Source organism: Bacteroides sp. LFL-34 (assembly GCF_027257075.1).
Lineage (GTDB): Bacteria > Bacteroidota > Bacteroidia > Bacteroidales > Bacteroidaceae > Bacteroides > Bacteroides ovatus.
In genome coordinates this window covers 57,672-109,291 of sequence record NZ_JAPQKZ010000022.1, presented here as the reverse complement: position 1 = coordinate 109,291, position 51,620 = coordinate 57,672, and the positions used below count along the sequence as shown (strand labels likewise).

The window sequence follows — 51,620 nt, the reverse complement described above, 5'->3', positions numbered from 1 at the left end:
CAGTGAATAAAATTAAAGCGGTAAAAAGACAGATGTACAATAGGGCAGGAATTAAACTACTGAGAGCGAAGATTATTTATTCACAATAGAAGAAGTACCACCAAATTTGACGAAGAACCGTATTTATGATTTTCATTTCTCATATTCTCATTCATTAATCATAAATAGCAGAAAACTAATAGAATAGACTATGAGAAATGATTTCTAAGACGGCATTTCTCATAGTTTTTTCCGTCAAATACCCCGTATTTTACCTTGTTTCTCATACTTGTTAGATTCATTTCTCATAGTGTTTTTCCAATCAACCTATACAAGAATAAAGAAGCAACTAGTCAACGATTATCAGGGAAGTACATATTCTTCTTGTCCCATATATTGTGGGAAGGTATTCCCTATTAACAGGGAAAAGATTCTCTTATTTTGTGGGAATAAATTCTCATAATATTAGGGAACATTTTCCCATAATATATGGGACAATCGGAACTACAGTTTATCTTCAACCAGAAAAAAGGAGAAGTATAGTATTTAACTATGAGAAATACTCTGAAATACTATGAGAATAAGGTGAATTTTAAGCTAAAATAGAAGGTGTATTATGAGAAATGCCGTCTTAGAAAGTATTTCTCATAAGCTATTTATTTGATTATTTGTTGTTTATCAGTCACCTATGAGAACATGAGAAATGAAAATGAAAAATCTTCTCTAGAGGCTGCTGAATTTTTTATTGATACATTTAAAAACGCACCGTAATAAACTAAATTATCATTTAATTTAAGTCTGTGCAGAAACAAAATTAATTTTAGGAAAATTGTCTTGTGAATGGACTTGAAGTTAATCGCCTTGATTATTATTTTTATATGCTTCTTTTTAAATTTCTCTTTAGTGGTTTCTCAAATATCAAGCGTTCATAGTATAAAGTTCAATAGATATAGGTAAAAAGTTAGGATTGGTGTTTGAAATTCCACAATATTCCTCCGGTCTGTTTATTCTTCTTTTATGAGTGACCGGAGGAGTTGCTGGAAATCCTGTTTGACCAAAATGAAAATATGATATCATGAGGACTGTTTTCAAAGCTTTTGATTATGCAATTGCCAGACTAAAATCCGTTGGCGGAACTAATAACTAAAATAATATTTAAATGAGAAAAAGAATATCGTTATTGCAAATGGCTGTTTTCTTCTTTACGGCTCAGGTAGCTTGGGCAGGTAATATAAAAACAGAAAAAGTAACACTGGTAGGAAATGGAATTGTAGAATTTATCCCCGTAGGGTATGATGTTTCCCGTACGCCTTCATTAATTCTCTCCCATGAACCGGAAAAGAAAGGTGAAGTACCGGAAAACTGGAAATTAGTTCCTCAATTTACGATGACTGATGGCAAGGCAAATGCCTCATTGGATGTTCCAGCCGGAACAAGTCTGTATGGAGGTGGTGAAGTGACCGGTCCGTTGCTACGTAATGGGCAAAAGATTAAAATGTGGAATACGGATAATGGTATGTATCGGGTTGATGGTGGCTCACGTCTGTATCAAACGCATCCGTGGGTATTGGGTGTTCGTCCGGACGGGACAGCATTTGGCGTATTGTTTGATAGTTTTTGGAAGGCTGAATTGATTACTAATTCAGATAAAATTGAATTTAATACTGAAGGAGCACCTTTTCGTACTTATATCATAGATCGTGAATCTCCGCAAGCTGTATTAAAAGGACTTGCCGAATTGACCGGTACTATAAGTATGCCTCCCAGATGGGCAATTGGTTATCATCAGTCTCGTTTTTCTTACGTGCCGGAAGCTAGAGTGAAAGAAGTTGCCAATACTTTTCGTGAAAAGAAGATACCGTGCGATGTAATATGGTTTGATATCAACTATATGGATGAATTCCGTGTATTCACGATTAATAACAGGGATTTTCCCGATCCGAAGCGCATGAATAAGTATCTGCATGATAATGGATTCCATTCTGTGTATATGATAGATCCGGGCGTAAAAGTGGATGATAACTATTTTGTGTATAAAACCGGAAAAGAGCAAAATGCTTTTGTTTGTGATATCTATCGTAATGAGTTTCACGGGAAAGTATGGCCGGGTGCTTGCGCATTTCCTGACTTTACCCGTCCGGAGACGCGCACTTGGTGGTCCGGACTTTATAAAGACTTTATGGCTAATGGAATAGATGGCATTTGGAATGATATGAATGAACCGTCTGTATTTGATGGTCCTGGGGGAACGATGCCGGAGAACAATATTCATTTAGGAGGAGGCAATTTACCTATTGGTAGCCATTTAATGTATCATAACGCTTATGGTCGTCTGATGGTCGAAGCTTCTTATAATGGCATGATGGCTGCTAATCCAGGCAAACGTCCATTTCTTCTTTCCCGCTCCAATATTATTGGCGGACAGCGTTATGCAGCCATGTGGACGGGCGATAACGAAGCTACTTATGAACATATGAAACTTTCTATACCGATGTCTATTACATTGGGGTTGTCCGGTCAACCTTTCAATGGTCCGGATATAGGTGGATTTGCTGGGAATACGACTCCCGATTTGTGGGGAAACTGGTTAGGCTTCGGTGCATTTTTCCCTTTTTCCAGAGGACATGCTTCCTGTGATACAAATAACAAGGAACCGTGGGCATTTACTAAAGATATAGAAAAGGAATCACGCATGGCATTAGAACGTCGTTACCGTTTGCTGCCTTATCTCTACACTGCTTTTCATGTGGCTCATAAAGATGGACAGCCTGTGATGGCTCCGGTTTTCTTTGCCGATCCGAAAGATGAAAGTTTGCGTGCTGAAGAGCAAGCTTTCATGTTGGGGACAGACCTGTTGATAATTCCTGCATTTGCAAAGAATCCTTCTCTACCCAAAGGAATTTGGGAAAATTTATCTTTGGTTAAAGGAGATACAAAAGGTAAATATCAGGCTAAATTAAAAGTGAGAGGTGGTTCTATTATTCCAGTAGGCAAAATAATTCAGAATGTGAATGAAAATTCATTCGACCCATTGACTTTAGTTGTTTGCCCGGATGAGGATGGCAAAGCGGAAGGCTCTCTGTATTGGGACAAAGGAGATGGATGGGGATTTCAGAAAGGAGATTATAAACAGCTAACTTTTAAAGCAGAGTTAGTAGACGGGCATCATCTTATTGTAAAAGTGACAGACGATAAAGGGGAAGACCAAATTGATTTTGGAATGATAAAGGTAGAAGTATTGCATGCTGGTCATACTTATAAATCTTCTGGTGATATAGCTAAAGGCATTACAGTGAAATTGTAAAGGAGAATACAATAAATGAGGAGTTCGTTTATTTAACCATCTTCTTTTTGTACTGTTTAGAACTAAACTTCATCCTTATAATCCAAATGTGATTACTAAAAATAGCTTCCAGTCAAAAACATCAGTAAAAAAGGTTGTTGACTGAAAGCGAACCGAAAGCAAAAAAGAGAGATGAGTTCAGTCTCTTTTTTAGAGCCTCTATATTCGTTCAATAGAGCCTCTGTTTAAGTGAAATGCAGGCTTCGTTTCACTTAAACAGAGGCTCTGTTTTACTCACCTGACGTGTTAATGATTCTCATCCTGCATATCAATGATTCTAAGCCTGTATTTCAGCGTTGCCAGGCTTCCGCTCTGTATTCTTTAGACTACGTGTCAGGTATATATATCCAGTATGGTGATTATATATCTACACCACACTGGATATATAGATCCACCGGCAAACGCAAAGAGACTGAAAGTATTGAAAGTACTCCTCCTCCTTATCTTAAATCTCTCTCTGTAGGGGATATTGTAATTCGCTTTTGGTTGCTATCTTCTTCTATCAAGGAGTTTGTGAACAATACTAAAACGACTGAAACTAGATTATGACGTAAGTTTATCAGGAACGATCTAGCCAGATTGCATTGGAAGGTTTACCCGTTTGAATAGGATATTATATGTCGCTTTTCTGGCTATATATCATACTCTTATCAGAAAGTAAAAAGGGGATGCATCACATGGACGCATCCCCTTTCTACATCAATACTATTATGAGTATTTATCGGTTTATTAAAATGTAAGTTGTACTCCTAAGTTAAACACGCGCTGGTTCATGTATGCATCACCGGCGGAGTTGGACTTGATTTCCGGGTCTTGTTGATACTTATCAAAACTTGTCCATGTAAACATATTGTAAGCATTGAGGTAGACACGGAGGTTTGTAAGCCATGAAGGCAACACTTTTGTGGGCACTTGATAGGAGACGTCGATGGTTTTCAAGCGGATGTACCAAGCATCAATTAACCAAAAGTCGGACATATACGCTGCTGCGCTGTTTACAGTTGACGGATTGCTTGTTAAGCGCGGAAATTCGATGGCTTCACCGTTCAGGTAGCGTTCTAATGTCCAGCGTTTCTGGTGTAGAGGTTGGAATTGACTCTTGAAAGGTTCGATACCTGTGCCGTTTACCGAGAAACTGTAGTTGAACGAACCTTGGAAGAGTACGCTCACTGACAATCCTTTCCACGAACCACCGATTGTCCATCCCAACGTGGTGTTGGGTAAGTTTGGCTTACCAATAGCTCCCTTGTCGAAGTCGTTGATAACACCGTCTCCGTTCAAATCTTTGTATTTCAAGTCACCGGCTTGGATAGGAACGTCGGTATTGGGCACAGCCGGTGCATTTGCGGCTCCTGCATGAATCAAGTCCACTTCTTCAGGTGTATAATAACCTATCCAAGTGTAACCGAATGGTTGACCGATAGGACGACCTGTTGCCGACAACCAATCGTATCTTTGTTGTGCTTCGGCATTAAATTCTACCTTATTCTTAGCATACGAGAATACGAAGTTGGTATTGAAGTTGAACTCACCGAAACGGTCTTGATAACCAATCTGTCCGTCGAAACCCATATTGCTGGTGCGTGCCACGTTGATAGGTGAAGTACCCACACCTAAGATCTGCGGTATGTCATTGCGTTTCACAAGCTGATTGTATCGTTTGTCATAGAACCAGTCGAAGTAAATGAGAAGCGGTCGAATGCATTGAAGTCGAGACCTATATCAAACTTCTTGGCTTCTTCCCATGTCACACTGCTATTGCCAAGGTCACCTTCCGTAATAGCAGTGGAAGTGACATCGCTTTGTCCGAAATTATAAGCATTATCAGTTGCTGTATATATCTGGTTGTAAAGGTAGCGGTTACCCATAGCTACGTCCGAACCTACAATACCATACGAAGCTCTGATTTTCAATAGTTGGATGAAAGATATGTTATCCTTGAAGAACGATTCTTCGGAGATACGCCAACCCACACCAATAGCAGGGAATATTCCGTAGCGGTGTCCTTCGGCAAAACGGTCGGTACCGTTGTATGCAACATTGAAGTCGACCAGATATTTATCTTTATATTTGTAACCTACGGTAGCGGTAAGACCCTGAAAGTTTTCGGGAATCTTTTCTCCTGTATCGTCTGGATTTTTTTCTACGGTACGGCTTTGGCGGCTATACAGCAACGTGGCACTAACGTCATGTATTCCATTGAATATGCGTGCATAGTTGATGGAGGCCTGAACATCCAGATTTTTCACAGCCTGGTTGGTTCCGGCCGTCAGAGCATACTGTGAATAAGCATATTTACGGTTGGGGTTGATGTTATACTGATCCGTAGTAGGATCGTAGTGGTAGGTAGGGTATGCATCTTTTCCACGGTTTACTTTGCGGAAGACTTCGTCAATGGTAGAGTAAGCAATACGAGCATTGGCTGACAATCCTTTGGTGAGCCAATCCATCTTCCAGTTCACACCATAGAGAATGTTGTTATCGTTACGGCGTGTACGCGTGTAACCTTCGTTAGCCAAACGTGCATTCAGTGTAGGTCCGTAACCGTCCACATCTGAAAGATAAGCATACGATCCGTCCGGATTGAGTACCGGTGCCGAATAGGGGTGCATAGCGGTGAAATTGTAAATCTCGCCTGTAGCATTCAGACTACTCGGTTCGTTGATGTTCATGAAGCGCGAACTGAAGTCCAGACGCATAGTCAGATTATCAGTAACAGTAAAGTCCAAGTTGGTACGGTAGTCAAAACGGCGGTAAAAATAGCCGGTATTCACATCGTCATCCGCTTTAGCAAAGTTACGAACCAAACCACCTTGTGAGAAATAACCCCCGGATACGAAGTATTTCAAACGTTTGGTACCACCCGATACGTCGACATTGATGTTCGACTGCATAGCCGATTTTTTGAACACTTCGTCGTACCAGTTTACATTAGGATGTCCGTATGGGTCGGAACCGTCTTTAAACAGTTCCAAATCATGTTGTGTAAACATTTTAGTCAAACCATCGTTAGTACGTGCCTCGTTGACTAACAGGGCGGTGTTGTATGAGTCTAAGAAGTTGGGTTTACGGACAGGTATCTGACCGCCGGCTTCTGCACGTACATGGATCACTGGTTTTCCTTCTTCACCGCGACGTGTCTTGACTACCAACACACCGTTAGCTCCCTTGATACCATAAATAGCAGTAGTGGATGCATCTTTCAAAATAGATATGCTTTCAATCTCATTGACATTGATTTGTGACAGCTGTTCGTAACTGTATTCCACATCATCAACCATAATAAGCGGCTTGTTGCCGTCCTCATTCAAGGAACTGACACCACGGATGAAGAAGTCGGAAGCATCTTTTCCCGGCTGACCGGAACGTTGCTGACTGAAGAAGCCGGGCAGTTTACCCGATAATGTATTCTGTAAGCTACTTGTAGGAACTCTACGCAATTCGTTGGCTTGAATACCGCTCACGGCACCGGTCAGAGTGATACGTTTCGCGCTACCGCGACCTGTGATAACAACTTCGTTCAGGTTGTTGGCTTCGGAAACCCTTAATGCGATATTCAGTGTGCGCTGATTTGTTATTGCGACTTCCTGATTTTGATAGCCCACAAACGAAAATACCAATGTTTCGCCACGTTTCACTTCCAGCGAATATTTTCCATCTATATTGGTGATGGTACCCCTTCCGGCTCCCTTTACCAGAATACCAGCTCCGATAAGCGGTTCGTTGCTTTCCCCATCAATAATGGTACCGCTTATCGTAAACGATTGGGAGTATGCCTGTACAATGCAGAGGAGGCACAAGAATGTTATAATTACTCTTTTCATAAGATATTACCAATTAGGGTTTTGAACCATATTCTTATTTTTTATTACTTCCGAATAAGGAATCGGATAGAAATAACGTTTATTGTCCCATTGTACATTGAGTACAGATTGCGGAACATAGGTCGTGGAAGTCTGTGATTTAGTGATGTACATTCCTTGAATAGGCTGTGCATAGACCTGTTCGGCAAGTCGCCAACGACGAATGTCCCAATAGCGATGCTCTTCAAAAGCCAATTCAATGCGGCGTTCATTCTGAATCACTTTGCGCATTTCGGCTTGCGTCAAATTGTGTGTCTGCTCATTGGTTGTTAGTCCATACAAATTCTTTTCACCAGGTTCGATACCTGCACGTCGGCGCAGGGCGATGATAGCATCATATACAGCTTGTGAAGGAGTAGACAAATATTCGTTTTCGGCTTCGGCAAAGTTCAGAAGTATTTCGGCGTAACGGAACATCACCCAGTTGTGTTGTGTGTCTTGATATTCGTTGGCTGCTTCGAAATCACCCATAAACTTGCGCATGTAATAACTCGTGAGCGAGTACGACGAACCAAGAGGATTATTGGCTCCACCCTGCCATGTTTCCATCGTAGAGTTCACCCATGACGAACCATTGTGTATAATGGTATATTCCAAACGTGGATCACGTTGTGCGTAAGGAAGCTGTTCATTGTATTCATATTTACCTTTATCATTGATAAAGTGACCGTCTTTCATTAAAAAGGCATCGACTAAATTCTGTGTGGGATTGGTGCGGCCGTTTCCTTGTTTGGCACCGCTAAGTCCCAATGGACCGTTAGCTGTTTCCACCGTCTTATCCATTGCGTTTTCACGGAAGAAGATAACTTCTTTATGTTCGTTTGAATACCAATTGGTAAATACATTCTTGAAATTATCGTCAAGTCCCATGATAGCTCCGTCACCTGTTCCGTACGTGTTAATAAAGTTGCGGGCGGCATCGGCTGCTATTTTCCAACGTTCGCGATCGTAAGAGGCATAACCTATCAACTCGTTACCAGATTCAATGGGCTTTTCGTTGAATAACGGACTTGCTGCATAGAGCAATACACGAATCTTCAGTGCCTGGGCAGCCTGTGTGTTTACTACGTGTGCGCTAGCCGCGGCGTCAGGTAGTGGCAGCGAACGAAGGTCATCTTTGATATCGTCAAGCTCACTTACAATATACTTGATACATTGCTCGAACGTGCTACGTGGCAATTCTATGTTTTCGTTCAATTCGTACACTTTATCACCGATAATGGGCACTCCACCGTAGCGCTTCACCAATTCAAAATAGAAGTAAGCACGCAGGAACCGGGCTTCGGCTTTCATAGAATCATTGAGCCTGCGTGTATTACCGAGTGCATCAGTGTAAGTAGTGTTGAAAGGTACTACGTCAATGCCACTCAACAGAATGTTCACGCGGCGAATCACCAAATAAGGGTCGCTCCAAATCATATCCGAGTTAATAAGATTGGAGGCACTGTAACGTCCGATGGCCAGTTTGTATACATCGGACTCGGACGAAATAACAGAGAGCGCATCGTCGGAAGCGGCATCCAGGTAGTCACCATTTACGCCGTTGTGTCCATTACGCATGTAATAGTAGATGCAGTTGAGGTATTTACGTACTACAGTTCCGTTGGAGTCGGTCTTCGAGAAGAGATAATCTTCTGTAAACATATCTACAGGCGTACTCTCATAACTGTCTGTACATGCGGCAGCACTCAATAACAGCATAAATGCTCCTACTGCCCATGTGCCATATTTATTTTGTTTCATATCCATCATTTTTATTAGAAGTTAAGATTGATTCCAGTCGTAATGGTGCGCTGTAACGGATAGCTGGTGAAGGTAACTTCAGGGTCTTGCAAACGGGTACGTGACCATGTGAGTAAATTTTGTCCCTGTACAAATATCTTCACGCGCAGTCCGCCTAAGTAATTACGGCAGAAGTTTTCGGGTAGTTTGTACGATACGGTGGCGTTCTTGAGACGAATGTAGTTTCCGTTCTGTACAAAGAGTGAAGAGTTCCAGTTGTTTCCGTAGTTGTACATATTGCCTCCGGCAGTCAGTCTCGGATACGTAGCTGTTTCAGCAGTTTCGGGTGTCCAACGATTCAGCAAATTGGTGTAAGCTTGTCCGTAGCTTTGTCCGATCACTTGGAATCCTTCGAGCAACGTGCGGTCGCTATTATATAAGTCGCGGTTGTAAGCACCTTGGATAAGTGCTGTAACTTCCAACCCTTTCCATTCAAAGCCTAAATCAATACCAAAATAGCAAGTCGGTTTGTCGCCACCAATCACAGTACGGTCGAATTCGTTGATTTCGCCGTCACCGTTCATGTCTTTGTATTTCACGTCACCCGCTTGAATATTGTTGAAGCCGTTCATTACGGGATAACCATCGGCTATATCTTTAGCTGTGAGGAATCCGGTAGCTACCAATCCGTAGATGGTACCGGTGGGTTGACCTGTCATTTTCAGATAGTCGTAAGGTACGTATTGCTCGTCCATGAACAACCGTTTGTTCTGTTCCATACTCCAGTTGGCTGATACATAATAGTTCACCTTACCGATGTGATCTTGCCAGCTAAGTTGTGTTTCCAATCCGTAGTAACGTGTTTTTCCGATATTTTCTGCCGGATAAGCAATACCCAGCAATTCGATGCTCTTACCACGTGATTGCAATATGTCATAGTAGTAGTCATTGTAATAGTCGGCCGAGAGAGTCAAACGATTCTTTAACAAGGTTAAATCTAAACCTACATTGACCTTCCTTCCTTTTTCCCATGTCAGGAGGGTATTAGCCAATGGGGATATTTCCGACACTGAACCTCCGTTGCTCATGGATGTACCGTTGCTATACCAGAATCCGCCATCTTCATTGTATCTCTTTAAATAGCTGAAGTAACCGGCATTGTCGATTCCGTTTCCTGTATGACCGTATGTGGCACGTAACTTGAGTTGGTCTATCTTCGATGCCTCCATAAACTTCTCTTTGCTGATATCCCAACCCAGACCTACTGCCCAGAATGTTCCCCAGCGACGTCCGTTGTCATAGCGGTTGTAATAACTTTCCGTTACGGCTGCTTGCGCGAAGTATTTGTTATCGTAATTGTATTCAACTTTCTGTCCGATGTTCGACGGAATCATAGGCAGGTCGTAGTTGTTAAGTATGGTACGTGTATCGCCCCAAAGTGAAGCTTTTACACCATGCATACCGAATTGGCGTTCCCAGTCTACATACATTTTGCCATACATATATTGGTACGTCGATACTGAACGGTAGCTATTGGTTTGTGAACTTACATCTCCATACTTGTCATAAGCCTCGTTGCCTTGTTGGGTTATGCTGTATTGAAATACTTGTGCCTGTTTGGTACGAACGATAGCATTGCGCACTTGCGATGAGATGTTTCCCGTTGCACCAACAGAAAGTCCTCTCACCAATTTATCGAAGTCATATTTCAAATTAATGGTTCCTACGACGTCGCGGGTATTGCTTGAGATATATCCCGAACCAGTGGTCTGTGCATAGAGGTTTTGGGTATACGAAGCGTTACCACCATACGTACCGTTGGGATTTAAGACGGGATAAGCATTGTTGGGAGTTTGCCATACGTTGCTCAAAAGGTCGCTGTATCCTGTCCCCGAAATACCTCCAGGTTGGTTTCCTTCTTCTATACGTCCCATTAAAGACATGCTTACCTTAAATTCATCTGTCACGTTGATGTTTACCTTCGATGTGATGAGATACCGGTTGTACTTGAAATTGGTGTTGTAGCTATTAGCATCGCTCGTCTTGAACAATCCGTTTTCGCTGTAATATCCCAAACTTACAAAGTATTGAGCCACTCGTCCGCCACCTGTTACATTCAGGTTATAGGCTTGCGACGTAGTAGAATTGTTCATAATAGCATCTTTCCAATTTACGTCGGGATGCAGATAAGGGGAAGTTCCATTACGATAGGCTTCGAAATCATCATACGTATAGAGTGGTGATTTGCCATCATTGAGCAATGCTTCGTTGAGCAAATAAGCATATTGATAAGCCGAAAGTGGATTTGGGCCAGATTTCAATGCACTGGATATACCAAACTTTCCGGTGAGTGAGAGATGGAAACCACCTTTTGCATCAGGATTTTTGGTAGTAATAATCAATGCACCACGTGAACTGCGCATTCCTAAAAACATATTGGAAAGGGCATCCTTTTGAATGGTAACCGATTCAATGGCTTCGGGATCTATGGAATACAGGTCACGTTCTACACCATCGACAATAGCTACAGGCGATTGTCCGCGTGCTGAAATGAGAAACTCCGAATTATCTCCGTAGATACCTCCACCTACATTAGGAATAGCTCCCACTATATCGGATTTAGTATTGGCATCAGTCCGTAACAGTTGCATGCCACGGAAAGGTGATACATTAAGACCTTTCAATCGTCCTTGCAATCCGGTAAGGATGGTGGCTGACTGATATTTTATCAAGTCGTTGGTATAAACCGTTGAAGATGCTCCTAGGGTATTACTTTTAGTGTGATCCACACTGTCTATCGGTGCATCTTGTGCCTTTAGTGCGACGGCAGCTATACATAGTAGTCCCGTCGTTATCATTTTATACATATTCTGTTTCATTATCAGTAGAATATAAGGTTATCACTCGCAATAGAACGTATATATGAATGGTTCCTTCTGCGGAGGAAGAGGTATATTTAACATTACGAAGTCATCATCAGACTGTGTAACGGAGATAGATCCATCGGCATTAGTGAAGGCATATTCAATACTTACAAGCTCTGTTCCTTCAGGTACATTGAAGAACCCTTCCGGCCAGAATGTGATATTGTATGTTTTGGTATACTGATTCTCTCGTTTCATCAGGGTCTTGTCACTCTTCTCATTTACGGTATAACGGTGTCCGTCGCTAGCTACCGCCGTTCCTTCAAAATAGATCTTATCGGCCTTGACAAGTGCATTTTTGTCGTCCATGCCTCCTATGAAGCTAAAGGTTACAAAGTCGTTTTGCAATGCTGTTAATGGAGTGGTTTTGTTGAAGTGTTCGCTACAGAAGTCAGTGACAAGTCCTTCACCTTCTACTACCTCAAAACATCCGGCTTCCTCACATTTCTTTGCATCTGCACTTGTACTGAAGTTATCGTCAGTACTGTTAATAAAGAATGATGGTTTGAAACGCAGATTTTTGTTTCCTACCGGTACACGGACATAGATTGTAAAATGAATTTCATCTGCGACACCGTTATAGGGTCTTGTCCAATAGGCTGCCCATTCCATATCTTCCAGAATATTGGTACCGACACCGTATTCCTGCATGAGAGCAGCCGACCACGACAATCCTGGTTTGTTGCTAGGTTGTTCGGTCAATGGGATAAGCGTCATGTTTTGCTCACCTATATTCGGATCAAATGTATCTTCTGTGTACGAAACCCTGGCATTTTGTGCCAGATTCCAACTCTTAGGAGCCAAAAAACCGAAAACAAGTCGTTTGTCATTGCGTGGGTCTCCTTGAACCTTAATGTGTCCATGCATTTTGAAAGTAGCAGTCGTTCCGGCCTTTGCATAGTTTACGGCTTTTCCATCTATCATTTGGGTTATATCGACAGAATCGATAAAGAGGCAACTCATAACGATGAAAGTCATAAGTATAGTTGATAACGCTACGATGTGCCGTTTGCGTTGAAGCAAGCTGATTAATTTCTTTTTCATAAAGCGTTATGATTTTTAGTTTTCTGATATTTTCTTGAATACATAGGTGTAGGTATTCGAACCACACCCGGGGCTATGAGTAATCACGATGTTACGTTCGCCATTGGTAATGGGGAATAGGATATCGGTACTGGCCTGCTCCGTGGCTCCATCCTCTGTGAAATAGAGGCGAAAAGGATAATAGATATCGTCAACTTTCCACGTGCCATTGTGGCGTACCACAAAAGGCAGATAGTTTTCAATTGTGTACTTACCATCTTTCTTCAGGTCAATTTGGAACTGGCTGAAGTCCATGGTTTCGGTAATATCATTACTGTTGCGGCTCACTGTGGTGAGTTGCCACGTGCCTGATATGTCTTTGACCTGCTCCGTGTTTTTGTCAGGATCAGCAGGAGCAGAGAACGTATCACACGATGTCACAAGCAGAGTAGTCAGCAAGGCTATTGCCGCCAAATGTATGCTATGTTTCATATTTAGGGTATTTTATTAATTATAGTAGGGATTCTGTAGCAAATCTTTCGACTTCACCGTTTCATTGTAAGGAATTGGGAAGAAGTACATAGCCGGACGCCATACATGCGTGCGTACATCAAATTCTTTCCAAGTCTTTGTTCCGTCAGTGGCGCGAGTGATTTCAATGCCATGCATGGTTTTGCTTTCGGTTTGCGGAGCAATCATCCAGCGGCGTACATCAAAGAAGCGATGTCCTTCAAAAGCAAATTCAAGGCGGCGTTCTTCCTGAATGGCTTGGCGCATCTGTTTTTGTGTCATATTCTTTTCAAGTCCATACATACCATCTGCACCGGGCTCGATGCCGGCACGCTTGCGAATGAGTTTTAATATAGGATAGCAACCAAGTTGTTGTCCACCTAGTGTTTCTTCGAAATCGGGACCATGATATTCATTGGCTGCTTCAGCATACATCAGTAAAATGTCGGCGTAACGTATCAGTGGATCGTTGTGACGGCTTGGGTTCCATGTACTACCTTTACATAAGCGATCACATCCCTTGCGTACATAGAAACCGGTGGCAGTGCCTTGGTATACGGCATCGCTTGTCTGCCCTACGCCAATCCATGTGTTAACAACTGTGGTAGCACTGTAAGTATCGTCGGCAGGGACCAAAGCACCATCATAAATCACGGTGTTGTTGAAACGTGGATCACGATTTTGAGCGGGATTCAGAGGATCGAATGTGTATTGGCTGTTGTCAATGGGTTTACCGTCAATCATAGGGAAGGCATCTGCCAATTCTTTGTATATATACCCGCCGTGGCGTGTTCCGGAGTGACTGCCACTAGGTGGATAGTAAGCAGCTTCATGTCCGGACTCACGTTGATACTTACGGTCGAGGATATTGCCGGCAAAGGCTCCGTTATTGTTTTTACCATCATCATCGGTTAAATTGGCATTTCGTGTATCGCCGGCTTGGAATACGACGTAGAATCCGAAACCTGGTTCGGCTTTGCCGTTCAAATCTTTACTTCTAATAAAGAGATTATAGGTTCCTAGGTTGATTACTGCGCGGGCAGCATCCATTGCCGTTTTCCAACGTTCTTTATCATAAGAGGGATAGCCTACTAATTCTTTGGTATCAGTAGGAGCGAAATCACTTCCATTGAATAATGGACTAGCTGCATAGAGGCAGACACGGGCTTTAAGACCCAATGCCGCTGCCGATGAGGCGCGACCGTTTTCTTGACCTGTTCGTCGCACGGGAAGTACATTGAGTTGGACGATAGAGTCACATTGATGGGACACATACTCTACACATTCTGCCCATGTATTGCGCGAGGTTTTCATTGTTGAAGTGGCATCATACACGTTATTACCGATAATAGGTACACCACCGTAGTGTTTCATCAAAATGAAGTAGTACCAGGCACGCAAGAAAAGTGCTTCGGATATGTATTGAGCTTTCCGGCTTTGTACCATCGGTGATCGGTCGATGTTGGCAAGGAATACGTTACACCGGCGAATGTTAGTGTAGCATTTCGACCATGCATCATCACTCACCGTAACCGGATTAACCGTACCGGTAGCAAACATCATGTTTGTCCAGATGGTTGACGAAGGATAAAATTCAGCTTCGTCACAAGCGCTTTGCAGCCCACCACCATTAGCCAAAAGGTATGTCCATCGGTTGTAGTTGATATCAAACCCGATGTCGGTATAAATTCCGGTCAGGAAGTTGGCGGTATACGTACTATCTGCAAAAACGGTCTCACGATTTAAATCCGAAGTTTGGGTTTGATCGAGGAAACTGTCATTACAGGACGCAACTGTTCCTAAAAATAGGAGTAGCGTTAATGATTTCATGTACAATTTCATAGTAAAACTTATAAAATTAAAATTAAACAATTTAAAGCCAATAAGCCGAGACTAATTCACGACTTGAATTTGTATTAAGACGATTGACAAGATATACACCACTAAACACAATACTTTTTTTTCACGTATTATTATTCAGTGAAAAGGTCATTGTATTATTCGAGCAATGATAGTAAATCAAATACATCTAAAGAAAGAATTATCCGAGTTAGTGGTTTTTCATTCCTGAATCGTCTTTATCCTAAACTCTAATAGTATAACATTATGAGACGCATCTTTTTGTCAACCTTTATAGCTTGTATTATCGGCTTTACAGGTGCAGAAACAAATTAAATAATCTTAAATATCTTATTAAACATGAAACCAATTCATCTTATCCTAAGTATCGCACTCCTCGCCGGAGGAGCATGTGGTGACCAGCAAGAACCTTATTACGGCAATTCAGAAGTGAAGATGCCTCAAATTGATTCCGAATGGAATCTCGAACTAATGCCAAATCGATCAGGACAATATTGGAAAGTATTCGTCTACAAAGACTTGAAATACAATGCCCTTTTCACTCGGTCGTTGGGCTGGAATGGAGGAGACGGTGTGTTCACCACTGGTTTGCCTGACGGGAATATATTTTGGTCGTTCAATGATAGCTTCTATGGCGTAATCAATGAAAATCGTTCACGAGGTAATTGTAGTTTCCCTCGTAACAGTATTATGGTACAAACACCTGGTGAGAATGATGAAAATCTTGTTTGGTTAGCTGATTACGTACAAACCAACGATCCTAATGCGGATAGATACTATCAGGTACGTACTCACATTCGTCATCCGAAAGCTACACTATCGGATGAAAAAATACAAGCTGGAGAAATCGATCAGGATTATCTTTATTGGGCAGGAGATGCTACGATATATAACAATCAGATGCAAATGTTGTGGGGAGCCGTTGATAATACCGATCCGAACAACTTGATGCGCCGCTTTGGTACTTGCTTGGCTACTTATAGCTTGGAGGGAAAGCCGGGTGATGCTTCTTATATGAAACTTATCAGTCGTAATGATAATTTTAACGACCACACTTTAGGTTATGGCGACACTATGTGGGAAGACGAGGACGGACATATCTATCTTTACACAACTTCCAATTATAAGGTGGCTGTAGCACGTACCGCTACACGTGACCTTGGCAGCCAGTGGGAATATTATGTGGCCGACCCGCAAGGACATTTCTCGTGGACAACGCAGTACCCTTCAACCCAAGATGCTGAAAATTCTACAATTATCCCTTTGGAAAGTGCATGTTCTATGCCTTGGGTATTTAAAAAAGGTGATACCTACTACATGATCGGACAATCCATGTGGTTCGGGAGAGACGTGCTGATGTTCCGTAGTAAGCACCCTTATGGGCCGTTTGTCGACCAAAAGACTCTTTTTACATTACCCGAATTTCTTGATAAGATTGGCGAACAACGTTATCAACATGTTTATATGGTAAATATTCATCCGGCTTTATCACGTACCGGTGAATTGGTGATCTCTACCAATACAGACTGTTCCAACTTTTGGGATAATTTCAATGCACCGGGTAGTGCTGACTTCTATCGTCCTTATTTCTACCGTGTATTTAATTGGGAATCATTGTACGATAACGATGCTCCACTTGAGTAAAAGGGGTTACTATCTCTGGCGTTGATCATAAGTTTCACTGGGCTGATGCTGTGATTGATGGTAATTCCATCATCGTCTCATCTCCTGAAGTTGCTTTCCCAATAGCAGTGCGTTATGCTTGGGCAGATAATCCAATTTGTAATTTATACAATGGAGTTAACCTTCCGGCGTCCCCTTTCCGTACAGATGACTGGCGGGGTATTACTTATGGTAATAAATAGATATAGTTGTTTCGATTTGCCAAGTGAAATAGATGTAACACATAAAAAAAGAACCATGAACAAACTCATTTATTTAGTGATCTTCTCTTTTTTCTCAACAGGTATATATGCCCAAATGAAAGACCTTGTGCAATATGTCAATACACTGCAAGGTACCGACTCTCATTTCGGATTAAGTTATGGAAATACATACCCTACTACCGGTATGCCTTATGCCATGCATACATGGTCTGCCCAAACAGGGAAAAATGGAGAAGGCTGGAAATATCAATATGCGGTAGATAATATCAGAGGATTCTGCCAGTCTCACCAATGCAGTCCGTGGATGAGTGATTATGCAGTGTATTCCTTTATGCCGATGGTGGGGAAATTAGTTGTAAATCAGGAGATGCGGGCAACGAAGTTCAGCCATGATAATGAAATAGCCAAGCCGCATTATTATAAAGTGATGCTGGATAATGGAATTACAACCGAGATGGCTCCAACTACTCGTGGTGTACATTTACGCTTTTCTTATCCCTCTACCGAAGACGCCTATCTGGTAATTGACGGATATACGGATATGAGTGAAATTAAGATTGATCCGGCAAAGAGACAAATCTCCGGTTGGGTGAATAACCAACGTTTTGTAAATAACTCTAAGACATTCCGTAGCTACTTTGTAGTGCAGTTCGATAAAGCATTTGAGGATTACGGTATGTGGGAAAATCAGAAAGATGAGATTTATCCTAAAAAGTTGGAAGGAGAAGGCAAAGGCTATGGTGCTTATATCAAATTTAAGAAAGGATCGAAAGTACAGGCAAAGGCTGCCTCTTCCTATATCAGCGCAGAGCAGGCTGTGATTACACTGAACGACGAACTGGGTAAAGATAAGAATTTGGAAGCCACCAAAATACGTGGACATAAAACGTGGAATGAATTATTGAACAGAATCCAGGTAGAAGGTGGAACAGACGAACAAATGAAGACTTTCTATTCCTGCCTGTTCCGTGCCAATCTCTTCTCACGCAAATTCTATGAACGTAAAGCGAACGGAGAACCTTATTATTATAGTCCTTATGATGGCAAAGTATATGACGGATATATGTATACAGATAATGGCTTCTGGGACACTTTCCGTTCTCAATTTCCATTAACTAATATTCTTCATCCTACCATGCAGGGACGTTACATGAATGCCTTGCTTGCCGCACAAGAACAATGCGGATGGTTACCTTCCTGGTCAGCACCCGGAGAAACAGGAGGAATGTTGGGCAATCATTCCATTTCGTTGCTGGCAGATGCGTGGGCAAAAGGGATTCGGACTTTTGATCCGGAGAAAGCCTTAAAAGCATACGCGCACGAAGCCATGAATAAAGGTCCTTGGGGAGGTGCCAACGGACGTGGTTTCTGGAAAGAATATTTTGAACTGGGATATGTTCCTTATCCGGAATCAATGGGATCGAGTGCACAGACAATGGAATATGCATACGATGATTTCTGTGGCTACCAACTGGCTAAAATGACCGGAAACAAACACTATCAGGAAGTCTTTGCCCGTCAGATGTATAATTATAAAAACGTATTCGATCCGTCTATCGGTTTTATGCGTGGAAAAGGCGTTGATGGTAAATGGCAGGAACCGTTTGACCCATTGGAGTGGGGTGGACCTTTCTGCGAAGGTAATGCCTGGCATTATACCTGGTCCGTATTCCATGATGTAGAAGGATTAATAGACTTGTTCGGAAGCGACCAAAGATTTACGACCAAAATGGATTCGGTATTCACCCTTCCCTGCACTATTAAACCGGGAACTTACGGAGGAGTGATCCATGAAATGAAAGAAATGGAATTGGCGGGTATGGGACAATATGCACACGGCAATCAGCCGATTCAGCACATGCCTTATTTGTATAGCTATGCCGGCCAGCCATGGAAAACACAGTATTGGGTACGCCAGATCGTTGAAAGATTGTATAATTCCACAGAAAGAGGATATCCGGGAGACGAAGACCAGGGTGGTATGTCATCATGGTATATCTTGAGCTCATTAGGCATTTATGCCGTTTGTCCGGGTACGGATGAGTATGTAATTGGCAGTCCGTTATTTAAGAAAGCTACTATAACGATGGAAAACGGTAATAAATTCGTGATTGAAGCGGATAACAATAGTAAAGAGAATCTCTATATCCAGTCTGCTACCTTAAATGGACGTGTGTTGAATAAGAATTTTATCAGATACGACGATATAGCAGACGGAGGAATTATCCGTTTTGAAATGGGAAGTCAACCGAATAAAGAACGATGTACGTCGAAGTATGCTGCTCCTTTCTCATTGTCGAAAGAATAAGAAACTAAAAAGATATAAGAAGAATACAGTATGAAAAATAAAATTTTAACAGGTTTATTATTGGTTTTGATTGGAGGGTGGGGGAGTCTCTCGGCGCAGAGCGCTGGGAGTAATTATGCCCGTCAGGTAAATACCCTAATAGGAACGAAGGGCGTGGGTTTGACTTCGGGATATCTTTATCCCGGAGCCACCTATCCTTATGGAATGGTGCAGTTCACCCCCTCTTATTTTTCCAAACGTTCCGGATTCGTCATCAATCAGTTGAGTGGTGGCGGTTGCGAACACATGGGCAACTTTCCCACTTTTCCGGTAAAAGGTAAACTGAAGATGTCTCCGGACAATATTCTCAACTACCGCATCAATATTTCTGAAGAAAAAGGACACGCCGGTTATTATGAAGCAAAGGTGCAGGAAGATATTCATGCAAAACTGACAGTAACCGAAAGAACCGGTATGGCGAGTTATGAATATCCGGCAGATCAGCAATATGGTACGGTAATTATCGGTGGAGGCATTTCCGCAACTCCGATAGATCAAGCCGCCATCGTCATTACTGCACCGAATAAGTGTGAAGGATATGCAGAAGGCGGTAATTTCTGTGGACTCCGTACACCGTATAAAGTCTATTTTGTAGCAGAGTTTGATACGGATGCGTTGGAATCGGGAACATGGAAAAGAGATGAACTGAAGCCGAACACGACTTTTGCTGAAGGAGAATACTCCGGAGTCTATTTTACTTTTGATGTAAATAAGAAGAAAAATATCCAATATAAGATTGGGGTTTCTTATGTATCAGTAGAAAATGCACGCGAGAATCTGAAAGCGGAGAATACCGGATGGGATTTCCTGCAGATTCAGAATCAGGCAGAATCCAAATGGAATCATTATTTGGGTAAGATTGAAGTAGAAGGAACCAATCCGGATCGTACCACTCAATTTTATACTCATCTGTATCGTTCATTCATTCACCCGAATGTATGCAGCGATGTGAACGGAGAATACATGGGAGCTGACTTCAGAGTGCATAAATCCCGTTCCAAGCACTATACTTCTTTTAGCAACTGGGATACCTATCGTACACAGATTCAACTATTATCAATCCTTGATCCTGAAGTAGCCTCTGATATTGTTATTTCTCACCAATTGTTTGCCGAAGAAGCTGGTGGTGCTTTCCCGCGTTGGGTGATGGCTAATATAGAGACCGGCGTGATGCAAGGAGATCCGACTCCTATCCTAATATCCAATGCTTACGCTTTTGGTGCCCGCAATTATGACCCGAAACCGATTTTCAAAACCATGAGAAAAGGAGCGGAAGAACCGGGAGCAATGTCACAGGAGGTTGAGGCTCGTCCGGGACTGAAACAGTATTTGGATAAAGGATATTACAACGCTTCTATACAACTAGAATATACTTCCGCTGATTTTGCAATCGCACAATTTGCCTTACATGCCGTAGGAGATGAGTTTGCAAGTTGGCGTTATTTCCATTTTGCACGTTCATGGAAGAATCTGTATAACCCGGAAACCGGATGGTTGCAATCACGTAATCCGGATGGTTCGTGGAAACCACTGACTGAAGATTTCCGTGAATCGACCTATAAGAATTATTTCTGGATGGTGCCATACGATATTGCCGGGCTGATAGAAATCATCGGAGGCAAAGCAGCGGCAGAAAAACGCCTGGATGAATTCTTTACCCGCTTGGATGCCGGTTATAATGATGCCTGGTTCGCTTCCGGCAATGAACCGAGCTTCCACATTCCCTGGATATACAACTGGGTAGGAACTCCCTATAAAGCACAGGAGATTATTAACCGTGTATTGAATGAACAGTATTCAAGTAAAATTGATGGTCTGCCGGGCAATGATGATTTAGGGACGATGGGCGCCTGGTATGTGTTCGCTTGTATCGGTCTTTATCCCGAAATACCGGGAGTGGGAGGCTTTACGGTGAACACTCCGATATTCTCATCCGTGAAAGTTCATTTGAAGAAAGGGGATATAGTGATAAAAGGCGGTTCGGAAAAGAATATTTATATCAAGTCCATGAAGCTAAACGGTAAACCGTATGACAGTACATGGATCGATTGGGACCAACTGAATAATGGGGCTACAATAGAATACACTACCTCGTCCAAGCCTGACGTGAAGTGGGGAACTAAAGTGACGCCTCCCTCTTTTCCTTAAAGCAAATCAACGAGGTATATGAATTTATGATATAAGATAATTTTGTAAGAGCACTTATTTATAACATCAAACGTGAAAATGAAAAGAAAACTACAAAACATAGCTTATCTACTGATGGCTGCCGCATTAATCACTTCCTGTGGCGAGAAGAAGCAAACAGCAGAGTTCCCGGATTGGGCGTGGGCAGATTTCCAGCGTCCGGAAGGTATTAATCCGATTATTTCTCCTGACACTACTACCTTTTTCTATTGTCCGATGAGACAGGATTCAGTAGCATGGGAAGCGAGTGATACGTTTAATCCCGCTGCTACTGTTTATGATGGGAAAGTAGTAGTCCTCTACCGGGCTGAAGACAATTCGGCAACCGGTATCGGATCACGTACCTCCCGTCTGGGATATGCCTCTTCTGACGACGGACTACACTTCAAACGAATGTCCGTACCTGTATTTTATCCGGCAGACGATAGTCAGAAAGAACTGGAAAATCCCGGCGGTTGCGAAGACCCACGTGTTGCCGTAACAAAAGACGGACTTTACGTAATGCATTACACACAATGGAACCGCAAACAGGCGCGTTTGGCAGTGGCTACCTCGCGCGATCTTCAAACGTGGGAAAAACATGGACCGGCTTTCGCAAAAGCATACAACGGAAGATTCATAGATGAATTTTCCAAATCTGCCTCTATCGTAACCCAATTAATCGACGGCAAACAAGTGATTGCCAAGATTGACGGCAAATACTGGATGTACTGGGGAGAAAAGTTTGTGAATGTAGCCACTTCCACAGACCTTGTCAACTGGGAACCGATGTTGGATGAAAATGGAGAATTCCTGAAAGTGATGGTTCCCCGCGCAGGTAAGTTCGACAGTGACCTGACCGAATGTGGTCCTCCTGCCATCCTGACTGACAAAGGAATCTTGCTGCTTTATAACGGCAAAAATAAATCGGGCGCAGAAGGAGACACACTGTATACAGCCAACTCTTATTGCGCCGGACAAGCCTTATTTGATGCCAAAGATCCTACTAAACTAATCGATCGCTTGGATAAACCTTTCTATATTCCCGAATCAGACTTTGAAAAGAGCGGACAATATCCAGCCGGAACCGTATTTATAGAAGGGCTTGTATTCCACAATCAGAAATGGTTCTTATATTATGGCTGTGCCGATTCACGCGTGGCAGTTGCCGTATATGATCCTCTCAAAAAATAAAGAAAACGTTCATAATGAAAATAACAGTTTATAAAATAGAAATTAAGACATGAAAAAACTTTTTGTATTGATTGCAGCGGCTTGTATGACATGTACTGCTGCGTTTGCACAAACTGTGAAACCTTTTAAGGAGGGTGAGAGAGCAGTGTTCCTGGGAAATAGTATAACGGATGGTGGGCATTACCATTCATACATCTGGTTATATTATATGACTCGTTTTCCGGATATGCCTATCCGTGTTTTCAACGGTGGTATTGGTGGAGATACGGCGTATGATATGAATAAACGCCTGGATGGTGATATTTTTGCGATGAAACCTTCCGTGTTGATGGTTACTTTTGGTATGAATGATTCCGGATATTTTGAATATAACGGTGATAAGCCCAAAGAATTCGGTGAGCAGAAATATCAGGAAAGTATAAAGAATTACCAGCAGATGGAGAAACGTTTTAAAGATCTTCCTGATACCCGTATCGTGATGGTCGGAACTTCTCCGTATGATGAAACCGTACAACTGAAAGAGAATACACCGTTCAAGACAAAAAATGAAACTATCAAACGGCTTGTTGAATATCAGAAAGAATCGGCAGCTAAGAATAATTGGGAATTTACCGATTTAAATGCTCCTATGACAGCTATTAATCAGCAATATCAGCAGAAAGATCCTACCTTTACCCTTTGTGGCAGTGACCGTATTCATCCCGATAACGACGGACACATGGTGATGACCTATCTTTTCCTGAAAGCCCAGGGATTTGTAGGTAAAGAAGTAGCGGATATGGAGATTAATGCTAATAAAAAACAAGCCGTTAAGTCGGAAAATTGTACCGTTTCAAATATAAAGAAGAATGGAAAAGATTTGAGTTTTGACTATTTGGCAGAAGCTCTTCCTTATCCTTTAGATACTATTGCTCGTGGTTGGGGACAGAAAAAGAGCCAGGCAGAAGTGCTGAAAGTTGTTCCTTTTATGGAAGAGATGAACCGTGAAACGTTGAAAGTAACAGGACTGAAAGGCAATTATAAGTTGTTGATAGACGATGAAGAAATTGGAACCTGGAGTGGAGATGAACTGGCAAAGGGCATTAATCTTGCTGCTGAATCCAAAACTCCCCAATACCAACAAGCATTGACGGTGATGCACCTGAATGAATATCGTTGGGAAATTGAAAGAACATTCAGAGAATATGCGTGGTGTGAATTCGGCTTTTTCCAGCAAAAGGGATTGCTGTATGCTGACGACAGAAAAGCGATCGAGGTGATGGATGAAAACTTGGATAAAAACGTTTGGTTGAAGGGACGTCGTGATATGTATTCAAAGATGATGTTTGAAGCTGTCCGTGATGCTCGCCAACAGGAAATGGATGTTCTTATCAATAAGATTTATGAAATAAATAAGCCTGTTGTAAGAAAGATTTTACTTAGAAAGATATGATGTGATAACAACGTACAAATACGATAGAATACTCACCGTAATGAGAAAGAATTCTCACTGTAATGAGAACTTTTTCTCATTGCGATGAGTATTTTTTCTCATTACGGTGAGAATCGTTGAGAATATATGAATAGATAAGTACTCTTTGTAATAGCCTGATAATGTACTCCTTATTGTAGCTTTTGCATTAAAGAGACTACCTTTATTGAATTCTTAATTCTTTTTCCAGAAATCGGAAGTGAAAAGTAGTAATACTGTAAACAATTCCAAACGTCCCAAGAGCATTAAAAAAGAAAGCAGCCATTTGGCGGCATCAGGCAATTGACTCCATGAAAAAGCCGGGCCGCATGTACCGAGTCCCGGTCCCATATTACCCATACTTGAGATTACGGTTCCGATTGATTCCAGAAAACTGACTCCCAGCCCCATCATGATAAGTATGCTGATGATAGCGATGACTGCATATAAAAAAGTAAAGGCCAATACTGTAGACTGGATGGAAGGAGAAATAACCTGTTTGTTAACTCGCACCGGGAGCACGGCATTAGGGTGAAGAATATGTTTGAATTCGTTTTTCACAACCTGAAACAGGATAACCATACGAATACATTTTATACCTCCTGTTGTACTGCCGGCACAGGCTCCGATGATCATCACTATTACAAGGCATCCCCAAAGGATAGAAGGCCAAAGCATATAATCGGCTGTGGCAAATCCCGTAGAAGTTTGCAAGGAAATCACTTGGAAAAGTGATTTACGGAACGCCTCTTCTATCTCCATAGAAGAAGTCTGATGAAGCCAGACTGCAATAAATATAGTAAAGAAAGAAACACACCAGAAATAGAATTTTAGCTCTGCATCATGAATGAACTTCTTTATTTTTCCATTGAACATCAACAGTAATAGCGTGAAGTTGATGCCCGAAAGAAACATGAAAATAGAGATTACATAATCTATATAGGGTGAGTGGTAATATTCGATACTTGCTTGTTTGGTAGAAAATCCGCCAGTGCTGGTTGTCGTGAAAGCATGGCATATACTGTCAAACACACTCATACCTCCAAATACTAATAAGACAATCAATGTCCCTGTCATTCCGGCATAAATACCCCAAATCCATTTGGCAGTGATACCAATACGGGGATGCACTTTGTCATGAGTAGGACCGCTGGCTTCTGCTGCAAACACCTGAATCCCGCCCACACCGAAAATCGGTAGAACGGCAATGGTGAAGAATACAATACCCAAACCGCCTATCCATTGTGTCATAGCCCGCCAAAAAAGTATTCCATGAGGCATTGACTCTATATTATTCAAGATGGTGGCACCCGTACTGCTGAACCCGGACATCGTTTCAAAAAATGCATCCGTAACACTTGGGATATACCCTCCTATATAATAAGGTAACATTCCGAAAAGGGAAAAGGTGACCCATGCTACACTGACTATGACATATCCATCACGGCGATTCAGGGATTTCACTGCGTCTTTCCCGATGGCGAGCAACAGAATACCGATGCTAGTGGTAATAGCCGATGAAACCAGAAAACTCTGCAAGTCATTCTCCTTATAAAAAAGAGAAACACCCCCACAACATAATAGCATAACTGTTTCTATTAGAAGCAGAAAACCCAGAATCCGGAATATCATCTTCGAGTTAATCATATACAAGTATTTGTTGATACTTAGTGAAAGAACTTCTCAATCTTTTTAATCATCATGCTTAGGCAGAATACGACTACATGGTCGCCGGGGCGGATTTGCGTATCACCTGTCACCAGGATACCTTCTCCGTTACGGATCATTCCTCCGATGGTGGTGCCTTTGGGAAGTCCCAGGTCTTTAATCAGGTGTTTGGTTATTTTGGCCCCTTCCGGTACGGTGAATTCTGCAACGTCCGCATTGGCAAAAGTCAGGCATTTCACATTAGACACGTCGGCGTCCAACATCATTTGGTAGATATGGCTGGCAGCAATCATTTTTTTATTGATAACTGTGCCGATGTCAAGACTCTCTGCCATACCAATATAGTCGATGTTCTCCACTTCTGCCACCGTCTTTTCCACTCCCATACGTTTGGCGGCGAGACAGGCAAGGATATTCGTTTCCGAGTTGCCGGTCAGGGCTACAAATGCTTCGGTATTCTTTAGCCCTTCTTCGATAAGCAGATCCATGTCGCGACCGTCTCCATTGATAATCATTGTTTTGTCATCCAGTAGCTCTGTCAGACGGTTGCAACGGTTCAGGTCATTATCCACTATTTTCACCTGCATATAGTCCGGCACATATTGTGCGGTACGGACTGCGATACGGCTACCTCCCATAATCATTACATTGCGTACGTCGGCATAGTCTTCTTTGCCGGCTATCTTACGTATATAAGGAATGTATTTGCGGGTAGTGGTGAAATAAACAATATCATGCAATTTAATAACATCGTCTCCGCGAGGGATAATCGTTTCCGTTCCGCGTTTGATGGCTACTACATGGTAAGGAATGTTGGGACCGCCTAATTGGTGCAGCGGTATATTCAGGATTTCAGCCTTTTCGCGCATCTTCGTACCAATCAGAACCAGCGAACCTCCACAGAATTCCCACCATTGGCGTACCCAGCTCATGCGCATGGAAGATACGATTTCTTTAGCAGCCAGCATTTCCGGGTAAATCAGCGAATCTACTCCCAGCTTCTGGAAAAACTCTTTATTTTTGGGTAGAAGATATTCATAGTTGTCGATACGCGCCACTGTCTTTTTGGCTCCCAGGTTGGTAGCCAGCATACAGGCAGTCATGTTGCGGCTTTCGTCCGGTGTGACTGCGATGAACAGGTCGGCTTCTTTGACGCCCACTTCTTTCAATCCGGAGATGGAAGAAGGAGAAGCGGCAACAGTCAGCAAGTCAAAGTTGGCGCTAAGAGCACTTAGTTTCTCTTCGTCATCATCCATCAAGATAATATCTTGCTTTTCGCGCGATAACAGTTTGGCCAAATGGGTGCCTACGTTGCCGGCACCGGCAATAATAATCTTCATGTCAATTGATAAATTCTTTTATTTTAGTCAGAATCCCTTCTTCATCCATGCCGCACAGTTGGTATAGTTCGGCAACTGCCCCATGTTCTACAAATATATTAGGGATACCGATACGCTTCACGGTCGGTTTGTATTCGTTGTCTGCCATAAATTCGAGGACAGCGCTACCCATACCGCCTTTGATAATTCCGTCTTCGATAGTCAGGATACGTTGGAATTTACGTCCTGCCTCATGCAACAACTCTTCATCCAGCGGTTTCAGGAATCGTAAATCGTAATGGGCGATGGACAGACCTAAATCTGCTTCTGCCCGGGTGATGGCACGGGCGGCTACGTTTCCTATCGGTCCGATAGTAATCACTGCAAGGTCGCTACCCTCTTTTAGTTTCCGTCCTTTTCCTACCGGAATTTCTTCCAGCGGACACTTCCAGTCTACCAGTACACCGCGTCCACGGGGATAACGGATCACGAACGGTCCCTTGTCCGGCAATTGTGCAGTATACATCAGGCGACGTAATTCATGTTCGTCCATCGGGGAACTGATAGTCAGGTTGGGGATCGGGCGTAAACATGCCATATCAAAAGCTCCGTGATGAGTAGGACCGTCTTCGCCAACCAATCCGGCGCGGTCGAGACACAAAACAACTGGGAGATTCTGAATCGCTACGTCGTGGATGATATTATCATGCGCCCGTTGCATAAAAGAAGAATAGATATTGCAGAACGGTTGCAGTCCGTCTTTAGCCATCCCTCCGGAGAAGGTAACCGCATGTCCTTCGGCAATGCCGACATCGAAAGCGCGTTTCGGCATTTTCTCCATTAGTATATTCATCGAACAGCCGCTGGGCATGGCGGGAGTGACACCGACAATCTTCGGGTTGGCTTCGGCAAGTTCCACCAGTGTATTTCCGAATACGTCCTGGAAAAGCGGGGGCATTCCTTCGGTGTTGGCAATGAAACGTTCGCCGGTGACGGGATCGAATTTGCCGGGAGCATGCCATTCGGTAGCGTGTTTCTCTGCCGGACCGAATCCTTTTCCTTTGATAGTATGCAGGTGCAGGATTTTAGGTCCTTGCATATCTTTGATATCACGTAATACTCTTGCCAGGTTCTTTACGTCGTGTCCGTCTATCGGACCGAAGTAACGGATATTCATCCCTTCAAAAATATTCTGTTGCTGTGCCGCCATTGATTTCAGGCTATTTCCGAAACGGATGAGTGCTTTGCGGCGTTCTTCGTTTAAAATGCCAAGCTTGAACAGCATGCGCGAGAGCTTGAAACGTAGCTGATTATAGCGGTTGGAAGTCGTTAAGTTGAAAAGATACTGCTTCATGCCTCCTACGCTGCGGTCGATTGCCATATCATTGTCATTCAGGATAATGAGCAGGTTGTTCGACGTGGCAGATGCGTTGTTCAGTCCTTCAAAAGCCAGTCCGCCACTCATTGATCCGTCGCCGATAATGGCTACTACATGGCGTTTGGCGTCTCCTTTCCGGGCGGCTGCGACAGCCATACCAAGAGCGGCAGAAATAGAATTGGAAGCGTGTCCGCACGTGAAAGTATCATATTCGCTTTCTTCCGGAGACGGGAAAGGGCGGATTCCACCGAGTTTCCTGTTTGTGGAAAATGCTTCACGGCGTCCTGTAAGAATTTTGTGGCCGTATGCCTGATGCCCCACGTCCCATACAATACGGTCGTATGGTGTATTGTAGACGTAGTGCAGAGCTACGGTTAGTTCCACGGTCCCCAGGCTGGCGGCGAAATGTCCGGGGTTGCAGCAGAGTTCTTTAATAATGTCTTGTCTTAGTTCACCACATACTTCCGGTAGTTGCTCTACGGTTAGTTTACGTAGGTCTTCGGGGTAATTGATGGAGTTTAACAAGTTATATGTTGGTTCACTATTCATGATTCTAGGAAATTTAGTGCAAAAATACGAAAAGAAAGTATATTCGACCTCCTTTTTTTTATAAAATCTTATCCGGTATAAAGACGTATCTGTTTTTCTATGCTTCTTAAGATTATTGAATCGTGAGGAAAAAGAGGGCGGAAATAGTTTTTTGATTACTTTTGCACATGAAACGTAATGAAATGATGGAAAATCGTATGAACTTTCAAACATCTGTAGAATTACCTGCCGGGATGCCGTCGGTCAGTCATGCAGATCATATTCTTCTGATGGGGTCCTGTTTTGCGGAAAATATCGGGCGACAATTAATGGATGCCGGATTTCAACTGGACCTGAATCCTTTTGGTATTCTTTATAATCCTTTATCCGTCTCATCTGCTTTGAGGGAGATTATAAGAAATAAGGAATACAACAAACAAGATCTGTTTGCCTACAAAGATTTATGGCATAGCCCGATGCATCATGGCTCTTTTTCTGCTTTTACGCCCGAAGAGACATTGCATACCATAAATTCACGTCTTCACCATGCTTATAAAAAACTGCCGGAATTGAACTGGCTGATAGTGACAATGGGAACTGCTTACGTTTATAAACAAAAGGAGAGTGGACAAGTGGTAGCTAATTGCCATCAATTGCCGGAGAGTCACTTTTTGCGTTACCGGCTGTCTGTTGAAGAAATTGTAGAAGATTATACAGCACTCATCACCGAAATGGCCGCCCGGAATCCGGATCTAAAATGGCTGTTTACAGTCAGCCCGATCCGTCATATACGCGACGGGATGCACGCCAACCAGTTAAGCAAATCGACTCTGCTACTCGCCATCGACCGATTGCAACAACTGTTCCCGGAACGAGTGTTCTATTTCCCCTCTTATGAAATCATATTGGACGAATTACGTGATTATCGCTTCTATGCCGACGATATGTTGCATCCGTCTCCTCTGGCGATTCGTTACCTGTGGGAACGCTTCTCCGAAACCTTCTTTTCTTCTGAAACAAAGCAGGTTATCGTAGCTGTGCAAGACATCCGCCGGGACTTGGCGCACAAGCCTTTTCATCCCGAGTCAGAGGCGTATCAACGCTTTTTAGGACAAATAGTGTTAAAAATAGAACGACTTATCGGAAAATACCCGTACTTAGATTTTCAAAAAGAAACAGAACTATGTCATATGCGATTGAATCCATAGCCAAAAGTATCGGTGCCCGCCGTGTGGGCAAACATAAAGCGACTATTGATTGGCTGCTAACAGACAGCCGCTCTTTGAGTTTTCCGGAAGAAACTCTTTTTTTTGCTTTAACTACCAAACGAAATAGCGGAGCCCGTTATATCCCCGATTTATATGACCGGGGCGTACGTAATTTTGTAATTACGGAAGAAGACTTTAAAGAAGTTGAGAATGGAGAGTTGAGAGTTGAGAGTTCTATGCAGCATGATGGTGCGCAGCCCACTCTCAATTCTCAGCTCTCAACTCTCAACTTCCTCATCGTTCCCAATCCTCTGAAAGCTTTGCAGAAGCTTGCCGAAACACATCGTGATAAATTTAAGATCCCTGTGATCGGTATCACCGGCAGTAATGGAAAAACCATTGTGAAGGAGTGGTTGCACCAGTTGCTTAGCCCGGATCGTTGCATCGTTCGTTCTCCACGCAGTTATAATTCGCAGATTGGAGTCCCACTTTCTGTGTGGCAACTTTCTGAAGAAGCCGAACTGGGTATTTTCGAAGCCGGCATTTCCGAGATGGGGGAGATGGGAGCTTTGAAACGAATGATTAAGCCTACCATTGGTATTCTGACCAATATCGGTGGTGCCCATCAGGAAAACTTCTTCTCCTTGCAGGAGAAATGCATGGAAAAGCTGACGCTTTTCAAAGACTGTGATGTCGTGATTTACAACGGTGATAACGAGTTAATCAGCAATTGTGTCGCAAAATCAATGCTGACGGCACGTGAGATTGCCTGGAGCCGTACCGACATTGAACGCCCGTTGTATATCAGCCGTGTGACCAAGAAAGAAGATCATACCGTTATATCCTATCGTTATCTGGAGATGGATAATACTTTCTGTATTCCTTTCATCGATGACGCTTCCATTGAAAATGCACTGAATTGTCTGGCAGCTTGTCTTTACCTGATGACACCTGCCGACCAGATAACTGAGCGGATGGTCCGTCTCGAACCGATTGCCATGCGTCTGGAGGTGAAAGAAGGGAAGAATAACTGTGTACTGATTAATGATAGCTATAATTCAGACTTGGCATCATTGGATATTGCTCTCGATTTCCTTGTACGCCGCTCGGAAAAGAAAGGCTTGAAACGGACACTTATCTTGTCGGATATACTGGAAACCGGGCAAAGTACCGCTACGCTTTATCGGCGTGTGGCACAATTGGTACAGAGTAAAGGTATTAATAAACTGATTGGAGTAGGGCAGGAGATATCTTCTTGTTCCGCCCGTTTTGATGATGATCTCGAACGCTATTTCTTTCCTAACACAGAAGCACTCCTTGCATCCAATATACTCAAATCGCTTCATTCGGAAGTGATTTTGGTGAAAGGTTCCCGCGTGTTCAACTTTGATCTGGTATCCGAAGCCCTCGAATTGAAGGTGCATGAAACCATTCTCGAAGTAAATCTCGGAGCGATGGTAGCCAACTTGAACCATTACCGTTCTATGCTTCGCCATCCGGAAACAAAGATGATCTGTATGGTGAAAGCATCAGCTTACGGAGCCGGTTCGTATGAAATTGCCAAGAGTTTACAGGAACACCATGTCGATTATCTGGCCGTAGCCGTTGCTGACGAAGGTTCCGAACTCCGCAAGGCAGGCATTACCGCCTCTATTATCATTATGGACCCGGAACTTACCGCATTCAAAACCATGTTTGATTATAAACTGGAACCGGAAGTCTATAATTTCCATCTGCTTGACGCACTCATCAAAGCTGCGGAGAAAGAAGGAATCACCAACTTCCCCATTCATGTGAAACTTGATACAGGTATGCACCGTTTGGGCTTTGCGGTGGAGGATATTCCATTGCTTATCCGTCGACTGAAGAATCAGAGCGCGGTGATTCCCCGTTCGGTATTCTCTCATTTTGTAGGAAGTGATTCGTCACAGTTCGACGCTTTCACCCGCGGACAGATTGAATTGTTTGAGAAAGGTTCGCAAGAATTGCAGGCCGCCTTCTCTCATAAGATTCTCCGTCATATCTGTAATACGGCAGGAATCGAGCGTTTCCCCGAAGCACAGTACGATATGGTGCGCTTGGGAATCGGACTTTATGGAGTCAGCCCGATAGACAATTCGATAATACATAATGTAAGTACGCTCAAGACCACCATCCTTCAGATCCGGGATGTTCCTCAAGAAGATACGGTAGGATATAGCCGGATGGGGCATTTGGTACGTCCTTCACGCATTGCAGCTATTCCTATTGGTTATGCGGATGGACTGAACCGCCACTTGGGACGCGGCAACGCCTATTGCCTGGTGAACGGAAAGAAAGCTCCTTATGTGGGGAATATCTGTATGGACGTTTGCATGATTGATGTGACGGATATTGATTGTCGGGAAGGCGATCAGGCTATCATCTTCGGTGATGATCTGCCGATTACGATGTTGTCCGATAAGCTGGAAACGATTCCTTATGAAGTGTTGACAAGTATATCGACACGGGTGAAACGGGTATATTATCAGGATTAATTCACCACAGATTACACGGATTCACACAGATTGAAGAGAATATATAGTAGCAATAAATCGAAAGATAAGCTATAAATCTGTGTGAATCCGTGTAATCTGTGGTGAAAATGATTATATTTGCAGCAACTATTAAAAACCTCTTATATCAAATAAACTTATGACAAACTTATTATTGTTAGGCTTTTTGCCCAGTGGTTCCGAATGGATTATTATCGCTTTGGTTATCCTTCTTCTTTTTGGTGGAAAGAAAATTCCTGAACTGATGCGCGGATTAGGCAAAGGCGTAAAGAGCTTCAAAGACGGTGTAAACGAAGCGAAAGATGAAATAAACAAGGCTAAAGACGAGTTGGACAAACCTGTAGATCCTTCTAAGAACTAAAAGAGCACAACATACGGATGGCAGAAATGACCTTTTGGGATCATTTGGACGAATTGCGTAAGGTACTTTTTCGGGTAGTTGGAGTTTGGTTTGTATTGGCAATAGGCTATTTTATTGCTATGCCCTACCTCTTCGACCATGTAATACTTGCGCCTTGCCACAATGATTTCATATTCTACGATTTATTACGGCATATCGGTAAAACATTTGATTTGACCGATGACTTCTTCACGCAACAATTTTATGTGAAGCTGGTCAATATCAACTTGGCTGCTCCTTTCTTTATTCACATGTCGACAGCATTTTGGATGTCGGTGGTGACGGCTATGCCTTATATCTTTTTTGAAATATGGCGTTTCATCAATCCCGCCCTTTATCCGAATGAGAGAAAGGGCGTGCGTAAAGCATTGACTATCGGAACACTGATGTTCTTCATCGGTGTACTGTTGGGCTACTTTATGGTTTATCCGTTGACTCTCCGTTTCCTTTCTACTTATCAGTTGAGTTCGGAAGTGGAGAATATCCTGTCGCTCAATTCTTATATCGACAATTTTATGATGCTGATTCTCTGCATGGGATTGGCTTTTGAACTTCCATTGGTTACATGGTTGCTTTCTTTAATGGGAGTGGTCAACAAGTCCTTCCTGCGGAAATACCGCCGTCATGCGGTTGTCGTCATAGTGATAGCTGCTGCTATTATTACTCCGACGGGAGACCCGTTCACCTTGAGTGTTGTTGCTATTCCGCTTTATCTGTTGTACGAGATGAGTATTTTGATGATAAAGGACAAGAAGAAAACAGAAGAGGAAGTTGAAGATGAAGCTGGAGATGAAGTTGCCCTGTCCGAAGAGTGAAGCGATAGAATCTTATGAAATCCTTTTAGCAGTTTGCCGGGCGGAAGATACCCATCTTGCCGTAGGATATAAGCAAATGCGCGACTTGCTGGAGCGTATTTGTCGCGCGCAAATGCAAAACGAAAGCTTACAGATGACCGACCTTTCCGCACGAATCAGTTTCGTGGCGGCTAAGGTCGGTCTTTCTGTTGCAGAGCAGAACCGGCTGCATACTTTCCGGCTCACTTCGAATGCTATCTTGAACCGCCAGCAGGAGCCCAACCGGGAACAACTCTTGCGCGATGCGAAAACATTAGCTTTCTTTATTCGTAAACTCCTGGAAGAGGATATTCCCTTGGAATTATACCGCCTACTTCCGCGTGCGGATGCCACCTACCTGGTTGCGCCTCCTGCCCGCGAACGAGTGCAGCGGATGCGTGTCTGCTTCCAGTATGCCGACGAGCAATATTTGTATGTGACTCCCTTGGACGAAGTCTCGGAGAAACCATATTTAGTTCGTTATAATATCCCTCAAATCAATGAAGAGTTTGCAGAAACGTGCAAACTGCTTTGGCGTCATGCCCAGGTCAATTTATTGGATGTTGCAGTGGATGAGGCGGGAATCCTGACTCCTTCTTTCATTGTACTCGAACCGGATTATTTACTTGACATCAGTTCTTTGGCAGAGTGTTTCCGTGATTACGGGCATCATCCGGCCAATTATTTTCTTTCCCGTCTTCAACCGATCGAAAATGCCCGGCCTCTGTTGCTGGGAAATATAGCCAATCTTTTCCTGGACGAATGGATTCATGCGAAGAGTGAAGACATAGATTATCGTACCTGTATGCAGAAAGCCTTCCGGCGTTATCCTATTGAGCTGGCTGCCTGTTTCGATTTGCGCGACAAAGAGAAAGAACGCCAATTCTTTGAGGACTGCAAACTGCACTTCGATCATATTCGTGAAACGGTCAATGATACCTTTCATGCAGCCGGTTATGAACTGGACAAGACGGATGCCGTGCTCGAACCGTCTTATATTTGTGAAGCACTCGGACTTCAGGGACGTCTCGACTATATGCAGCGGGATATGTCTTCTTTCATAGAAATGAAATCCGGCAAGGCGGATGAATACGCTATTCGGGGCAAGGTAGAGCCGAAGGAGAATAATAAAGTACAGATGTTACTTTATCAAGCAGTCTTGCAATATTCAATGGGAATGGATCACCGGAAAGTGAAAGCCTATTTGCTTTATACCCGTTATCCGCTTCTTTATCCCTCCCGTCCTTCATGGGCGATGGTACGTCGGGTGATTGATTTGCGTAACCGGATTGTGGCCGATGAATATGGCGTCCAATTACGCAACAGTCTGGAATATACGGCACAAAAACTGGAAGAAATCAATGCCTCCACCTTGAATGAACGAGGATTGAAAGGACGTTTTTGGGAAACATACCTGCGTCCCTCTATTGATAACTTTCAATCGAAACTGAAAGCTCTTTCTCCACTGGAAAAGAATTACTTCTATGCGGTGTATAACTTTATTACAAAGGAACTTTATACCTCAAAATCCGGTGATGTGGATTATGAAGGACGTACCGGGGCAGCTTCTTTATGGCTTTCTACATTAGCGGAGAAATGCGAGGCCGGAGAAATCATCTATGATTTGAAAATAAAGGAAAATCATGCGGCCGATGAACATAAAGCCGGACTTACTTTTTCTTTCTTTAAAAAGGAAAAGGCTGGGGAAACTTTGTTGAATGAGTCTGCCGTAAATGACATTACCGGAGATAAAACTATTGGAAATGATATTACTGGAAATGAAGCCTCTGCAAGTAAGACTGTCAGAAGTGAAGCTCTTGAAACAGAGACTTCTCTCCCTAATTTCCGTCAAGGCGATGCCATTATCCTTTATGAACGTAACCGCGATACAGATAACGTTACCAATAAAATGGTTTTCAAGGGTAATATTGAATACCTGACAGAAAACGAAATAGGTATCCGCTTACGTGCTACCCAGCAGAACCCATCCGTACTTCCTGCCGAAAGCCTTTATGCGATAGAACATGATACAATGGATACAACATTCCGCTCGATGTATCAGGGGTTATATATTTATCTTTCTGCAAGGAAGGAGCGGCGTGACTTATTGTTGTCACAGCGTCCTCCTCGTTTTGATGAATTATTGGATTCCATGATTTCCCGTTCGGAAGACGATTTTACGCGAATCGCCCTGAAAGCAAAAGCCGCACAGGATTATTTCCTTCTTATCGGACCTCCGGGAACAGGTAAAACTTCATGTGCCCTGAAGAAAATGGTAGAGACTTTTCATGCAGATAAAGATGCGCAGATTCTTTTGCTTTCATACACCAACCGGGCTGTCGATGAGATATGCAAGTCGCTGGCTTCCATTGCTCCGGCTGTTGATTTTATACGTGTGGGAAGTGAATTATCATGTGATGAAGCCTACCGCGGGCATCTGATTGAAAATGAATTATCCTCTTGTAACCGTCGTTCGGAAGTGTATGAACGCATCCGGAATTGTCGGATTATTGTGGGAACGGTAGCGGCTATTTCCGGCAAACCGGAACTGTTTCGTTTGAAGCATTTCGATGTAGCCATTATTGATGAGGCTACCCAAATATTGGAACCGCAGTTGTTAGGCATTCTCTGTGCACGTGGAGAAGACGGAAAAGATGCAATAGATAAGTTTGTGTTGATCGGAGATCATAAACAACTGCCTGCTGTGGTACAGCAAAATACGGAGCAATCGGCCATTTATGATGAATCTTTACTGTCTATCGGGTTGACCAATTTGAAAGATTCCTTGTTTGAACGCCTCTACCGGAACTGTACTGCAACGGTTCAACGTTCCTACGATATGCTGTGCCGTCAAGGGCGAATGCATCCGGAAGTTGCTTTGTTTGCTAATCGTGCCTTTTATGGAGGGCGTCTGATCCCTGTCGGCCTACCTCACCAAATAGAATCATCCGATACCATCTGTCGTTTGGCTTTTTATCCCTCTGTGCCGGAGAAGGTCGGAGCGTCTGCAAAGATCAACTATTCGGAAGCACGTATTGTTGCCGACTTAGCTGTTCGCATTTATGAAGATCATCAGGCAGATTTTGACGAATCCCGTACTTTAGGAATCATTACCCCTTACCGGAGTCAGATAGCATTGATAAAAAAAGAAATAGAATCATTAGGTATTCCAGCTCTGAACCGAATTCTAGTTGACACAGTAGAACGGTTCCAGGGAAGCGAACGTGATGTAATAATCTATTCCTTCTGTGTCAACTACCCTTATCAATTAAAATTTCTATCCAATCTGACGGAAGAAGAGGGCGTTTTGATCGACCGGAAACTGAATGTTGCCTTGACCCGTGCAAGAAAACAGATGTTCATTACAGGAGTTCCCGAACTACTCGAACGCAATCCACTCTATAAAAGTTTATTAAAATTAATAGAAGGCTCCTGAAAATTGCATCATTTTTGCAGATGTTAGTTTTTATTCTCTCTTTATGCAATTCATTAACACCTCTATATTGAACAAACGCCTATATTTGCAACACGTTTTTTTCATAGAGATTTAGATTTAAGGTTAGAAGAATTGTGGAAGTCGTGAGACTTCCCTTTTTTTCATCTTAACGTTTACTATACTTCATTATAGGAATGCAAAAACACTGTTTCTAGTGTTTCGGTTAAAAATTTTGCAGGAGGATGATGCAGGATAAGTAAACCTAAAAAGCCTTCTTCGTGAGAAGAGGCTTTTTTATTTTTCTTTTCATTTTTCATTTTTTTGAATAATTGGTTAAAAACAAAAGAGTAACTCGGCGACGAGTTACTCTTTTGTTTTTAACGATTCTATTTGTACGAATAGATTTAATCCAATACGATAGGTTTGTATTTCGGAACTAATGCCTTCATGATAACCCAACCCAACAGATAAGCTACTGCACACACGCAGAAGATGATGAAATATCCGGCCGGTTTACCTTCGAAGCCCATAAATGTCATGGCAGGGTGAACAAATTGTGCCCCTTGTTCCAACAACTCTTTCGTCATTTCCACCTCATGACCGTCAACCATCGTTGTTCCGGAAGCATATACGAACAAGTTACCTGCCACTTTCTGAAGAATCATAGAGCCTACGCCTCCTGCCATACCACCTATACCGGTGATACTTGCAATAGCTGTTCTTGGGAACATATCGCCTACGGTAGAGAATATATTGGCCGACCAGGATTGATGAGCAGCTCCACCAATACCGATTAAGATAACCGGAAACCATGGAGAAACAGTACCTAACGGTTGTGCTAACAGTACAACCAGCGGGAAGAAGGCGAAGATTAGCATCGCTTTCATACGGGCTGCATACGGATTCATGCCTGTTCTGTTGATGAAGATAGTAGGTAGTTTACCACCATAGATAGATAACATAGTCACTGCATAAAGCGTAAAGATCAACGCCATACCTAGCGGGTCGGAGGTTTTGATACCGAATTGTGTATTCAGATAAGACGGAGTCCAGAAAAGGAAGAACCACCATACGCCGTCAGTCATGAACTTACCGAAGACAAAGGCCCATGTTTGTTTGTAGCTGAAACATTGCCAGAACTTCATTCTCTTTTCATCTTTTTCGTCTGTCATTGGAGCACTGCCTGCTTCGCGATTATCTTGCTCGATGTAGTCAAGCTCTGCCTGATTGACATGTTTGCTTTTCGACGGGGCATCATACATAAACACCCAGAATCCCATCCAGATAAAGCCAAGTCCACCAATTACGATAAATGCCATTTCCCAACCGAACATTTTTGCCAGGATAGGAATGGTAAGAGGAGCGATCAATGCTCCGATAGATGCACCGGCATTGAAGATAGAAGTAGCATAAGCACGGTCTTTTTTAGGGAAGTACTCTGCGGTTACTTTAATAGCGGCAGGGAAGTTACCGGCTTCTCCTAAAGCGAGGATACAGCGGGCGGCGAGGAAGCAGTACATACTGACCGTAGCAATAGTCACTACCACATCTCCTGTGGCACCGGCCAGTTCTGCTGCGCTATGAAGCCCAACTTGTGCTTCTGTAACAATACCACAAACGGCATGAAGACAAGCACCTGCCGACCATACACCGATAGCCCATAGAAAACCTTTTTTAGTTCCCATCCAGTCGACAAAACGACCGGCAAACAGCATACATATAGCGTATACAATGGAGAAAACAGAAGTAATAGTACCGTAGTGAGATTCGTCCCAGTGGAATTCCGGTTTGATAAATTCATCCCACGTCAATGAGAGAACCTGACGGTCGAGATAGTTAACTGTAGTAGCAAAAAATAGCATAGCACAGATGGTCCATCTGTAGTTTGTCATCTTTTCGCCTGTTTTTTGAAATGCATTCATGATAATGGATTTAAATAGATTTTGTTTCGTTGACAAAGGTCGGTATTTCGACTGAATTTTATTTGTAAAAATTGGTCAAAATCATGTATTATTCGTTGCATTATAGTTGGATTTTGTTACATCCTATATATAATAAGGTAACGAGTATTTGTTCTCTGGGGGAAGAATACGTAAAATCCGGAAAACTTCATCCCTTTCTCCCGCAAGAGAAAAGAATGAAGTTTTTCGGATCATTGATTATATGCATGAACAGGAATACGCAACGGTTAGCGCATTTCTGTATATTTGATCTTGTCCATGTCTCCGTAGTCGAGGTTTTCACCTGCCATTCCCCAGATAAACATGTAGTTGCTTGTTCCGGCAGCAGCGTGGATAGACCATTCCGGTGACATGATAGCCTGCTCGTTCTGCATCCATACGATGCGTTCTTCTTGAGGTTCGCCCATGAAGTGGCAGATAGCATTTCCTGCCGGTACATTGAAGTAGAAGTATGCTTCTACACGACGAGAGTGAGTGTGTGCCGGCATGGTGTTCCATACGCTACCCGGTTTCAACTCTGTCAGTCCCATCTGCAATTGGCAAGGACCTTCCTCAAGTACGTTGTTAACAATCAACTGGTTGATAACGCGGTCGTTGCTTTCTTCCAGCTTTCCGGCAGCGAATGAGTTTGCTTTCAGAGAACCTTTACGTCCGTCGATAGTAATCAATTGAGTCTTGTATTCCTTGTGGGCAGTAGCCGAGTTGATGTAGAATTTGGCAGGATTGCTGGAATCTTTGCTCTTGAAAGTCACTTTCTGCTTGCCTCTACCTACGTACAGGGCATCTTTGAATTTCAGCGTATATTCTTTACCGTCTACGGTTACGATACCTTCGCCACCAATGTTGATGACACCCAGTTCGCGGCGTTCGAGGAAGAATTTAGATTTCAGCGGGTCGATTGTTTCAAGTACCAATTCTTTTGTTGCAGGTACTGCGCCACCGAAGATCAGACGGTCGTACATAGAATAAGTAACGTTGATTTCGTTCGGAACCATTACTTTTTCCATCAGGAAGCTACTGCGCAAGCGGTTAGTATCATACGTTTTCACGTCTTGCGGGCTGCAAGCCACTTGCATCTTGTAATTCACCTGGGCGGAGGCAGACATTGCTGCGATACCCAACATCATTGCAATTGCTAATTTTTTCATCTTTCGAGTTTTTTATTGAGTTATATATTATATACCACTTATTATTATCAGTTAAAGGCTTTTCTACTTATTCCTTATTACTGTTCAATGCGTTCTTTGCGTCGTTTCTAGTCATGCGGATACGGTTGTAGATAGCCATTCCGAGTGCCAGTGCCACGAGGATGGCAGGGCCGATAATCTTCAGACTGTAAGTAAGGTGGAAGATACCCCAGCAGAAGAGACTGGAAGCAAAGTCAAGTGCGCCGCCTTCAAAACCGGCGGGGATGTTTACTGTCGGGTCACCTGTTGCTTCGTATACATCTTTAGCAGCCAGTGTGAAGAAGCCTGCCAGTCCTGTTACGAAATACAGACCTACAATCAATGCTACCAGGCCGATAATAAATGATTTCACTACGTTACCTTTTGTAATAGGCAGAATCATCGGGAACAGGTAGAACATACCTGCCAGAGAAGCCAGCGGTAAGAAACGGTTGCCCGGAAGGATAACAGCCAGGAAGATAGTGACAGGGATCAATAGCAGAGATACCACCAGGGTAGTCGGGTGACCGATAACCAGTGCAGGGCTCATACCGATGCTCAATCCGGTGTTATTCTTATATTTCTTAGCGATCAGTTCGCGGGTAGCGTCAGAGATCGGTTTCAACCCTTCGATAAAGAGGCTGGTGATACGTGGAATCAATTCCATCACCGCACCCATCTTGATACCCAGTCCTAAAATGCCCGGAATATTATCCAATACTTCTTTCCAGCTGGCACAACCCAATGCGCCGATACCGCAACCGATTACGATACCCAAGAACAGCGGTTCACCCATCAATCCGAATTTCTTTTTCATACCTTCAGAATCAATATTCAGCTTGTCGAATCCCGGAATTTTATCCAATAGTTTATTGATTACAATAGCAAACGGAACGAAACTTTGGCAGAACGGTTGAGGAATAGAGATACCGTCCATTTTATCATAGAACTTCTGGAAAGCAGGAGCAGTCATATCAGCCATTACCAGCGTAATGATGTAGCAGATGATAGCAGCGAAGAATCCCCAATAGATATTGTCGGAAGCAAAGTAGACGATAGCACCGATAAATGCGAAGTGCCAATAGTTCCAAAGGTCGATATTAACGGTACGGGTTGTTTTGGTAAGCAACATTAATAAATTGACTCCCAAGCAAACAGGGATGATGAAAGCACCGACTGAAGTGTTGTAAGCTACCGCCGCAGCAGAAGGCCAACCCATGTCGAAAATTCCCAATTCCAATCCGTAGATTTCAACCATTTTACTTAATGCCGGACCCAGACTGCTGGTGAGCAATGCCGTCACTACTGATAAACCAACGAAACCGACACCAACCAACAAACCGCTCTTCAGCGCTTTGGGAAGTTTAATACCGATACATACTCCTAAAATCGTGAAAATGATTGGCATCATTACTGCCGCTCCAAGACCGATAATGTACTTAAATACTTCTTCCATTCTGTTCTATTTTTTCTCTGTTTTAATGATAAATTACCTGTGTTTCCCCAGAGGGTATTAGTTGTAAACCGTGCCAAAAGTAAGACCTTTTTTGCTTTCTTCCAAAACGAAACTCTTAATTTATGAGATATTGCATCAAAAATGGACATTTTTGACGTTTGCGTGCACAAAATTAGTCGTTTCCGTGCACGAAAAACAAAAAATGCACCTACTTGACTAAAAAATCCCACTGGGTTTGGAGGAAAAACACTACTTTCGTACCGTGAAAAAAGACTATGTTGAATCCTTAAAATAACAAACCATGAGACGAACTCCTTTTTATAATTTTTTTATAGTGGCTTTATTGGTTACAATGACCGCTTCCGTATCGGCACAACAGGTAGACAGCAAGCTTCCCTGGTCTGTGCGACTGACTGAATCGGAAATGATCCGTTACCCCGAATCCTGGCAGCTCGACTTTCAGCCGAAACTGAAGTGGGATTATTGCCACGGACTTGAACTGGGAGCCATGCTCGATGTGTACGACGCTTATGGCGACAAGAAAATTCGCGATTACGCTATCGCGTATACGGATACAATGGTGCACGAAGACGGAAGCATTACCGCTTATAAATTAACCGATTACAGTCTCGACCGCATCAACTCCGGAAAAATCCTTTTCCGTATCTATGAGCAGACCAAGAATCCTAAATATAAGAAAGCGCTCGACTTGCTTTATAGCCAGTTTGAAGGACAACCGCGCAATGAGGACGGTGGTTTTTGGCATAAAAAGATTTATCCCCACCAAATGTGGCTGGACGGAATTTACATGGGAGCTCCTTTCTACGCGGAGTATGCATTCCGTAATAATCTTCCGCAGGACTATGCAGATGTAATCAACCAGTTTGTCACTTGTGCCCGTCATACGTACGATCCTAAGAATGGTCTTTATCGTCATGCGTGCGATGTAAGCCGCACTCAACGTTGGGCGGATCCGGTGACCGGACAGTCGAAACATACGTGGGGACGTGCGATGGGATGGTATGCGATGGCATTGGTGGATGTGCTCGAATTTATTCCGCAGCATGAAGCCGGAAGAGATTCCCTGCTTGATATATTGAATAATGTAGCTGCGCAGGTGAAGAAACTTCAGGACCCGAAGACCGGAGGATGGTATCAGGTGATGGACCGGAGTGGTGATAAGGGTAATTACGTAGAATCTTCCTGTTCCGCTATGTTCATTTATTCGCTCTTTAAGGCGGTTCGTTTGGGATATATTGATAAGTCTTATCTGGATGTGGCATTGAAAGGCTACAAAGGATTCCTGGATAATTTTATCGAAGTGGACAAGAACGGATTGGTAACCATCACCAAGGCTTGTGCAGTGGCAGGATTGGGAGGAAAGGTCTATCGTTCCGGCGATTATGACTATTATATTAATGAAACTATCCGCAATAACGATCCTAAAGCCGTAGGACCTTTTATTATGGCTAGCTTGGAATACGAACGTTTACAAAAGTAATTTCCGACAATGAAAAGGAGTATTTTTAAAGGAATGATGTGTTTGCTTCTACTGGGTGTGGGAGCAACATCTGTTTATGCACAGCAACAGCAACGCAAAGACACATTAGTCGTGGCACGCGACGGGACAGGGGAGTATCGTAACATTCAGGAAGCCGTGGAAGCTGTCCGCGCTTTTATGGATTATACGGTGACGATCTATATCAAGAATGGTATATACAAAGAAAAGCTGGTCATTCCTTCCTGGGTGAAGAATGTGCAATTAGTGGGCGAAAGCGCAGAAAAAACGATTATCACTTACGATGACCATGCTAATATAAATAAGATGGGTACCTTCCGCACCTATACGGTCAAAGTGGAGGGAAATGACATCACTTTCAAAGACCTGACGATTGAAAATAATGCGGCTCCACTGGGGCAAGCGGTAGCTCTTCACACCGAAGGTGACAGACTGATGTTTGTCAACTGTCGTTTCTTGGGAAATCAGGATACTATTTATACAGGAACCGAAGGAGCGCGCCTTCTATTCACGAATTGCTATATCGAGGGAACTACCGATTTTATTTTTGGTCCTTCCACCGCTCTATTCGAATATTGCGAACTGCATAGTAAACGTGATTCGTATATCACTGCCGCTTCCACTCCTCAAAGTGAAGAATTCGGTTATGTATTTAAAAACTGTAAGCTGACAGCCGCTCCGGGAGTGAAAAAAGTATATTTGGGTCGTCCGTGGCGTCCTTATGCGGCAACGGTCTTTATCAATTGTGAGTTTGGTAATCATATCCGTCCCGAAGGATGGCACAATTGGAAGAATCCGGAGAACGAAAAGACAGCCCGTTATGCCGAATTCGGAAATACGGGTGCGGGTGCAGATACTTCCGGGCGTGTGGCATGGGCTAAACAGTTGACAAATAAGGAGGCAATGAAGTATACTCCGCAAAATATCTTTAAGGAAAGCAGTAATTGGTATCCCTATAAATAAAAACACGTAGGGTTTCCGACTGTTTATGTAGCTTGAAATTTTTGTTTCCGGGCTTGGCTCTTTGCTTTCCCTAGCTTGAAACTCCCGTTCCAAGGCAGGAAACTGCAGTTTCCCTATGTGGGAACTGTCGTTTCTCTACGTGGAAACTAGCGTTTCTTCCCGGGGAAACTATAGTTCCTATACGTGGAAACTGAATTTGCCTGCGTGCAAAACAGGATTATATAAGGTGTTGCAGATAAACATCTGCAACGGTATCTGCAACAGTATCTGCAACGCTGCAATCAGTTGATTGCAAGTAAGATACAAGCAAAACGTTGCAGGTGGCAGATAAAAACAAAAAATAAAACTCGTAAGAGGGGATGAAGAATATGAAAACACTTAGGGTTAAAATGGTAGGGCTACTTGCAACGGCTCTTATTCTTTTTTCTGCATTTCGTGCAGACAAACCGGTCGTCACTATCTTTATGATAGGTGATTCGACAATGGCTAACAAGAAAATAGACGGAGGAAATCCCGAACGTGGTTGGGGAATGGTACTTCCCGGATTCTTCTCCGAAGACATACGGATAGACAATCATGCCGCCAACGGTCGAAGTTCTAAGAGTTTTATCAGCGAAGGACGCTGGGAAAAAGTAATTTCTAAGGTGAAGAAAGGAGATTATGTCTTTATCCAGTTCGGCCATAATGATGAGAAAGCAGACTCTACTCGTCACACCGATCCAGGTAGTACTTTTGATGAAAATCTTCGTCGGTATGTGAATGAAACCCGCGCCAAAGGTGGAATACCGGTGTTGTTCAACTCTATCGTCCGTCGAAACTTTGTGCAGCCGAAGGATGATGCCATCGCAAAAGATGTCCGCCGTACACCGGGGGAAAAGGAACAACCGAAAGAGGGAACCGTTTTATTTGATACGCATGGTGCCTATCTGGATGCTCCCCGCAATGTGGCAAAAGAACTGGGAGTGACTTTCATCGACATGAACAAGATTACTCATGACCTGGTGCAGGGACTTGGACCTGTAGAATCAAAGAAACTATTCATGTTTGTCGAACCCAATCAGGTGCCGGCTTTCCCGAAAGGTCGTGAAGACAATACTCATTTAAACGTATACGGAGCACGAACAATTGCCGGACTGGCAGTGGATGCCATCGGCAAGGAAATTCCGGAACTGGCGAAATATATCCGTCAATTCGATTATGTAGTGGCCCAAGACGGTAGCGGTGATTTCTTTACCGTGCAGGAAGCTATCAATGCTGTTCCCGATTTTCGCAAAGACGTTCGTACCACTATCCTGATTCGTAAAGGAACTTATAAAGAGAAGCTCATCATCCCTGAATCCAAGATTAATATCTCTTTGATTGGAGAAGACGGTGCGATACTGACTTATGACGGTTTTGCAAACAAGAAAAATGTATTCGGCGAGAACATGGGAACTTCCGGTTCGTCCAGCTGTTACATCTATGCCCCCGATTTTTATGCGGAGAATATCACATTCGAGAACTCATCAGGTCCCGTAGGACAAGCAGTTGCCTGTTTCGTATCTGCCGATCGTGTCTATTTTAAGAACTGTCGTTTCCTCGGCTTCCAAGATACCCTCTATACATACAGCAAGCAAAGCCGCCAATATTATGAAGACTGCTACATCGAAGGAACGGTTGATTTTATCTTCGGCTGGTCTACGGCTGTTTTCAACCGTTGTCACATTCATAGCAAACGGGATGGTTATGTCACCGCTCCCTCTACAGATAAAGGAAAAAAATATGGCTATGTATTCTATGATTGCAAACTGACTGCGGAACCGGAAGCTACAAAAGTATATCTGTCTCGTCCCTGGCGTCCGTATGCGCAAGCTGTATTTATCCGTTGCGAACTAGGTAAACACATTCTCCCTGTCGGTTGGAATAACTGGGGCAAGAAAGAGAACGAAAATACAGTCTTCTATGCCGAATATGAGAGTCGGGGCGAAGGAGCCAATCCGAAAGCGCGTGCCGCTTTCTCCCAACAACTGAAAAACCTGCAAGGATACGAGATTACGACTGTACTGGCAGGCGAAGATGGATGGGGTCCGGTAGCGGACGGAAACAAACTGATAACAGTGAAACGTTGACTTGACGAATATGTAAAGAAATGAATTACTAAGCAAAAAACAATGGATATATAAAAGACAATAGATCACTTGTCCTATAGAATGGTTCGATTCTGTTAAATAGCCGCTAAAGATTGCATAAAAGTACAACTATTTTTCTATCTTTACGGCACAGAACCTAGTTATATGATGAAGAAAACCTTAATTTCAGTAATTCTTTTGCTAGCTATTGTGTTCTCGACACATGCGCAGCAGCACTGTTTTTTCACCCACTATTCTACTGAAGATGGATTGTCCCAAAATACGGTGATGAACATCTTGCAAGATCACAAAGACAACCTTTGGTTTGCCACTTGGGATGGAATCAACCGTTTCAACGGTTATACCTTCAAAACATATAAGGCTCGTCAGGGAAATTACATCAGTCTGACCAATAATCGCGTAGACCGTATCTATGAAGACCGTTATGGTTTTTTGTGGCTACTGACTTATGATAATCGTGTCCATCGTTTCGACCCGAAGACAGAGACTTTCGAACAAGTACCTGCTGCCGGAGAGGAGGGGAGTGCTTTCAATGTGCATACCATTGAGGTGATGCCGAACGGAACCGTCTGGCTGCTGACAGAAAATGACGGAGCTATCCGCATCCTGACTCATCCAAATGAGAATCATCGCCTGACATGGGATATTTATTCCAGTAAGACGGAACTGTTTCCCTCTTTACATGTATTCAAAGTTTATCAGGATAAAGCAGGCAATGACTGGCTGTTAACAGACAACGGCCTCGGCATGATCCATCCCGGAAAGAAAGAACCGGATTCCTATTTCACGGAGACAAAAGGAAAGTTTGGCGGAATGAATCAGGCTTTCTATGCAGTACAGGAGCGGGATAAGGACATCTGCTTTGCTTCGGATCAGGGACGTATCTGGTCTTATCAGAAAGATAGCGGAGAATTTACGTTGATCGAACTTCCTACAAAAGGGCAGATCACTTCCATTCACCCCGTTGCACCGGACGTTTCTGTAATTACTACCGATTCGGATGGTTTCTTTACTTATAACCTGCGGACCAAAACAAATGTGCATTACTCATTCCTGACTTGTAAGGCTTTACCCGCAAAACCAATCCTTTCTGCTTATGTAGACCGTTCTTCGGAAGTGTGGTTCGAGCAGGAAGAACCGGGTGTTGTAGCCCATTTTAATCCCTCGACCAGAGTGGTGACCCGTGAACAGATTCTTATTGAATACAGTAATCCTGAACGTTCCCGTCCGGCCTTCCATATCCATGAAGATGTAAACGGGTATCTTTGGGTACACCCTTATGGAGGAGGTTTCTCTTACTTCGATCCTCAAAAAAAACGATTGGTTCCTTTCTATAATGGACTGGGTAGTCGTGACTGGCGTTTTTCCAATAAGATTCATTCGGCTTTCTCCGACAAACAAGGTAATTTATGGCTTTGCACCCACTCCAAGGGATTGGAGAAGGTGACTTATCGGAATGTACCTTTTGCGATGATGACTCCCATGCCGCATGAACATGAATCATTGCATAATGAGGTACGTGCCCTGTGCGAAGACAAACTGGGTAATCTGTGGGTTGGCTTGAAAGATGGTATGCTTCGTATGTATGATGCCGATAAAGCTTATAAAGGATACCTGACCGAAAGCGGCATCGTTTCTACTACCGGTACTCCCATGTTGGGAACTGTTTATTTTGTTATTCAGGATTCGAAAGGAATCATCTGGATTGCAACAAAAGGAGACGGACTTGTCCGTGCCGAGCCGACTTCTTCCAACGGAATGTCTTATAAACTGACCCGTTATCTTCATCGTGAAGAGGATATGTACAGTTTGAGCGATAATAATGTGTATTGTATCTATGAAGATCATTATGGTCGTATTTGGGTAGCTACTTTTGCCGGAGGTATCAATTACATCACGCAGAATGAAGCAGGAAAGACATTGTTTATCAATCACCGGAATAATCTGAAAGGGTATCCGATTGATCCTTGCTACAAAGCGCGTTTCATTACTTCCGATAATAATGGACGCCTGTGGGTAGGTACAACTACGGGAGCTGTTGCTTTTGATGAGAACTTTAAGAAACCGGAGGATGTGCAGTTTTATCATTTCTCCCGTATGCCGAACGATACGCAAAGTCTGAGTAATAATGATGTCCATTGGATTATTTCCACTAAGAAAAAGGAACTGTATCTGGCTACTTTCGGTGGGGGACTCAACAAACTGATATCTATCAGTAAGGACGGCCACGGAGAGTTCAAATCATATTCCGTACTGGACGGTCTTCCTTCCGACGTCTTGCTTTCTGCCCGCGAAGATAGTAAGGAGAATTTATGGATTAGTACGGAGAATGGAATTTGTAAATTTATCCCGTCTGAAGAACGTTTTGAAAGTTACGACGAACGTAGTATTACTTTCCCAGTGCGCTTTAGTGAAGCGGCTTCCACATTGACGGCTAAAGGAAGTATGCTTTTCGGTGCCAGTGGGGGAGTCTTTATATTTAATCCCGACTCTATTCGTAAGAGTAGCTATATCCCACCTATCGTATTCTCCAAACTGATGGTGACTAATGAGGATATTACGCCCGGAGATAACTCCTTGTTGAAGGTGGATATTGACGATACCGACCCATTGGTGCTCTCACACAAAGAGAATATTTTCTCCGTTCACTTCGCTGCACTCGATTATACTAATCCGCAGAATATACAGTATGCTTATATTCTCGACGGATTTGAGAAACAATGGACTTTTGCCGACAAGCAGCGTAGTGTGACTTATACGAATCTTCCGAAAGGAGAGTATGTGCTCCGTGTTCGTTCAACGAATAGTGATGGTGTGTGGGTGGATAATGAACGTATACTGAACATTGTTATTCTGCCTTCTTTCTGGGAGACGCCGGTAGCTTATGTGCTTTATGTTCTTTTTATTCTGATTATTATTCTCGTAGCCGTTTATATCCTGTTTACTATTTATCGGTTGAAGCATGAAGTTTCGGTCGAACAGCAGATTTCAGATATAAAACTGCGTTTCTTTACTAACATATCGCATGAGTTGCGTACTCCGCTTACGTTGATAGCTGGTCCGGTGGAGCAGGTCTTGAAGAATGATAAATTGCCGGCTGATGCTCGCGAACAGTTAGTGGTGGTTGAACGGAACACCAATCGGATGCTCCGTCTTGTCAATCAGATTCTGGACTTCCGCAAGATTCAGAATAAGAAGATGAAGATGCAGGTGCAGCGGGTGGATATTGTACCTTTCGTCCGTAAGGTGATGGATAATTTTGAAGCTGTGGCCGAGGAACATCGGATTGATTTCCTGTTCCAGACCGAAAAGGAACATCTTTATCTTTGGGTGGATGCCGATAAGCTGGAAAAGATTGTATTCAATTTGCTTTCCAATGCATTTAAATATACGCCGAATGGCAAGATGATTACGATGTTTATCCGGGAAGATGAAAAGACAGTTTCTATCGGTGTGCAAGATCAGGGGATCGGTATCGCAGAAAACAAAAAGAAGTCACTGTTTGTCCGTTTTGAGAATCTGGTAGATAAGAATCTTTTCAATCAGGCTAGTACGGGTATCGGACTTTCATTGGTGAAAGAGTTGGTGGAAATGCATAAAGCGACTATTTCCGTTGATAGTCATTTGGGAGAAGGGAGTTGCTTCAAAGTCGATTTCCTCAAGGGAAAAGAACATTACGATAAGGAAGCCGAGTTTATTCTGGAAGATGCGGATGCTCCGGCAAGAATGGGACAGGTAGTGGATATTGCCAATTCTTCCATTCAGTCTGAAACGTTGGTAAGCGATGATTCGGAGAAGATTGATGATGTGTATGGGGAAGAATTTGCGAAAGAAGAGAACTCCAAAGAATTGATGCTGTTAGTCGAAGATAATCAGGAGTTACGTGAATTCTTGCGCAGTATATTTTCTCCGATGTACCGGGTGGTGGAAGCTGCTGACGGTAAGGAGGGGGCAAACAAGGCTTTGAAGTACCTGCCGGATATTATCATCAGTGACGTGATGATGCCTGAAAAAGACGGTATCGAAATGACGCGTGAACTGCGTGCGGATATGACGACCAGCCATATACCTATCATTTTGCTTACTGCCAAAACTACGATTGAAAGCAAACTGGAGGGATTGGAATATGGTGCGGATGATTATATAACGAAGCCTTTCAGTGCTACCTATCTGCAAGCACGTGTGGAAAATCTGTTGATGCAGCGTAAGAAACTGCAAAGTTTCTACCGGGATAGTCTGATGCATATCAATATTTCTACCGGTCAGGAGGAAGTGCCTGTGGCTACGGATATGCCGTCTGCTGAAGAAGATGTGTCCGAAACTCCACCTACAACTCTCGAAATGTCTCCCAACGACCGTAAGTTTATGGATAAATTGATTGAATTGATGGAGCAGAACATGGATAATGGAGAACTGGTGGTAGATGATTTGGTTCGGGAACTGGCTGTCAGCCGTTCTGTCTTCTTCAAGAAGCTGAAAACACTTACCGGATTGGCTCCGATTGAATTTATCAAAGAAATGCGTATCAAGCGGGCTACACAATTAATAGAAATCGGAGAATTTAATATGACCCAGATTTCGTATATGGTCGGCATTAATGATCCGCGTTATTTCAGTAAATGCTTTAAAGCACAGGTTGGAATGACGCCTACAGAGTATCGGGATAGAGTGGGGAGATAATAATAGGAAAGGAAAGAAATAGAAAGGGGGATGTTCAAAGCTCCCCTTTTATCGAAATCACCCTCACTACAACTATCTGTGGCGAGGGTGATTTTTTGTTTATGAGAGTTCCGATACATTTACCCTCATCTTGGTTATCCGAAATTATTTTTTAGGGTATAGATGATTCACAAGG

Annotated in this window: 28 protein-coding genes and 2 pseudogenes (1 of these 30 only partly in view); 16 read left to right on the top strand and 14 right to left on the bottom strand. The window is 43.1% G+C overall.

What is annotated here, in order from left to right; translation table 11 throughout:
- The first annotated feature begins 1,138 nt into the window (after positions 1-1,138).
- A complete protein-coding gene (locus tag N5O98_RS14610) occupies positions 1,139-3,283 on the top strand; it encodes a TIM-barrel domain-containing protein (RefSeq protein ID WP_032855910.1) in 2,145 nt (714 codons plus the stop codon).
- Positions 3,284-4,051: 768 nt separating this feature from the next.
- Here the strand turns inward: N5O98_RS14610 and N5O98_RS14605 are convergent.
- The 6 genes and pseudogenes from N5O98_RS14605 to N5O98_RS14580 all read right to left on the bottom strand — a co-directional run bounded on the left by N5O98_RS14605 (position 4,052) and on the right by N5O98_RS14580 (position 15,206).
- Positions 4,052-7,146, bottom strand: a pseudogene (locus tag N5O98_RS14605) (SusC/RagA family TonB-linked outer membrane protein).
- A gap of 6 nt (positions 7,147-7,152) precedes the next feature.
- A complete protein-coding gene (locus N5O98_RS14600) occupies positions 7,153-8,928 on the bottom strand; it encodes a RagB/SusD family nutrient uptake outer membrane protein (RefSeq protein ID WP_269495783.1) in 1,776 nt (591 codons plus the stop codon).
- A 14-nt stretch (positions 8,929-8,942) separates the two neighbouring features.
- Positions 8,943-11,774 carry a SusC/RagA family TonB-linked outer membrane protein gene (locus N5O98_RS14595; RefSeq protein WP_004320976.1) on the bottom strand — a complete coding sequence of 944 codons (2,832 nt, stop codon included), beginning with the start codon at positions 11,772-11,774 and terminating at the stop codon, positions 8,943-8,945.
- Positions 11,775-11,807: 33 nt separating this feature from the next.
- Positions 11,808-12,875 (bottom strand): DUF4961 domain-containing protein, encoded by a 1,068-nt coding sequence (locus tag N5O98_RS14590; protein ID WP_004309394.1) that lies wholly within the window; start codon positions 12,873-12,875, stop codon positions 11,808-11,810.
- Positions 12,876-12,890: 15 nt separating this feature from the next.
- Positions 12,891-13,346: a DUF5004 domain-containing protein gene (locus tag N5O98_RS14585; protein WP_004301484.1), complete on the bottom strand. Its 456-nt coding sequence runs from the start codon at positions 13,344-13,346 to the stop codon at positions 12,891-12,893.
- Between the two features lie 15 nt (positions 13,347-13,361).
- A complete protein-coding gene (locus N5O98_RS14580) occupies positions 13,362-15,206 on the bottom strand; it encodes a RagB/SusD family nutrient uptake outer membrane protein (protein WP_004309395.1) in 1,845 nt (614 codons plus the stop codon).
- Between the two features lie 357 nt (positions 15,207-15,563).
- On the opposite strand from N5O98_RS14580, the gene N5O98_RS14575 reads away from it, so the two are divergent.
- The 6 genes and pseudogenes from N5O98_RS14575 to N5O98_RS14550 all read left to right on the top strand — a co-directional run bounded on the left by N5O98_RS14575 (position 15,564) and on the right by N5O98_RS14550 (position 24,249).
- Positions 15,564-16,868 (top strand): DUF5005 domain-containing protein, encoded by a 1,305-nt coding sequence (locus N5O98_RS14575; RefSeq protein ID WP_004309396.1) that lies wholly within the window; start codon positions 15,564-15,566, stop codon positions 16,866-16,868.
- Positions 16,865-17,089 (top strand): annotated as a pseudogene (locus tag N5O98_RS14570) (sialate O-acetylesterase); the annotation flags it as partial. The gene N5O98_RS14575 and the pseudogene N5O98_RS14570, both read left to right, overlap by 4 nt.
- 55 nt (positions 17,090-17,144) lie before the next feature.
- Complete coding sequence (locus N5O98_RS14565; RefSeq protein WP_004309398.1) at positions 17,145-19,418, top strand: GH92 family glycosyl hydrolase; 2,274 nt, start codon at positions 17,145-17,147, stop codon at positions 19,416-19,418.
- A gap of 30 nt (positions 19,419-19,448) precedes the next feature.
- Complete coding sequence (locus N5O98_RS14560) at positions 19,449-21,605, top strand: GH92 family glycosyl hydrolase (RefSeq protein ID WP_004309399.1); 2,157 nt, start codon at positions 19,449-19,451, stop codon at positions 21,603-21,605.
- Positions 21,606-21,683: 78 nt separating this feature from the next.
- Positions 21,684-22,817: a glycoside hydrolase family 130 protein gene (locus N5O98_RS14555; RefSeq protein ID WP_061448034.1), complete on the top strand. Its 1,134-nt coding sequence runs from the start codon at positions 21,684-21,686 to the stop codon at positions 22,815-22,817.
- A 49-nt stretch (positions 22,818-22,866) separates the two neighbouring features.
- Positions 22,867-24,249: an SGNH/GDSL hydrolase family protein gene (locus N5O98_RS14550; RefSeq protein WP_118161410.1), complete on the top strand. Its 1,383-nt coding sequence runs from the start codon at positions 22,867-22,869 to the stop codon at positions 24,247-24,249.
- Positions 24,250-24,462: 213 nt separating this feature from the next.
- On the opposite strand, the gene N5O98_RS14545 is transcribed toward N5O98_RS14550, so the two are convergent.
- Genes N5O98_RS14545 through dxs form a run of 3 tightly spaced genes read right to left on the bottom strand, consistent with a single transcriptional unit; the run spans position 24,463 to position 29,181 of the window.
- Complete coding sequence (locus N5O98_RS14545; protein ID WP_118161409.1) at positions 24,463-25,914, bottom strand: TrkH family potassium uptake protein; 1,452 nt, start codon at positions 25,912-25,914, stop codon at positions 24,463-24,465.
- A gap of 20 nt (positions 25,915-25,934) precedes the next feature.
- Entirely contained in the window at positions 25,935-27,275 is a 1,341-nt protein-coding gene (trkA, locus tag N5O98_RS14540; protein WP_004301492.1) for a Trk system potassium transporter TrkA, read from the bottom strand.
- Position 27,276: 1 nt separating this feature from the next.
- The gene (gene dxs, locus N5O98_RS14535; RefSeq protein WP_004301493.1) at positions 27,277-29,181 is read right to left on the bottom strand and encodes a 1-deoxy-D-xylulose-5-phosphate synthase; all 1,905 of its coding nucleotides are present in this window, start codon (positions 29,179-29,181) and stop codon (positions 27,277-27,279) included.
- A 167-nt stretch (positions 29,182-29,348) separates the two neighbouring features.
- Here dxs and N5O98_RS14530 point away from each other — a divergent pair, with 167 nt between their 5' ends.
- From N5O98_RS14530 to N5O98_RS14510, 5 genes are all read left to right on the top strand, one after another.
- Positions 29,349-30,368, top strand: coding sequence for a GSCFA domain-containing protein (locus N5O98_RS14530; RefSeq protein WP_229127985.1), 1,020 nt, complete (start codon positions 29,349-29,351; stop codon positions 30,366-30,368).
- Entirely contained in the window at positions 30,344-32,884 is a 2,541-nt protein-coding gene (locus N5O98_RS14525) for a bifunctional UDP-N-acetylmuramoyl-tripeptide:D-alanyl-D-alanine ligase/alanine racemase (protein WP_118161408.1), read from the top strand. Before N5O98_RS14530 ends, N5O98_RS14525 begins: the two co-directional genes overlap by 25 nt.
- A 157-nt stretch (positions 32,885-33,041) precedes the next feature.
- Positions 33,042-33,263: a twin-arginine translocase TatA/TatE family subunit gene (tatA, locus tag N5O98_RS14520; protein ID WP_004301497.1), complete on the top strand. Its 222-nt coding sequence runs from the start codon at positions 33,042-33,044 to the stop codon at positions 33,261-33,263.
- 17 nt (positions 33,264-33,280) lie between these two features.
- The gene (tatC, locus tag N5O98_RS14515; protein ID WP_004301498.1) at positions 33,281-34,117 is read left to right on the top strand and encodes a twin-arginine translocase subunit TatC; all 837 of its coding nucleotides are present in this window, start codon (positions 33,281-33,283) and stop codon (positions 34,115-34,117) included.
- Positions 34,080-37,571, top strand: a complete 3,492-nt coding sequence (locus N5O98_RS14510; protein ID WP_118161407.1) for an AAA domain-containing protein — start codon at positions 34,080-34,082, stop codon at positions 37,569-37,571. Before tatC ends, N5O98_RS14510 begins: the two co-directional genes overlap by 38 nt.
- A gap of 176 nt (positions 37,572-37,747) precedes the next feature.
- Here N5O98_RS14510 and N5O98_RS14505 read toward each other — a convergent pair whose 3' ends face one another.
- From N5O98_RS14505 to N5O98_RS14490, 4 genes are all read right to left on the bottom strand, one after another.
- A complete protein-coding gene (locus tag N5O98_RS14505) occupies positions 37,748-37,888 on the bottom strand; it encodes a hypothetical protein (RefSeq protein ID WP_153882606.1) in 141 nt (46 codons plus the stop codon).
- Positions 37,889-37,975: 87 nt separating this feature from the next.
- Positions 37,976-39,493, bottom strand: coding sequence for an MFS transporter (locus tag N5O98_RS14500; protein ID WP_008642154.1), 1,518 nt, complete (start codon positions 39,491-39,493; stop codon positions 37,976-37,978).
- A 266-nt stretch (positions 39,494-39,759) separates the two neighbouring features.
- Complete coding sequence (gene kduI / locus N5O98_RS14495; RefSeq protein WP_004315058.1) at positions 39,760-40,680, bottom strand: 5-dehydro-4-deoxy-D-glucuronate isomerase; 921 nt, start codon at positions 40,678-40,680, stop codon at positions 39,760-39,762.
- Between the two features lie 67 nt (positions 40,681-40,747).
- Positions 40,748-42,154 carry a PTS galactitol transporter subunit IIC gene (locus N5O98_RS14490; RefSeq protein ID WP_004301502.1) on the bottom strand — a complete coding sequence of 469 codons (1,407 nt, stop codon included), beginning with the start codon at positions 42,152-42,154 and terminating at the stop codon, positions 40,748-40,750.
- Between the two features lie 301 nt (positions 42,155-42,455).
- Here N5O98_RS14490 and N5O98_RS14485 point away from each other — a divergent pair, with 301 nt between their 5' ends.
- From N5O98_RS14485 to N5O98_RS14470, 4 genes are all read left to right on the top strand, one after another.
- Complete coding sequence (locus N5O98_RS14485; protein WP_134978748.1) at positions 42,456-43,655, top strand: glycoside hydrolase family 88/105 protein; 1,200 nt, start codon at positions 42,456-42,458, stop codon at positions 43,653-43,655.
- 9 nt (positions 43,656-43,664) lie between these two features.
- A complete protein-coding gene (locus N5O98_RS14480; RefSeq protein ID WP_004309409.1) occupies positions 43,665-44,636 on the top strand; it encodes a pectinesterase family protein in 972 nt (323 codons plus the stop codon).
- A 359-nt stretch (positions 44,637-44,995) separates the two neighbouring features.
- On the top strand, positions 44,996-46,744 hold the full coding sequence (locus N5O98_RS14475; protein ID WP_182423471.1) for a pectinesterase family protein: 1,749 nt from the start codon (positions 44,996-44,998) through the stop codon (positions 46,742-46,744).
- Positions 46,745-46,909: 165 nt separating this feature from the next.
- Complete coding sequence (locus N5O98_RS14470; protein WP_022199668.1) at positions 46,910-51,445, top strand: hybrid sensor histidine kinase/response regulator transcription factor; 4,536 nt, start codon at positions 46,910-46,912, stop codon at positions 51,443-51,445.
- A gap of 144 nt (positions 51,446-51,589) precedes the next feature.
- Here the strand turns inward: N5O98_RS14470 and N5O98_RS14465 are convergent, their stop codons facing one another.
- Positions 51,590-51,620 carry the 3' end of a pectate lyase gene (locus tag N5O98_RS14465; RefSeq protein WP_004309412.1) on the bottom strand. Its footprint extends 1,466 nt past the window's final position, so only the last 31 of its 1,497 coding nucleotides appear in the window; its start codon lies off the right edge, out of view; its stop codon occupies positions 51,590-51,592.

What these genes read in the sequence shown, in the direction of transcription:
- N5O98_RS14610 (WP_032855910.1), top strand. Translation starts at nt 1,139, where the DNA reads ATGAGAAAAAGAATATCGTTATTGCAAATGGCTGTTTTCTTCTTTACG.
- N5O98_RS14600 (WP_269495783.1), bottom strand. Translation starts at nt 8,928, where the DNA reads ATGAAACAAAATAAATATGGCACATGGGCAGTAGGAGCATTTATGCTG.
- N5O98_RS14595 (WP_004320976.1), bottom strand. Translation starts at nt 11,774, where the DNA reads ATGTATAAAATGATAACGACGGGACTACTATGTATAGCTGCCGTCGCA.
- N5O98_RS14590 (WP_004309394.1), bottom strand. Translation starts at nt 12,875, where the DNA reads ATGAAAAAGAAATTAATCAGCTTGCTTCAACGCAAACGGCACATCGTA.
- N5O98_RS14585 (WP_004301484.1), bottom strand. Translation starts at nt 13,346, where the DNA reads ATGAAACATAGCATACATTTGGCGGCAATAGCCTTGCTGACTACTCTG.
- N5O98_RS14580 (WP_004309395.1), bottom strand. Translation starts at nt 15,206, where the DNA reads ATGAAATTGTACATGAAATCATTAACGCTACTCCTATTTTTAGGAACA.
- N5O98_RS14575 (WP_004309396.1), top strand. Translation starts at nt 15,564, where the DNA reads ATGAAACCAATTCATCTTATCCTAAGTATCGCACTCCTCGCCGGAGGA.
- N5O98_RS14565 (WP_004309398.1), top strand. Translation starts at nt 17,145, where the DNA reads ATGAACAAACTCATTTATTTAGTGATCTTCTCTTTTTTCTCAACAGGT.
- N5O98_RS14560 (WP_004309399.1), top strand. Translation starts at nt 19,449, where the DNA reads ATGAAAAATAAAATTTTAACAGGTTTATTATTGGTTTTGATTGGAGGG.
- N5O98_RS14555 (WP_061448034.1), top strand. Translation starts at nt 21,684, where the DNA reads ATGAAAAGAAAACTACAAAACATAGCTTATCTACTGATGGCTGCCGCA.
- N5O98_RS14550 (WP_118161410.1), top strand. Translation starts at nt 22,867, where the DNA reads ATGAAAAAACTTTTTGTATTGATTGCAGCGGCTTGTATGACATGTACT.
- N5O98_RS14545 (WP_118161409.1), bottom strand. Translation starts at nt 25,914, where the DNA reads ATGATTAACTCGAAGATGATATTCCGGATTCTGGGTTTTCTGCTTCTA.
- trkA (WP_004301492.1), bottom strand. Translation starts at nt 27,275, where the DNA reads ATGAAGATTATTATTGCCGGTGCCGGCAACGTAGGCACCCATTTGGCC.
- dxs (WP_004301493.1), bottom strand. Translation starts at nt 29,181, where the DNA reads ATGAATAGTGAACCAACATATAACTTGTTAAACTCCATCAATTACCCC.
- N5O98_RS14530 (WP_229127985.1), top strand. Translation starts at nt 29,349, where the DNA reads ATGAAACGTAATGAAATGATGGAAAATCGTATGAACTTTCAAACATCT.
- N5O98_RS14525 (WP_118161408.1), top strand. Translation starts at nt 30,344, where the DNA reads ATGTCATATGCGATTGAATCCATAGCCAAAAGTATCGGTGCCCGCCGT.
- tatA (WP_004301497.1), top strand. Translation starts at nt 33,042, where the DNA reads ATGACAAACTTATTATTGTTAGGCTTTTTGCCCAGTGGTTCCGAATGG.
- tatC (WP_004301498.1), top strand. Translation starts at nt 33,281, where the DNA reads ATGGCAGAAATGACCTTTTGGGATCATTTGGACGAATTGCGTAAGGTA.
- N5O98_RS14510 (WP_118161407.1), top strand. Translation starts at nt 34,080, where the DNA reads ATGAAGCTGGAGATGAAGTTGCCCTGTCCGAAGAGTGAAGCGATAGAA.
- N5O98_RS14505 (WP_153882606.1), bottom strand. Translation starts at nt 37,888, where the DNA reads ATGAAAAATGAAAAGAAAAATAAAAAAGCCTCTTCTCACGAAGAAGGC.
- N5O98_RS14500 (WP_008642154.1), bottom strand. Translation starts at nt 39,493, where the DNA reads ATGAATGCATTTCAAAAAACAGGCGAAAAGATGACAAACTACAGATGG.
- kduI (WP_004315058.1), bottom strand. Translation starts at nt 40,680, where the DNA reads ATGAAAAAATTAGCAATTGCAATGATGTTGGGTATCGCAGCAATGTCT.
- N5O98_RS14490 (WP_004301502.1), bottom strand. Translation starts at nt 42,154, where the DNA reads ATGGAAGAAGTATTTAAGTACATTATCGGTCTTGGAGCGGCAGTAATG.
- N5O98_RS14485 (WP_134978748.1), top strand. Translation starts at nt 42,456, where the DNA reads ATGAGACGAACTCCTTTTTATAATTTTTTTATAGTGGCTTTATTGGTT.
- N5O98_RS14480 (WP_004309409.1), top strand. Translation starts at nt 43,665, where the DNA reads ATGAAAAGGAGTATTTTTAAAGGAATGATGTGTTTGCTTCTACTGGGT.
- N5O98_RS14475 (WP_182423471.1), top strand. Translation starts at nt 44,996, where the DNA reads ATGAAGAATATGAAAACACTTAGGGTTAAAATGGTAGGGCTACTTGCA.
- N5O98_RS14470 (WP_022199668.1), top strand. Translation starts at nt 46,910, where the DNA reads ATGATGAAGAAAACCTTAATTTCAGTAATTCTTTTGCTAGCTATTGTG.